Source organism: Pseudomonas sp. NCIMB 10586 (assembly GCF_023127895.1).
Classification (GTDB): domain Bacteria; phylum Pseudomonadota; class Gammaproteobacteria; order Pseudomonadales; family Pseudomonadaceae; genus Aquipseudomonas; species Aquipseudomonas synxantha_A.
Genome location: NZ_SPKQ01000050.1, coordinates 447,476 through 503,281, shown reverse-complemented (window position 1 = coordinate 503,281; position 55,806 = coordinate 447,476). Strand labels below are relative to the sequence as shown.

The following is a 55,806-nucleotide window of genomic DNA, read 5'->3' as shown; positions in this document are numbered from 1 at the left end:
GGGCCGAACAGGTGCTGGAGGCCAGCAGTCGCCTGGAGTTGGCCGCCAGTCAGTTATCCCAGGGGTTGGAGCCGAAGTTGAGTATCGCCATGTCCGATACTTACCAATCGGATCGATTCGAAATCGCCCTCACAGCCTTCGAGCAACGCTATCCGGACCTTGAGCTGGAATGCCTGATCGCCGAATGCGAAGACCTGATCGCGCTGGTACAAAGCGGCCGGGCACAGATTGCGTTTATCGAGAAAAAAGAGATTTACCCGCCGGATCTAACCTTCTCCTGCGTGGAAGAACGCACGGAAATCGCGCTGTTCGTTTCGCCTGAACACCCATTGGCTGGCCTGGACAGGGTGCTTGCGCACGTCTTGCAGCAACACCGGGAACTGCGCTTGGCGAGCATCATCAACCCCAATGAAAACCGCAGCACTCAGCGTGTGTGGTCGGCACCGAGTTACCTGATGTTGATGGAGATGGCGCAACTGGGTTTTGGCTGGGCACCGATTCCACGCTGGCTGGTGGAACGTTTTGGCGGCAATCAGTTGGTCGAACTCAAGGTTCGCAGTTGGCCGCGCTCGGTGGCGGTGGATGCGTTGTGGTCACGCCAACACCCACCGGGGCCTGCTGGGAGTTGGTTGCTGGGCAAGATGCTCGACTGAGCCCTCCCACATTTGGATAGTCATTGTCTGGGGGGATTGAGTTCGGCGAGGCGGCGCATGATGAAGCGCTTTTCCGGGACTTGTTGGGTCAGCGACAGAGCTTTTTCGTACGCTGCACGGGCCTCTTCAAGCCGTCCCAACTGCCGGCAAAACTCCCCGCGGGCCGAATGCGCCAAGTGGTAATCGTGCAAGTCACCGCGTTGCAAAATGCCCTCCACCAGCGCCAACCCCACCAATGGCCCCTGCTCCATCGCCACCGCAACTGCCCGGTTCAATTCGATCACCGGCGAGGGTACCGCTCTGAGCAGTACATCGTAGAGCCCGATAATCTGTCGCCAATCGGTTTCCCCGGCGCAGGCAGCCTCGGCGTGCACCGCCGCAATCGCCGCCTGCAAGCAATAGGGCCCGAAGCGCCGGGTGCTCAGCGCCTGCTCCACCAGGTTGCAGCCTTCAGCTATCAGAGATCTATCCCACAGCCCACGGTCCTGAGCATCCAGCAGCACCAGTTCGCCGTTGGCCGAGATGCGTGCGGGCCTTCGCGACTCATGCAACAGCATCAACGCCAACAAGCCCATCACCTCCGGCTCCGGCAGCAATTGCATCAGCAAACGGCACAGGCGAATGGCCTCCAGGGTCAAGTCTTCGCACGTCAGGTCCGCCCCAGTGGAGGCCGTGTAGCCCTCGTTGAACACCAGGTAAATCACGCGCAACACGCTGTCCAATCGCTCGGGCAATTCGGCTCGGGACGGCACTTGGTAAGGAATTTTCGCATCGCGGATCTTGCCCTTGGCGCGCACGATGCGCTGGGCGATGGTGGCAGGTGTGGCCAGGAACGCGTGGGCGATTTGCTCGGTGCTGAGGTCGCAGATCTCACGCAGGGTCAGCGCGGCCTGGGCATCAGGGGCCAGCGCCGGATGGCAGCAGGTGAAGATCAGGCGCAGGCGGTCATCTTCCACGTCGTCATCGCTCCAGTCAGCTGCCTGCAGCGTGTCGGCCTGCTCTTGCAGCAACGGGGTAAACCGCGCCTGGCGGCGCAGGCGGTCGATGGCTTTGAAGCGGCCGGTCGATACCAGCCAGGCCCGTGGGTTATCCGGTATGCCGTCCTCGGGCCAGCGCTGCACGGCGACAAAAAACGCCTCGTGCAACGCCTCCTCGGCCAGGTCGAAATCACCCAGCACGCGAATCAGCGTGGCAAGCACACGCCGTGACTCGCTGCGGTAGATGGCTTCGACCTGACCACTGAGCGTCATTGCGGCACGTTCAGTTCGCGCACCGGGCGTACTTCCACACTGCCGACTCGGGCCGCCGGAATGTCACCCGCCACCTGGATCGCTTCGTTAAGGTCCCTGGCGTCGATCAGGTAGAACCCGGCGAGCTGCTCTTTGGTTTCGGCAAACGGCCCGTCGGTGATCGACAACTTGCCATTGCGCATACGCACGGTGGTGGCGGTGGCCACCGGCTCCAGCGGCTCGGCGGCCAGCATCCGCCCGCTGGCCTGGATGGCCTGCGCATAGGCGAGACACTCCGAGTCGTGGGGGCTGTCGGCCGAGGTGTGCAACACCTGTTCGTCGCTGTAGATCAGGCACAGATATTTCATGGCGTTCTCCGTGTTCGGATGACTGACTATAGTTCGCGGCGCTCAGGGTTCCAGATCGAACAGTGCCGTGCCGCTTTGCATATCAAAGGGCGCCGACCAGTGTTCATGCACCACCTTCCATTGGCCATTGATGCGCTGGTACCCAGCGGTCACGCGCATCCAGCAGGCTTTCACCTCACCATCGGGCCCGGCACCGCCGCAGTGGGCCAGCCAGTGAGCGAACGCGCTGTCTGGCGCTTCGACGATATGCAGCTCATGAAACTCGAAGATACCGGGGCCGGGGCAATGCTTCATACATTCTTCCCAGTGCGCGTGGTAGGCCGCCCTGCCTTTGAATTGCAAAGCGGTTACGGCATCGAACGAGACGATATCGTCGGCGTAAAAGCTGACAATCTTGTCGATATCGCGACTGACGACGGCTTGTTTCCATTGCTCGATCAGGTGGTTGATGGCAGTGCTCATGGCGATGACTCCTTGGGGTGGAAAATCACGTAGGACACTCTTAGTCGAATGGCCTTCGTGCCAATCGACACACCACGGAAAAATAATTTCCCATAGGTCAAACCCGATAAACTGAGCCCTTCTTTGCAGCCGTTCGGATAGCCCGATGCAAACCCGCCTTGTTGCCTACGAGGCGCTCAATGCTGTGCAACAACAGCAAGTGGGCGCCATCGAAGTTCATCCTGAACAATTGCCGTTTTGCGGGGATATGTACTGCGCCCTTAATACCTTGCTGGCCAACCCTAACCCTGGGGTCAAAGGCTTTGCGTTTTTGGCCGACGACATTCCCGTCGCCTTCCTCTTGCTCAAGCGCCCACCGTGCCTGCCCCATTGGGCCGATGAACACAGCGCCACACTGCACGCGTTGCAGGTGGATCGACATCAGCAAGGGCTCGGGTTCGGCAAGGCGTGTTTGCAGGCGCTACCAGCCATGGCGCTTGAGGCGTGGCCGCAGATCAAAGGGTTGGAGTTGTCTGTGGACACGCACAACCTGGCGGCGATGGGGCTGTATCTCGGGGCGGGATGGGTGGACAGCGGCGAGGCCTACAAGGGGCGGGTCGGGTATGAGCGCCGGTTGCGCTGGATATTCAGTTCATAACGGTAATGTCACGTAAACAGGACTTTCACGCGCGCCTGTCGTGTTTACGTGACATCGAATGCGGAGTCAGCCCCGCTCTCCAACCGGTAGCCAGATTTCCACCGTCCCCGTGCCCTTCCTCCCATCGAAATCTGCGCTATAGCGCTCGAAATCCGCCCCCATCACCTTGTAGCCCGAATGCGGCAGCCATTCGAACATGATGCGTTCGTAGGTTTGCTCAAGTGCCTGCACCGGCCCGTAATGGGGGAACACGGCATAGTTGAGCGGGGGGATTTCGATGAACTCGAAGTTGCTGGGCACGTTGCCCTTGGTCGGGACTTCAACCCCCGCCATGTAATCGAATTCGCCGTGGTGGGGGTTGTAGCAAACCCCGTACGTCACGCCGCCGACGCGCGTTTTGATGTCTTTAATGCACGTGTCAAACAGCTCCCATAACTTGGGGATATCGCCTACGGTGGCCTTCGAATAACGCCCTTGCACACCGGCGATCACCAGCGCTTTGCCGGCTTCCATGCGTGGCTCCAACGGTTGTTTTGTCTGCTGATCCATACGAACAGTCTCCTTCTTATGAGGGAACAAACCCGCATCGAGTATAGGGGCATATCCGCGCCACACTCCATGTAGAAATTTTTCCTACGCATCTGGACAACTTGCCATCATCGCCCGTATTGTCTGCCTCGCAGGCCACCGCAGTGGCCGACGTCGCTCGGACGGTTCCGGGCGCTTACGTACTCTCGAGGCAACAATGGCCGACCAAGGTTCGCCGCGCCGCTTTGCGCGCATAGATCGACTCCCCCCTTACGTTTTCAATATCACTGCCGAGCTGAAGATGGCTGCGCGTCGGCGCGGCGAAGACATCATCGACTTGAGCATGGGTAACCCCGACGGCGCCACGCCACCGCACATTGTGGAAAAAATGGTCACCGTCGCCCAGCGTGAAGACACCCACGGCTACTCCACCTCCAAAGGCATTCCGCGCCTGCGCCGGGCGATTTCGCGCTGGTACAAGGACCGTTATGAAGTGGATATCGACCCCGAGTCGGAAGCCATCGTCACCATCGGTTCCAAAGAGGGTCTGGCGCACCTGATGCTGGCCACCCTGGACCAGGGCGACACCGTGCTGGTGCCCAACCCCAGCTACCCGATTCACATCTACGGTGCGGTGATTGCCGGTGCCCAGGTACGTTCGGTGCCGCTGGTGCCGGGCGTGGACTTTTTCGCCGAGCTGGAACGGGCGATTCGTGGCTCGATCCCCAAGCCGAAGATGATGATCCTCGGTTTCCCGTCCAACCCCACCGCGCAGTGCGTGGAGCTGGATTTCTTCGAGCGAGTGATCGCCCTGGCCAAGCAATACGACGTGCTGGTGGTGCACGACCTGGCCTACGCCGATATCGTCTACGACGGCTGGAAAGCCCCCTCGATCATGCAGGTACCCGGCGCCAAGGACATCGCGGTGGAGTTTTTTACCCTGTCCAAGAGCTACAACATGGCCGGCTGGCGCATCGGGTTCATGGTGGGCAACCCCGAACTGGTCAACGCCCTGGCGCGGATCAAGAGCTACCACGACTACGGCACGTTCACACCGCTGCAAGTCGCAGCGATTGCTGCGCTGGAAGGCGATCAGCAGTGCGTCAAAGACATCGCCGAGCAGTACCGCCAGCGCCGCAACGTGCTGGTCAAGGGCTTGCATGAGCTGGGCTGGATGGTGGAGAACCCCAAGGCGTCGATGTACGTCTGGGCAAAAATCCCCGAACAGTATGCCGCCATGGGCTCGCTGGAATTTGCCAAGAAGTTGCTGCTGGAGGCGAAGGTGTGTGTGTCGCCGGGGATTGGTTTTGGCGAGTATGGCGATGATCACGTACGCTTTGCGCTGATCGAAAACCAGGACCGGATCCGCCAGGCGGTGCGCGGGATTCGTGGCATGTTCAGGGCGGATGGGCTAGTACCCAAAGCCAGCGTCTAACTCGGTCAAAATGTGGGAGGGGGCTTGCTCCCGATGGCGGTGGTTCAGTCGATACATCTGGTGACTGATCCACCGCCATCGGGAGCAAGCCCCCTCCCACATTTGATTGGGTTTTCACCCCAGACTGTGCGGTGTGGCTTACACCACCAACGACAGCAACATGATGAAGATCAGCGCCACGATCGACAGGATGGTCTCCATCGCCGTCCAGGTCTTGAACGTCTCGGCCACGGTCATGTTGAAGTACTGCTTGACCAGCCAGAACCCCGCATCGTTGACGTGCGACAAGATCAACGAACCCGCGCCCGTCGCCAGCACCAGCAACTCGCGGTTGACGCCCGGAATCATGCCGACCACCGGCACCACAATGCCTGCACCGGTAATGGTCGCGACCGTCGCTGAACCGGTGGCGATACGAATCACCGCCGCCACCAACCACGCCAGCAGGATCGGGTTGATCTGTGCGTTCACTGCCATATGACCGATCACATCACCCACGCCGCTGGTCACCAGCATCTGCTTGAAGCCACCACCGGCACCGATGATCAGGATGATCGCGGCGGTCGGCGCCAGGCTGGCGTCGAGCAGCTTGAGGATCTGCTTGGAATGGATGCCCTGGCGATGGCCAAAGGTGTAGAGCGACAGCAGCAACGCCAGCAGCAAGGCGGTGATCGGGTGACCGATCATGTCCATCCAGTTGCGCACCACGTTGCCTTCGGCAAAGGCGATGTCGGCAAAGGTTTTGAGCAGCATCAGGAACACCGGCAAGAGCACGGTGACCAGGGTGATGCCAAAGCTTGGCAGCGACTTGTTATCCGTCTCGCGGGCCAGTTGATCGACCAGTTCCTGGGACGGGTTGCCCGGAATGTACTTGGCGATAAACGTACCGAAGATCGGGCCGGCGATGATGGCGGTCGGCAGTGCGACGATCAGGCCATACAGGATGGTCTTGCCGATGTCTGCGCCAAATACGCCGATCGCCAGCAGCGGGCCCGGGTGCGGTGGCACCAGGCCGTGTACCGCCGACAGGCCGGCGAGCAGCGGGATGCCGATCTTGATCAGCGACACGCCGGTACGCCGTGCCACGATAAACACCAGCGGGATCAGCAGCACAAAGCCGATTTCAAAGAACAGCGGGATGCCCACCAGGAACGCGGCAAACATCATGGCCCACTGGACCTTCTCTTTGCCGAAGGCGCGGATCAGGGTCTGGGCGATCTGATCGGCACCGCCGGATTCGGCCATCATCTTGCCGAGCATCGTGCCCAGCGCGAGGATAATGCCGACAAAGCCGAGCACGCCGCCGAAACCGTCCTGGAACGCCTTGATGATCTTGTCCACGGGCATGCCCGAGGTCAGGCCGAGGAAACCGGCCGCGATGATCAGTGCAATGAACGGGTGCACCTTGAACTTGGTGATCAGAACGATCAACCCGATGATAGTGACCACTGCATCTAGCAGCAGGTAAGACTCGTGGGACATGCCAAACATGGGGGGTCTCTCCTGTTTGTTGTTGTTATTAAAGCGGGTGTTGAATTTCCTGCCGGGGATAGCGCTATCTTTTCCGGCAAAAAATTAATGAGTTGGTTCAAAGCCGTGCTTGAGCCACCAGGCGTTGGTCTGCTCGGCCAGCTCCTCGACGCTGTCTTCACTGGCATTGAGGGCCAGGGTCAGCGGTTCGCCCTTGGGCGATTCGAGGGTGGCGAACTGGCTGTCGATCAGGCTTGCCGGCATGAAATGGCCGGGGCGGTGGGACACGCGGTCGGCGGCCACTTCGCGGGTCAGCTCCAGGAAGACAAAGCCCAGGCCCGGCGCGGCTTCGCGCAGGTGGTCGCGGTATTTCTTTTTCAGGGCTGAACAGGTGAGCACAGGATGCTCGCCCGCTGTGAGCGACCGGCGCAGTTCATCGCACAGGATGTCGAGCCAGCCGGCGCGATCGTCGTCGTTAAGGGGGTGGCCGGCGCTCATCTTTTCGATGTTGGCGGCGGGGTGAAAGCTGTCGCCTTCAATGGCAGTGGCGCCGTTCAGGCGGCACAGGGCTTCGCTGACGCTGGACTTGCCACAGCCGGAAACACCCATGATGACCAGGGCGGTAACAGGTTGACTCATGAAACACCTCAGGACGCAGATAGCGCTACCTTTGCACAGCATAAGGCTAGTGCAAAAACAGGCTTTTCCCGCGCCGACTTGTCATTTTTATGGAGTGACGCGTGCATCTGCTCCAATCATTCGAACCGGATCAGGCAACCCTAGGTTCAATAATTTGCAGCCCTTTGGAGACAGCGCTACCTTAGTGCCTCGATTTTTGTTTGGCAAGCCGCCTGATGACCTCCAAGAACGATAAAAATACCCGCACGACGGGCCGCCCTACCCTCAATGAAGTTGCACGCCTGGCTGGGGTCAGCCCAATCACCGCCTCCCGCGCCCTGCGTGGCATCAGCACGGTCGCCCCAGAACTGGTGGAAAAAGTCCAGCAGGCCGCCGCCGAACTCAGCTACGTGGTCACCCCCGCCGCTCGCGCCCTGGCGTCGGCCCAGAGCCAATCGGTGGTGGTGCTGGTGCCGTCGCTGTCCAACCTGTTGTTTATCGAAACACTGGAAGCCATCCATCAGGTACTGCGGCCCAAGGGCTTTGAAGTGCTGATCGGCAACTCCCATTATTCGCGCGATGAAGAAGAAAACCTGTTGCGCAACTACATGGCCTACCAGCCACGGGGTTTGCTGCTGACCGGGTTCGACCGCACCGAAAGCGCGCGACGAATGGTCGAGACCAGCAATGTGCCGTGCGTGTACATGATGGATCTGGACCCCAATGCCGGGGTGAACTGCGTGGGCTTCTCACAGCTGGCTGCCGGGGAAACAGCAGCGGCACATTTACTGTCCCGGGGGCGCAAGCGCCTGGCCTACATCGGCGCGCAGTTGGATCAGCGCACGTTGTTGCGCGGTGAAGGTTTCCGCCGCGCCTTGCAGCAGGCGGGCATGTACGACCCAGCGCTGGAACTATTGACGCCACGGCCCTCTTCCGTGGGCCTGGGCGGCGAACTGTTCCTGCAATTGCTGGCAGCGCATCCGGATGTGGATGCGATCTTCTTCGGCAACGATGACCTGGCCCAGGGCGCACTGCTTGAAGCCATGCGTCACGGCATCAAGGTGCCGGAGCGTGTCGCGGTGCTGGGCTTCAACGACTTGCCCGCGTCGGCATTCATGGTGCCGCGCCTGAGCAGCATCAGCACGCCACGAGAAGCCATTGGCCGCAGGGCGGCGGAGCATTTGTTGACCATCATGGCGGGCAACAAGATCGCCAAGCCGGTGGTGGATATGGGGTTTGAGTTGCAGGTGCGGGAGAGCACCTGACCCGCTCGTTCCCACGCTCTGCGTGGGAACGATCAGAAGTCTGCCTGTGTTAATGGCGGCTGTGCGTAGGGCACTTTCGGGTGCGCCGGCTTTGAGTGTCCACCGGTCTACTAACCTGCGTACAGCTGCCACCCTCATTTAACTCGCTGCTCGGCAAGGCCATGGACCAGCACACACCACGCTGCTGAGACCTTACTCGGTCCAAATGTGGGAGGGGGCTTGCTCCCGATTGCAGTGGGTCAGCTATCTGTAAGTTGACTGACCCACCGCTATCGGGAGCAAGCCCCCTCCCACATTTTTTAACCGTGCCCACTTTACCCCTGCTAGATTGACCACTTTCCATCGCCAGGGAAGCACCATGGGACATTCACTGAAAATCTTGGGCCGCACGTCCTCCATCAACGTGCGCAAAGTGTTGTGGACCTGCCAGGAACTGGGCATCGACTACGTGCGTGAAGACTGGGGCATCGGCTTCAAGCCCACCCAGTCCACCGAGTTCCTCGCTCTGAACCCCAACGCGCAGATACCTGTGCTGATCGACGACCACGGCGTGCTGTGGGAGTCCAACACCATCTGCCGCTACCTCGTCGGCCTGTACCAACGCCACGACCTGCTGCCTGTCGAACCGGCGCCACGGGCCCGCGTCGAGCAATGGATCGACTGGCAAGCGGTCGAACTCAACCGCGCCTGGGGCGACGCCTTCACCGCGCTGGTACGCAACAACCCCGATGGCCTCGACGCGGCGCAAATCGCCGCCGCGGTACAGCTATGGAACGACAAGATGGGCATTCTCGAACAGCAACTGGCCAAGACCGGTGCCTATGTGGCCGGCGAGGAATTCACCCTCGCCGATATCTTGATCGGCCTCTCGGTACACCGCTGGCAGGCAACGCCCATGCAGCGTCCGCCCTACCCAGCCATTGCCGCCTACTATCAGCGGCTTAGCCAGCACGCCGGTTTCAAGACCTTCGCCCTCGACGGCCACAACTAAGCACAGGGACCCCACGTGAACGGACTCAACGTACTACTCACCGGCGCCTGCGGCAGAATCGGCAAGACATTTTTCCAGGCCTCGCAAGACCGCTACCGCTTCACGCTCACTGACCGCATCGCGCCGGATTTCGACCTGGGTGGACACCGTTTCGTACACGCCGACCTCAGCGATAAATCCAGCCTGGCGACCCTGCTCGAAGGCATCGACGTAATCGTGCACCTGTCGGGTATCCCCCACGCCAGTGCCTCATTCAACGAATTGCTGCCCAACAACATACTCGCTACCACCTACCTGTTCGAAGCTGCCGTGGCCGCCGGCGTGCAGCGCCTGGTATTTGCCAGCAGCGCGCAAACCATCGAAGGCTACCCGGTGGATCGCCAGATCACCCCCGGTATGCCGGTGATGCCCGCCAATATGTATGGCGTGAGCAAATGCTATGGCGAGGCGTTGTGTGGCTACTACGCAGCCAAGACGCCGCTGTCGACCATCGCCCTGCGCATCGGCGCTTTTGAATTCCCCGAAACCCACGACCTGAACAACGCCCGCGACCTCAGCGCGTGGCTCAGCCCGCGGGATGCCGTGCAACTGCTGCAACGCTCAGTGGAAACCGTCGGCGTGAAGCACCTGATCGCCCACGGCATCTCCAACAACCGCTTCAAGCGTCTGGATTTGAGCGAAACCACACGTGTGCTGGGCTACCAACCGCTGGATGATGCATTCCAGGTATTTGAAATCCCCATCACTTACTGAGTTTTCACCATGCCCGCCCAATCCACCACCGACGGTATCGACCCGCTCCGCGCCGCCCATATCAGCGCGCGCATCGATCGCCTGCCCGCCGTGGCCACCATCTGGCGCCTGGTGGCGCTGCTGTCCATCGGTGGTTTTTTCGAGCTGTATGACCTGTTCCAGACCGCCTATATCAGCCCCGGCCTGATCAGCGACGGCATTTTTAATACCGGCAGCCAGGGCGTGTTTGGCTTCTCGGACCAGGCTGCGTTCGCCTCGGCAACCTTCCTCGGCCTGTTCCTCGGCGCCAGCCTGCTCAGCCCCATCGCCGACCGCTACGGGCGCCGGGCGATCTTCACCTTTGCATTGATCTGGTACACCGTCGCCACAGTGCTGATGGGTATTCAAACCTCCGCCCTGGGCATCATCTGCATGCGCTTTGTGGTGGGCATCGGCCTGGGCATCGAACTGGTGACTATCGATGCCTACCTCTCGGAACTGGTGCCCAAGCACATGCGCAGTTCGGCGTTTGCCTTTGCGTTTTTCATTCAGTTTCTGTCGGTGCCCGCCGTGGCCTTGATGTCGTGGTGGCTGGTGCCCCAGGCGCCGTTCGGCATCTCCGGCTGGCGCTGGGTGGTGTTGAGCAGCGCGGTGTTTGCGCTGTTTATCTGGCAATTGCGCAAGCGCCTGCCTGAATCGCCGCGTTGGCTGGCACAGAAGGGCCGTTTCGAAGAAGCCGGTGCGATCATGGACAACCTGGAAACACGCTGCCTGAAAGATCACGGCAAGCCCTTGGATGAGCCGCAACCCGAAGCCGTCAGCGTTCAAGGCAGCGGCCGTTTTGCCGATATCTGGCAACCGCCCTACCGTCGCCGCGCCTTGATGCTGATTGTGTTCCATGTGTTCCAGGCCATCGGTTTTTTCGGCTTCGGCAATTGGTTGCCGGCGCTGCTGTCGGGCCAGGGTGTCAGCGTGACCCACAGCTTGATGTACGCCTTTATCATCACCCTCGCCTACCCGCTGGGGCCGTTGCTGTTTGTGAAGGTGGCCAACCGCTTTGAAAACAAATGGCAGATTGTCGGTTCCGCCATGGGCGCGGTGATTTTCGGTAGCCTGTTCGCCCTGCAAACCAGCGCACTGGGGCTGATTTTCTGCGGGGTGATGATCACCTTCTGCAATGCCTGGCTGAGTTTCAGTTATCACTCGTACCAGAGCGAATTGTTCCCCACCAATATCCGCGCACGGGCCGTGGGGTTCTGCTATTCGTTCAGCCGCCTATCTACGGTGTTCAGCAGCCTGTTGATCGGCTTTATCCTCGAACACCTGGGCACGCCAGGGGTGTTGGCGTTTATCGCCAGCAGCATGCTGATCGTGATGATTACCATCAGCTGGTTCGGGCCGCGTACGCGTAACCTCGCGCTGGAAAATATCGCCCACTGACGGCAATGCTTGGCCGCCTGCGGCAGAGTGCTTGCCGCAACGGCCACACGACCCCCAGTAAATAGAGGGTATCGCAACCGGCACACTATTTGCTCCAGCTGTGGAACCGAACATTTACACAGGTGACCGATCATGCTGGTTAACAACAACACCCAAGCCATGTCGACCGTCCAACAGATCAAGCGACCCGATATGGACCCCGCCAACGCCGCCGCCAGCGCGTTGTACAGCGGCGCCCTGCAGGCTGCGCAGCAGAGCATCACGGTGCCATCTGCGCAGAAGGAACTGGACAAGGCTAGTGATCGCATTGACGAAGCGTTCGCCAAGACCCGTGTGCAACTGCAAGCCACGGCGTCCAGCGACGTGCCGGCATCCAGCGCTGCCGGCTCAGCCCGCAGTGAGTTCACCGATTACATGACCAAGACCCCGGCCGAGCGCATTCGCGATCAATTGCTCAAAGAACGGGGCCTGACCCTGGAGCAACTGAACGCCCTGCCGGTGGAAGAGCAAAACGCCTTTGCCAAGCAAGTGTCCGAGCGGCTTCAGCAGCAGCAACAGCAGCAGGTAGCAGCAAAGACGGTTGACCCACAGGCGCAGACGGTGAAAGAGACCCTGGCTGCTATCTAAGCTGCACAGTAGACCAATGTGGGAAGGGGCTTGCCCCTGATGGCATTGGGTCAGCCACCCAATGCAGTGACTGACACTCCGTCATCGGGGGCAAGCCCCCTCCCACATTTGGATCTCCTTTGGCATGGGATCAGCAGAGTTTTCGACTATTGCAGTTGCAGCGTCGAATTGAACTGACTGATTGCATCCACCACATGCCGCGAGCCTTCCTGAATTTCAAGAATCACCTGCCCCGCTTCGTTGGCCAGTTCTACCCCAAGCCCCGTGCGGCTCAAGCTCGACTGCATGCTCGTCACCGCACTCAATGACAGGTCGTGGTTCTTGCGCACCACATCCACTATCTCCACCGTCGCCTGGCTGGTGCGGGCCGCGAGGCTGCGCACTTCATCGGCCACCACTGCGAACCCACGTCCATGCTCACCGGCTCGCGCCGCTTCAATCGCGGCGTTGAGCGCCAGCATATTGGTTTGTTCGGCAATGCTGCGGATGGTCTGCACGATGGCGCCGATGATGTCGGACTGTTTGTTGACCGCATCGATGCTGTGGGCAGCCTGGTTCAAGTCGCTGGAGATGGCCTCGATGATCTGTACCGTTTGCTGCACCACCTGCGAGCCCTTGCGGGCGCAGGCGTCGTTTTGTACGGAGGTGGCGTGGGCCGAATCAGCGGCGGTGCGCAGGGTGGTGACCTGGTCGGTGATGTCGCTGGCAAATTTCACCACTTTGTACAGGCGCCCATTGGTATCGAAGATCGGGTTGTAGGACGCCTCCAGAAACAAGGTCTTGCCGTATTTGTTTTTACGCTCGAAGCGATGGGAGTGGTATTCGCCGCGATTGAGGGAGGCCCAGAATGCCTTGTAGGCCGGCGACTCCACTTCACTGCGATGACAGAACATGCTGTGGTGCTGGCCGATGATTTCCTCCCGTGAGTACTGCACGGTACGCAGGAAATTGTCGTTGGCATTCAGGATCTGGCCCTGGGGCGTGAACTCGATTACCGCCATGGAACGGCCAATGGCGTCGATCAGGCTCTGGTTTTCGTGTTCATGGTGCACCCGTGCAGAAATATCCGACGCCACTTTGATCACACTGCGTACCTGGTTGTCGCTGTCCAGCACCGGCATGTAGCTGGCTTCAAGCCATACCTCTTCACCGCGCTTGTTCAAACGCATGAAGGTGCCACTGAGCGCCTCGCCCCGCGCCAGGTCACGCCACAACTTGCTGTATTCGTCGGTGTGGGTGTAGGCCTCATCGCAGAAAATGCGGTGATGTTTACCGCGGATCTCATCGACGCTGTAGCCCATGCTCTTGCAGAAATTTTCGTTGGCTTCGAGGATCACGCCTGTGCGATCAAACTCGATCATCGCCATGGAACGGCTGATGGCTGCGAGCTTGGCATTGGCTTCGGTGAGGGCACAGGAAAAACGCTGGATTTCTTGCAGGTCGGATTTGTGATGGCGGTTGAACATGGTCAGATCACCCTTGAGTCCCGGCGCCTGAACGGCGCATTCCATTCTTGTGTTGGTAAACCTTCACGGGGAAATAACCATTCAAAACGCTTTATAGGCCAAGCATCATTAACGGTCCTGGGTGAGCATAGACAGGGGTTGGCGCTATGCAAGGCCACTAATCAGCCAGCATTGCCAACCGGGCGCTGGCGGCGCGCACCCCATGTTCTGAAATGCGCTCAATCGATGAGAGGGGCTTATTCGGGCTTGAAGACAATCTGCTGCACGTCGACCTTTCTAGGGATCAGGCCGTTGGCAAAAAACAGGTCCGCCGTGCGCTGCTGATTGGCGACGTCGATCGCCTGCAACGGACGGATCGGCGCGGGCGAGCGGTGCTCGAAGTAGCTTTTGACCACCGCCGGTGGCAGGCCAAGGGTGCCGGCCATCAATGCGATGCTTTCATCGGGTTGGTCGAGTGATAGTCGCTGCGCCTTGCCGAGGGTCTGGATAATGGTGGCGATGGCCTGGGGATGTTGCTGGGCGAACGGGCCGTTGACCACAAAAAAACTGCCGGCAGGGTTAAGGCCCTGGCCATCACCCAGCACGCGAGCAGAGCCGTCGACTACGGCGGCCGAGTAGTACGGGTCCCAGACCACCCAGGCATCGACCTTGCCTTGTTCGAAGGCCGCACGGCCGTCAGAAGGCGACAGGTACACCACGTTCACGTCCTTCCATTGCAAACCGGCGCGCAGCAGGCTCTTGAGGAACAGGTTGTGTGCACTGGAGCCCTTGAGCAACGCCACGCGCTTGCCCTTGAGCTCCGCGACGTTCTGCACGGTGCTGGCCTTGGGCACCAGCACCGCTTCGGTCTTGCCGTCGTTGGGCTCGACGGCGAAGTACTGCAAGTCGATGCCTGCCGCCTGGGCAAAGATCGGCGGGATGTCGCCGATATTGCCGATGTCCAGGCTGCCGGCGTTGAGTGCCTCGATCAGCGGCGGGCCGCCGAGGAATTCGGTCCATTGCACCTGGGTGCCGGGCAGCGCAGCTTCGAAGAGCTTGTGCTCACGGGCGAGCACCATACTCACCGAGCTTTTCTGGTAGCCGATGCGCAGGGTGGGAGGTTCGGCGGCGAGCGCAGGCTGGGCCAGGACGGTGAGCGCCAGCAGCGAACCCCCTAGTAGTTTTTTCAGTTTTTTCATGGGTTGCCTCATGGTCGTGATCGTGAGCGGATTGGCCGTGTGCAGTGAGTCAGGCGTGGCGTTCATTCCAGGCACAACCGCAGGCGGCCGTTAAGGGCGCGGGCCATGTAATCACTGACCGAGCGCTGGGAAATGCCCAGCTCGGCGGCGATCGCGGGGTACGTCAGGCCATTGAGTCGGGACAACAGGAACGTCGCCCTGACCTTGGCCGGCAGGCCGTCGAGCCACTGGTCGACGGCCTGCAGCGCCTCGCACGTCTGGGCCAGGTTTTCGGGGGACGGCACGCTAAAGGCTTCATCGTTATCCAGGGCGTCGAGATAGGCGCGCTCCAGGTCACGTCGCCGCCACAGCTGATACATCAGGCGCTGGGCAATGGTGGTGAGCAAGGCGCGAGGCTGACGGATCGGGGCGACGTCGAGTGCGCTCAGGAGCTGGACAAAGGTGTCGGCGGCGATGTCTTCGGCATGTGCACGGGAATCGAGTTGACGATACAAGCGGCTGCACAACCAGGCGTAATGGCTGCGGAACAGTGCGCCCACGTAGGCGGGGTGAGAGGTGTCGGCGCCGGACATAGTGGCTCCTGTCGGGTAGGGTGCGCGTTATGTCCGGTGTTCCGGTAGAGCGATCCTAGCAAGGCCTCTTATTCTTTAATAATATTTAAAATGCATTTTTATATAGCTTTATTGAATATCCGTATAGCCAAGGCTGGCGGCTTGCCGTTGGTAATCCAACAGCACCTGATAGTCGTCTTCGCTAGCGGGGAGCACGGCTTGCACACCAAGGGTTTGCACCACCTGCGGCAGGTCTTGCAACGCCAGGTTCATCGCTTCGCGGACCTGCTTCAGCTGCACATCGCTCAAGCCCGGCGGGCCGATATAGGGCAAGGTCGGGCTCGGCGCGCTGCGGGTAACCATGCGCAAACCCGCGACCTCTTCGGGCACGAAACGCGCCAGGTAGTCGTAGGTCACGCTGTCGATGGCAGCAAGGTCCGCGCGATCTTCACGCAGCCAGCGCAGGCTCTCACGGTGGGCACCGCTGACGGCGACGCTGGCGAAGAAACGCCCGTCGCGCTGCAACGGTGCCAGGCAGTGGCGCAGTAGGTTCATGCCACTGTTGGAGTCGTGGCCGTTGATCACCCCGCGGCTGTTGTAGAACTGCGCCAGGATAGTACGTGGGTTGTCAGCGCGGCTCAGCAACAGGCTGCAGTGTTCGCCATTGCTGCTATGGGGCAGCTCGTAGCGGGGGCGACCGACGACGCGAACCTGGCCACGCAGTTGGGTCATCAGCGGGTAGCCGCAGGTTTGGGTGACGAGCAATTCTGGCGCCAGCCACAGGCCGGGCAAGTCGAGGTGGTCGGCGTTACGCCGATGCAGGCCCAAGCGTTCAAGGATGCGCGCAAGCCACTGTTGATTGGCTTGCTCGATGGGCTCCGGGGCGACATACATGCGCAACTCGGCATAGCGCTCACTCATGGGCATCTCTCAGGCAAAAGGGTGCCGGGGGCTGTCGATGGCCTTGAGGCCGTGGCGGCTGATCAACTGGCCGTAGCCCTTCACCAGGAACCCACCGCTGCGCGCGAGCCACTGTTCGCGACGGGCGCGATATACCGTAGGTAGCAGGTACCAGGGTAGTTTCGGCAGGTCGTGGTGCACCAGGTGCAGGTTGTTGTTGAGGAACAGCCAGCGCCAGGGCCAGGACGCTTCGTTGAGCACCGTGCGCTGTTCCGGCCGCGGATGCGGGCGATGTTCATAGTAGGAACGGATCGACGCCAAGGACAAGGCCGGCACGCTCACCAGCAGCAGGTAATGCCACACCGGCAAGGCACTGTAATGGGCGATAAAACCCAGCATCAACAGGGTCACGGCGCCGTGGGCCAGCCACATCGGCCAAACCTCTGGCAGGCGTTGCCATTGATCGCGCAGTAAGCGGCTGATGGCCAGGGGTGCCGCCAGCAGCAAGCGACCGAATACGGTCTTGGTCAGCCAATGCACGCTGCGTTGCAAGCGCGAGCTGGCGTCCCACTGCTGTTGGTTAAGGTAGCGGCTTTCCGGGTCGATGCCGGGCAGGGTCAGGTCTTCGTCGTGATGATGCAACAGGTGGCTGTCGCGATACAGGGTATAGGGGTACCAAACGGCAAACGGCGCGTAACCGAGCAGTTTGTTCACCAACGGCAAACGGGTGGGATGGCCGTGTAGCAATTCGTGTTGCAGCGACAGCCAGAGTGTCACCAGCGGGATCAGCAACAGGGTGCTGCACCACAGACCCAGCCAATGGCTGGCGAGCAACACACCGAACCAACCGGCGTACACGCCGAGCAACAGCAGCCAGGTCGGCCATTCGGTCTTCGCAGTAAAACTTGCAGCCAGGGCTTGAATTTCCCGGCGGTGGCTCAGGTCAAGGTAGTTGGCCATCGGCAGCTCAGAGCAGGTGTTTCCTACTCTGTGCCGCGAGACGCGCCAATCTTGCAGATCCTTTGGTTCTAAGCTTGTAACTCAGTGACCGAACAGGCCGGTCTCGGTTTTCTTGGCTTTCTTGTCCGCACGCTTTTCATCCGCGGTCTTTGCCGGCTTTTTCTTCGCGGCTTTCTTTGAATCCATACCTTTGGCCATGATGCATGCTCAACTTAAGGGGATGTAGCACTGGGTATACCACCTATTGCCCGGCAGAAGGCGCTTATAATCCCCAGCCCTGACCCCGCTGGCCCAAAGACTATGCCCGAACTGCACATCGAACCGCTGGCAGAGCCTCTGTGGCCACTGTTGAACAAGTTTTACCGCAGCCACAACTCTTCGATGAAGGCCCTCAAGGGCGGCCGTTTGTGGGTAGCTCGCGACGGCGAGATCGTGGCTGGGTTGTGCTTGAGCCCGGTGGTGGGTGGGCAGTGGCTGACGGGGGTGTTTGTCGATCCGGCCTATCGCGGCCAGGGGTTGGCGGCACGCTTGATTGAGCAGGCGGTAGCCGGAGTGGAGGGTACGGTGTGGCTGCTGTGCCATCCGGATCTGGAGGGGTTGTATCAGCGTATGGGGTTCAGTCAGGACACGCTGCTGCCGCAGTCCCTCAGCGAGCGGTTGGTGCGCTACAAACGGAACAAGCCGATGATTGCGATGGGGTTCTCAATCACCTGAATGATGCCGGATAAAAATGTGGGAGGGGGCTTGCTCCCGATGGCGGAGTGTCCGTCGCTGAAATGTCGACCGGTCCACCGCTATCGGGAGCAAGCCCCCTCCCACATTGGGACCTCAGGTAGCCTGGTGTTTATTCGTCAGCTGTCGGATCCAATTCCGGAAACATCACTTCGATAAACCCGAACTTGCTGAAATCAGTGATCCGCGACGGGTACAGCCGACCGATCAAGTGGTCGCACTCATGCTGCACCACCCGTGCATGAAAGCCATCGGCAAAACGCACAATCGGCTCGCCCTTGGGATCGAAACCTTCGTAGCGGATCTGCTGGTAACGGTTCACGGCGCCGCGCAAACCGGGCACCGACAGGCAGCCTTCGAAGCCCTCTTCCAGCACCGGGCTCAGGGGCGTGATAAGCGGGTTGATCAGGATGGTCTGCGGTACAGGCGGCGCCTCCGGGTAGCGCTCGCTGGCCTCGAAACCAAAGATCACCAGTTGCAGGTCGACACCAATCTGCGGTGCAGCCAGGCCAACACCGCCCACGTGTTCCATGGTCTGGAACATGTCGTCGATCAGTTGCCACAACTCGGGGCTGTCGAACATTTCCGGTGGCACCGGCGGGGCGATACGCAGCAGGCGTTCGTCGCCCATTTTCAGGATTTCACGGATCATCGCGGCACTTCTTCAGGAGTGGGCTTGGAGTGGTCCCGGCCTAGGCCCGAGACGTGCTGTTTTTCATCGGTGTGACCGGGTTCGTCAAACTCCTTTTCACCTGGGTCCTTGCCTTCGGCCGACATGTGTTCGATCACGGCATTCATCTCCGCACCCAGCAGTAACACGGCGGCGGAAATATAGAAGTACAGGAGCAGGACAATGATCGCGCCGATGCTGCCATACATGGCGTTGTAGTCGGCGAAGGTCTTGACGTAATAACCAAAGCCCAGGGAAGCCACGATCCACACCACCACGGCCAACACCGAGCCTGGGGTAATGAAGCGGAATTTCTGCTCGACGTCCGGCATCACGTAATACATGAGTGCCACGGCGAACATCAGCAGGATCACGATCAATGGCCAGCGCAGGATGGTCCACAGGGTGACGACGAACTCCTGCATGCCGATCTGCCCGGCCAGCCACTCCATGACCTGCGGGCCAAGCACCATCAGCGCAGCGGCGGCCAGCAACATGCCGGCAATGCCGACGGTGTAGAAAATCGACAGGGGGAAGCGCTTCCAGATCGGCCGGCCTTCGACGACGTCATAGGCCGCGTTCATCGCACTCATCATCAGGCGTACGCCCGCAGAGGCTGTCCACAGCGCGATGACGATACCAACCGAAAGCAAGCCACCCTTGGACTGTTGCAACTGGTCGATGACCGGGTTGACCTGCTCCAGCGCCTGGGGCGGCAACACCAGCTCCGACTGCAGGCGCAGCCAGGTGAAGAAGTCCGGCAGATGCAGGAAACCGATCAGGGCAATCAGGAACAGCAGGAAGGGAAACAAGGAGAACAGCATCTGATAAGCCAGTGCCGAAGCGTAGGTAGGCATCTCGTCATCGACGAATTCCTTGACGGTGCGTATCAGCACCTTGTGCAGCTTGAGACCATCGAGTACCGGAAAAATCATAGCGTCTCCTTTCGCCGCAAAGAGGTTGAGTTCGTGGGCGACTCAGGGGCCGTTTTCTACATCAAAGTAGCCCATTTGGCGACTTTGAAACAATTTCCAAAATTTAGTTGCAACAGTTCACACAAAAACGGCCATCCGTGGATGGCCGCCATACTGCTGGGCAAACCCAGGAGAACGCCTTATTCGGTGGCTTTTTTCACCGCGTCCTTGGTTTTCCCGACTGCTTGCTGCGCTTCACCTTTTTTCTCTTGGATCACGCCTTCAGCACGCAGCTTGTCGTTGTCTGTGACTTTGCCGACACCCTGCTTGATGTTGCCGACCGCTTCGTTCGCCAAACCTTTTGCCTTATCCGATGTGCTGCTCATGGTATTTCTCCTGGAACAATCGAGGGTTTTGGTCATTACGTAGAGGTTGACCCAGGGCGCTTCGGCAGAGTTTCAATTATTTTCGCGAGGCATTTTATCGCCTGCCGCAGGTTTGGCTTTATGTTTTGCGGCCAACCCACGAGAATGCCCGGCACATTCAGGCTGCAACGCTGAATAACAGATCCCGTAGGAAGGTTATGAAACTCAATAAAGCACAGGCTATCGCCCGCAGAAACCAGGAACTGGGCGGTGCCGTACTCGGCGTCAACAACTGCCATTTCACCGACCTGGACCACAAGCGCAACATCTGGTGGTTCGACCTGCCCGTTGCGCGGATTGCCGTGGGCCAGTACGAGTGGATCCATCTGCTGATGCATAACGCCGAGACGGACCAGTTGTTGCACCTGAAGGTGCCGACTGTGTTTCTGCGCGAAAAGCTGGAAGGGTTGGTGGTACGCAATGCGGGCAAGCGCAAGCCGGAGATAACCCTGGAACTTAGCGCCGAGAAGGACTCGTTCCTCAAGGATGTACGCCCGGCGGGTGCCGGCGTGAGCTTTGCCCAGTTCACTCTGTAACCATCGCCCCTAACCGGCGAGAGCGTGACTGCTGTGCCAGCAGTCACGCTCTCGCGCACTTTCAGGCGGTTGCCACTGACCGGCCGGCAATACGCTGAGCCAGGGCGATGGCGAACAGGCAAAACAGCGACATGACCAGTATCCCCATCATCAGCCCCATGGCGGTGCTGGTGTGCCCCTCAGAGAAAAAGAACAGCGCCAGTGCCGCGCCCGCCATCTTGATCGCGCCTTGCAGCGCACTCCCGGTACCGGCATGTTTTGCCTGGCCATGCAGACTGATCCCCAACAACAAGGGTGAGGACAGGCCACAGCCGAGAGCGACCAAAAAGCCATACACCACCAACGCCGGGGCCGTGACCAGCTTGAATGCCTGGAGAACCAGCGGAGCGAGCGCCGCCAACACCGTCAACGCCACCAGGGACGTCATCAGGATGCGCTCAGGCGAGTAACGATTCAAAAACCGCTTGGTCAGGTAAGAACCCAAGACGATACCCGCAGAGTAGCCAACGAACAGCAGGCCGTTTTCCTGGCTCTGCAGATGGAACTGCAATTGATAGATGAATGGGCTCGCGGTGAAGTAGCCGATGGTGATCGCAAACAGTACCGCAGAGACCAGGCTGTAAACCATGAAGTTGAAGTCGCGCAGCAGTACTTTGAAACCCTCAAGCCGTTTGGAAGGCACGCCCTGCAGCGGAGCTGTTTCAACCAGTGTGGCCTTGATAAATACGGCGCCGAGCAGCGTGATCAGGGTCAGTGCGTAGAAATTATATTGCCAAGGAAGTGCAGCAGTAATAAAACCACCCAGCACCGGCGCAAGCGCAGGCGAGACCTGGGACGCCATGGAGAACACCGTCAGCGATTTGGACAACTCGGTTTTATCTTTGAACGTATCGCTCAATATTGCCCGGCTTATCACGGGGCAACCGCCAGCACCGATGCCTGTTAACAAACGAAACAGATAGAGCGCCTGAATACTGTCCGCCGTCGACGTCAGGTAATTGCCCAAGGCGCCGAGGGCAAGGGAGACCATAATCACCGGTACCCGCCCTTTTCTATCGGAGATCGGCCCATACACCAACTGGGACAGTGCAAAGCCTGCCAGATAGAAGACCACCAGGTTTTGGGACTGCGCGTCAGTTACCGAAAATACCCGTGCAATCTCCGGCAAGGCGGGGTTGTACAAGTCAATGGAAAACAACCCCAATACCAGGATCAGGCAGGAGTTGGTGATCACCATTCTAGAATTCACGACAGGCTCCTTACAGTAATGGATGGTCTTTCAAGCGTGTGCCGTATTCGCTATTGGGCGTGGTATGTCGCCCGTCGCATTTGACTTCAATCAGATGAGGTGCGGCGGTGCTCATGATGCTTTCAATACAATCTTGCAAGGCCTGTGGGGAGTCCACGCACGTCGCGCTCACGCCCAGGCTCTGGGCAAACAGGCACCAGTTGTAATCGGGAATTTGCGTCAGCGCGGCTAAGTTGTCTTTGTTATTGAAGTAACTTGCCGAATAGGACCGGTTATTGAAAACGACGAAGACGATATTCAACCCATGTTTCGCGGCGGTCGATAGCTCAAGGCCCTGCATCAGCATGCAGCCATCACCGGTAATCACCATGGTTTTGCCATCGGGGCGGGCGAAACTTGCACCGATGCCTGCCGGGATACTCCAGCCCATCGGGCCTAATGTGGTTGCCGATAAATAGGCCGCCGCTCCCCGCGCGGTCCAGTAGTGGCCGAAGAAGGATCGATGGGAGCCCGAATCGACACACACCACGCCATCACTGGGGAAAAACGCTTGCAGCACCGGGATATAGGCGGCGGGATGGTCGGCAAGATTGCCCGTAGCTTTGGCATCGACCGGGTAATGCAGCGGCACCCGTTGAAGATCATTCGACCATCTGGAGCGACTCTCCTGGCTGGCCTCCAGCTCTTGTGCGTGAACCTCGCTGACCAGCCTCAGGAAACCCTCCCCCGTCGCCACCACACCGTGATCAATATCAAGATACCGTCCCAGATAATCTGGGTTCTCATCCACCTGGATCGCGCCAAATTGAGGCCTTAGCTCATGGGACCAGAGCATGGTGCTCCATTGAGTGGTATCGAGCCCAAGGAGAATCACACCGTCCACACCGCCCTTGAACGCCTCGATAGCGCGCTTGTTTCCCGAATAACCGTAAACGCCCAAAGCGTTGGGATGGTCCTCCGGGAACAGCCCTTTGGCGCTCAAGGTGGTCGCGACCGGAATCGAAAAGCGCTCGGAAAATGCCAGGAGCGCAGCGCCAACCTTGGAGTTTTTGCAACGTAGCCCCGCGAGAATGACGAGATTGGTCGAGCGCTTGAACACGGCCTTGATCGCCGCGCTTTTGATCTTTTCAACGGCAAGCGCTTGGTTGCTCCACGACTCCAGTACGTTGGCGGCGATATCGGCGCGGCTCGTGGATTTCTCGTACAGTGCTTCCTTGCTGACGGCCAAGTAGGTCGGGCCTTTTTCCAGGCCTTTCAACAACCGCACCGATTCGCGCAAAAACGCCGACAAGGGTTGCCCTGCCTTGACCTCGAGGGCACTGCGGGTGATGGGTTTGAATACATCACACAGATTCACGCCGGTTTGGCTCCCGTCCTGCAGCACGTTTTGCATTTCCAGCGATGACGCAATCTGGCCCGACAAGAGCAAGACCGACTGGTGGTCCGTGTAAGCGGAAGCGATCCCGGTCAGCGCGTTGGTAACACCCGGCCCGCCTATCACCAGGCACACCCCGAATGTTTCACTGGCACGCGCATAGCCTTCGGCCATATAGGACGCGCCTGTTTCACACGCTGTAACCACCGGTTCAATGTCAAGCGTTGTAGAGCCATCACTGGGATAACAACGCATAAACGCATTGATCAACTTGCCAGGCACCATGAAGAAGTGCGTAACCCCCAAAGACTGAAGTTGGCGAAGAATGTAATGTGCACCGGTTTCGCCAGTACTTTGCAATTCCATTGCAAATCCCCTGTTCAGATCTCGATAAATGTGATGTTCTCGCCCTTCATCTTCAACACGGCATCTTGTGAAAAAGAAGAGGGGTAGCGCACATTGGGCATATCGGCAAAATATGGCTTGGGGCTGTTGGGCAAATAGTCCGAAACATGCAGGCTGCGCTCAGCCCGGGCACGCAGGTAGGTAATGTAGGATGCGTTATGTTTGGTCGAAGCAGAAACAGTCCATTGAATGGCCAGCTTTGTTTCCACAGGCGTCTGATCCGGCGCACTGCTGCGATGAGTTACTCGATTATCCCAAATAACCAGATCGCCGGCCTTACTCATGATCGTGCGCTCGAATTTTACCGGTTCGGCGAGCCTGATCTTGACTTCATCTTTACTGAGCTTGTGCGATCCCGGCAGTAAGGTGATGCCGCCGCCCGACACAGGATCATTATCTTGAAGATAATAAGCACACTGTAAGAATTCGGGAAATGCGCTAGGCGAAATCACTTCGTCGGGAAGAAAGTACGCATCATTGTGCCATGGTATATAAACGCTCTCGCGCACCGTAAAATTCGGTAACAGCGAAAAATCCGACTGAAAAATATCCTTTATCGCCTGAATAGCACTAGGATGGAGCAGTGCATTGACCATATCACTAAATTGCAGAAACGCCGTTGGCAACAGCGTGCTCTGCTCGGTCTCTGCCAAACTATGGACATACGTTTTACGCAACTTTTCCACCTGCTCGCTGTAGAGTACTCCTGGAATAACGACGTACCCATCCCGCTCAAGCTTTTCTCGAAAATTCATGATCTATAATCCGTTATATAGAGGGTGACCCAGGCCACCCTCCCTTTAATTCAAAGATAAAAAGTCAGACTTCAACATGCTTGGCGGCTGTCGAGCTTTCTTCAAACGACACGCCCAGACGTTCAAACTCCTGGAAGAAATCCGGAAAGGAACAATGAACGTCCTGATAACCATCCAACTCATTCAGCTGTTGGCACCGCAAGGAAGCCACAAACAATGACATGAAAATTCGATGGTCACCCCAGGCTGACAACACTGCATCACCGGCGTAACTCGGTTCACCACGAATAACGAAGCCATCGTAGACGCCGTTTTTAAACAACGGCTGTATGTCCACACCCATTTTCACCAGCTCGGTCACCATCGCCTCAATGCGTGGCGACTTGTGCAAGCGCGTAATGGAGCCGCCGGTCACTTTGAACTCACCCTGCACATAAGCACCGATCGCCGCCAGTGTCGGCACAATATTGGGGTAATCACTCGCATCGAAATGATACTTGCCTTTTAACTCAGCCAACTTATTAACAATGCGTACTTCATTGGCAGCGTCATTGAACTCAACATTGACGCCCAGCGCCTCGGCCACTTTGAGAATCGCACGCTCGCCCTGCAAACTCTTGCTGTTCATGTTCTTGAGCGTCAACTCGCCCGGAAAGATGATGCCGGCCGCGATCAAATAGGACGATGAGGTGTAGTCACCGACGATCGTATAGTTCGCGCTGCGATAGTGGCCGGGATACACCGTAATTTGTGAATAGTCAGCGTTCACCTCATAGCTGATCCCCGCGGTGCTGAGGGTTTCCAAAGTCTGCTTGATATACGAAAGCGACAGAATTTCACCGCGGATATTCACCACCGTAGGTTGTTTGGCGAGGGGGGCGCAGAACAGAATCGCAGTGATGAATTGCGAGCTGATATTGCCCTCAATCGTACACTCTCCCCCTTTATAACCCCCCCAGTTCACAATCGGGGCCTTGCCACTGTGGTTGATGCATGAAATATGGGCCCCCAGCCCTTCCAGGGCGACAAACAAAGGCTCCATGACACGCCCCCGCAGAACTTCATCACCGGTAATAACCGCCGGCGTCGTTGTAAAGCACGTCAACGCAGCAAACACTCGAAATACCAACCCGGAGCCTAGAGCGTCGATCACCTTCTTTTCGGGCTTGATCAAGCCGCCTGTGCCAGTTACCACTAATCTGCCTGGTTGCTCCTCAATAATTGCACCAATACTACGACATGCCTTTTTCATTGTTTCGGTTTCAAGGCAACGAAGGTCGTTGTAAATATAAGAAGTTCCCGAGGCGAGGCTGGCGGCAATAATTGCCCGTTGTGTTTCAGGTTTTGAGGACGGGATGGTGGCGATAGTGCCGATCGATGAGGTAGGAAAGACTTTCAAGCGTTTTTGGGTCGACATGCATTGCTCCCTAAGACAGTAGATCCAATGTGATCGGCGAGCGGGCATTACGCTCACCGACGCGACAGAAATATCTTGTTACAACCACTAAAAACCTATCCTAGGGTTTAACGCGTTTCAAATAACAAAATGGAATAAGATTGGATCCAATCTATGACTCATTGAATTTTTTCGTTTTACTTCAGTCCGTTACGGCACACAAGAAAAAGCAAAACCCATAAAAAAACCGCCATCGCTGGCGGTTTAAATTTTAAAAACTCTACTATTTCATATGGCACAACGACATCTTTGGCTATCCATTAGAAGATACCCGGGTAGGCGCCGCCATCGATAAGGATGTTCTGACCGGTCACATAGGCAGCCTGATGACTGCATAAAAAAGCACACAATGCAGCGAACTCAGCCGGGTCACCAAAGCGCCCCGCCGGAATGGTTGCCAGTCGACTTTCAGCCATAGCGTTCACTGTTTTTCCTGAACGCTCTGCCGCCACTTGAAAGGTATTTTCCAATCGCTCGGTTTTGAACGCACCGGGGAGAATATTATTGATCGTGGTGTTTCTCGACGCGAAGTCTTTCTGACGCGCCAAGCCCGCCACAAAACCGGTAAGCCCACATCGGACTGAGGTTGAAAGCCCCAATGCATCCAGGGGCGCTTTAACCGCGCCGGAAGTTATATTGATTATCCGGCCGAAGCCTCGACCTGCCATGGAATCGATCACTGACTTGATGAGTTCGATAGGTGCCAACATATTGGTATCAATTGCTGCACGCCACTCTTGATCGGTCCATTCACGAAAGTTCCCAGGCTTGGGCCCCCCGGCATTATTGATCAATATATCAACTTGCGGGGCAGCATCGACCAATGCCTGGCGAATCGAAGGGTCAGTAATATCACCTACCACCGTGATGACTTCTCCCTCAGGGTTTCTGAGTTTCAAACGCTGTGCGGCAGCCTCTAAGTCAGGCGCCCCCCGTGCGTTAATCACGATGTTTACCCCCTCGTCCGCAAGCGCCTGGGCACAGCTATAACCCAACCCTTTACTGGCAGCGCAGACGACAGCCCATTTACCTCTAATCCCTAAGTCCATCATCACTCCTCGATCAGCCGTCAACTTGCAAGCGTCGCGTATTTAGCGAGCGTGCGTCGTTATTAGTCGATATCACACAAGCCCGTGGAGTGACAAGCCGGGCATTACGCCGCGCCAGAGGCAAAAAAATACCCCTCAGCGAGGGGTACTTTTCAATTCACGCTTTACCGGGCTATTTCTTCACACCCAGCTTTTTCAGTTCTTCATCACGCAATTCACGCCGCAGAATCTTGCCGACGTTAGTTGTAGGCAACGCATCACGGAACTCAACAGCCTTGGGCACCTTGTAGCCGGTGACGTTGGCGCGCATGTGCTCCATCACCTGGTCCTTGGTGAGGGTGGCGCCTGGCTTGACCACGATGAAGATCTTGATGTGCTCTCCGGACTTCTCGTCCGGCACACCGATGGCTGCGCACTGCAACACGCCCGGCAAGCCTGCCAGTACGTCTTCCAGTTCGTTGGGGTAGACGTTGAAGCCGGAGACCAGAATCATGTCTTTCTTGCGGTCGACAATGCGCATATAGCCGTCTGGCTGGATGATCGCGATGTCACCGGTTTTCAGCCAACCTTCGCTGTCGAGCATCTCGGCGGTGGCGTCTTCGCGCTGCCAGTAGCCCTTCATGACTTGCGGGCCCTTGACGCACAGCTCGCCGGTTTCACCCAGCGCCAACTCGGTACCGTCGTCGGCGATGACTTTACACACTGTGGACGGTACCGGAATGCCAATGGTGCCGATCTGGATATGCTGGATCGGGTTCACCGTGGCCACCGGGCTGGTTTCGGTCATGCCGTAGCCTTCGCAGATACCACAGCCGGTCACGGCCTTCCAACGCTCGGCGGCCGCCAATTGCAGGGCCATGCCGCCCGACAGGGTGACTTTGAGCGCGGAGAAATCGAGTTTGCGGAAGGCTTCGTTGTTGCACAGCGCCACGAACAGGGTATTCAAGCCGACGAACCCGCTGAACTTCCACTTCGACAGTTCCTTGACCATCGCCGGCAGGTCACGCGGGTTGCTGATCAGGATGTTGTGGTTGCCGATCAGCATCATCGCCATGCAGTGAAAGGTGAAGGCATAGATGTGGTACAGCGGCAGCGGTGTGATCAGGATCTCGCAGCCTTCGTTGAGGTTGGACCCCATCAGCGCCTTGCATTGCAGCATGTTGGCGACGAGGTTGCGGTGGGTCAGCATCGCGCCCTTGGCCACACCGGTGGTACCGCCGGTATATTGCAACACCGCCACATCGCTGCTGGCCGGGCTGACATCATTCACCGGCTGGCCATGGCCCTTGGCAAGCACGTCATTGAACGTGATGGCCTGGGGCAAGTGATAGGCCGGGACCATCTTCTTCACGTACTTGATCACGCTGTTGATCAGCAGGCGCTTGAACGGCGACAGCAGGTCGGCGACTTCAGTGACGATCACATGCTTGACGGCGGTCTTGGGCACGACTTTTTCAGCCAGGTGCGCCATGTTGGCCAGGCAAACCAGGGCCTTGGCCCCGGAATCATTGAATTGATGTTCCATTTCCCGCGCGGTGTACAGCGGGTTGGTGTTGACCACGATCAGGCCGGCACGAATGGCGCCGAACACGGCGACCGGGTATTGCAGGACGTTGGGCAGTTGCACGGCGATTCGATCGCCAGGCTTCAAGTCGGTATGCTGTTGCAGATACGCGGCAAATGCCCCGGACAATTCGTAGAGTTCACCGTAGGTGATGGTCTTGCCCAGGTTGCTGAAAGCCGGTTTGTTGGCGAAGCGCTGGCAGGACTGCTTCAGTACCGCCTGAATATTCGGATACTCGTCTGGATTGATCTGTGCAGCAATCCCGGCGGGGTACTTATCCTTCCAAAAGTCTTCATTCATGGAAGCCCACTCCTCAGCGACGCGAATTCATCATCGCATTTGATGCGATTATTATTGGTGTATGTTTTTAGGTGAATCTGGCGCTTTCAAGCAGGCCGAGACGTCACAAAGCGCGCCGAGAGTAGCAGCTTTGCCGAGGGCCGCCTAGAGCCAAAAGAGGGCCCTACAGTCATAAACATGACTCAAGAATATCCAATGGTCACTTTTAGAGCAAAAATTCTATATCAATGAAATACGCTCTGGAATGGGCTTTCCTGGGCGACGGATAACAAATGTGGGAGGGGGCTTGCTCCCGATAGCGGTGGATCAGCCAAAGACTCTGTTGACTGACACACTGCTATCGGGAGCAAGCCCCCTCCCACATTTTGACCCTATTTCAATTCAGGCGATGTCGCGAAGCTCGCGCCGCAGAATTTTCCCCACCGGCGTCATCGGCAAAGACTCCCTCAGCACAATGTGCTTGGGCACCTTGTACCCCGTGAAATTGGCCTTGCAGTACGCCTTCAGCTCCTCAATGCTCACCCCTTGGGCCCGCGCTACCACGAACAGCTTCACCGCCTCCCCCGTGCGCTCGTCCGGCACGCCGATCACCGCGCAGCTGGCTACGGCCGGGTGGGCCATCACCACATCTTCGATTTCGTTGGGATAGACATTGAAGCCGGAGACGATAATCAGGTCTTTCTTGCGATCAACAATGCTGACATAGCCGTCGGTGTCGATCACGGCAATGTCACCGGTCTTGAGCCAGCCTTCAGCGTCCAGGGTTTCGGCGGTGGCCTGGGGTTGCTGCCAGTACCCCTTCATCACCTGCGGGCCCTGGATGCATAACTCGCCGCGCTCACCCAACGGCAGTTCGTGCCCTTGATCATCAACCACTTTCATGGCGGTGCCCGGCACCGGAATGCCCACGGTCCCCAGGCGCGACAGGCCGCCGTATGGGTTGGTGCTGGCCACCGGTGAGGTTTCGGTGAGGCCGTAGCCTTCGCCGATGGAGCAACCGGTCAGCGCCTTCCACCGTTCCGCCGTGGCCTTGACCAGAGCGGTGCCGCCGGAGTTGGTGATCTTGAGATGGGAGAAATCCAGGCTCTTGAAATCCGGGTGATCCATCAACGCCACAAACAGGGTGTTGAGCCCCAGCAGCCCGGTGAAGCGCCACTGCTTGAGCTCCTTGATAAAGCCGCCAATGTCCCGTGGGTTGGTGATCAGCACGTTGTGGTTGCCGGACACCATCATGCACATGCAATTCGCCGTGAATGCATAGATATGGTACAGCGGCAGCGGTGCGATCATGACCTCCTGCCCTTCCTTGATCAGCGGGTGGCCGTCTTCACCCAGTTGCGACATGCACGCCCGCACCTGCTGCATGTTCGCCACCAGGTTGCCATGGGTGAGCATCGCGCCCTTGGCCAGGCCGGTGGTGCCGCCGGTGTATTGCAGTACGGCAATATCGTCCAGGGTTACCGGATGGCGCGTCACCCCAAGGCCCGCGCCCATGCGCAACGCACGCTTGAACGACACAGCCCGTGGCAGGTGGTAGGCCGGGACCATCTTCTTCACCTTGTCGACCACGGTGTTGACCAGCCAGCCTTTGGCGGCGGGCATGAAGTCGCCCATCCTGGCTTCGATCAAGTAGTCGATCTCGGTGTCGGTGCAGACCTCCTGCACCCGCGAACCGAACAGGTTGAGGTACACCAGCGCCCGCACACCTGCGTCCTTGAACTGGTGGCGCATCTCGCGGGGGGTGTACAGCGGGTTGGTATTGACCACGATCAGCCCGGCGCGCAATGCGCCGAATACCGCAACCGGATAATGCAGCACATTAGGCATTTGCACCGCGATGCGCTCGCCAGGCTTGAGGTCGGTGTGCTGTTGAAGGTAACCGGCGAACGCCGCACTCTGGCGTTCAAGCTCGGCGTAGGTCAGGGTAATGCCCATGTTGCTGAACGCCGGACGGTCGGCAAAGGTCTTGCAGGAACGCTCGAAAACTTCGATCACCGACTTGTAGGTGGTGAGGTCGATGTCATTGGGAACGCCCGCTGCGCGTTTGTCATTCCAGAAATCAGGTTGCATTATTCTTGTCCTCTTACCTGAGTATGTCCGGCCGCTTTAAGCGTTTATAAAAAGCGGAGCTTTGGGGACGTTAGCAGCTATGAGCAAACAGGCAAATACGCTAAATCGTGTCATTGATTGTATGAATCTTGCGTCTAACGTGTAGGCAGATACCCCGCAACTCTGCGAATGAGCTATACACTGCAACGACCCTGAGCAAAGGAAGCCGCCATGACCCACAGCACCTTCTGGCTGACCGCGAATGACCACAGCCGCCTGTACGTCAATCAATGGCTGCCAGACACCCCGCCCAAGGCGGTGGTGATGCTCTCCCACGGCATGGCCGAACACAGTGGTCGTTATGCTCGCCTGGCCGACGCCTTGTGCAGCGCCGGCTACGGGGTGTATGCGCTGGACCAGCGCGGTCATGGGCGTACTGCCGATGAGGGCACCCTGGGGCTGTACGCTGAAAAGGATGGCTGGAACAAAGTGGTCGGCGACCTGGCCAGCCTCAACCAGCATATCGGCCAGCAAAAACCGGACCTGCCGATTATTTTGCTCGGCCACAGCATGGGCAGCTACATCGCCCAGGGCTATTTGCTGCACCACAGCGCCAGCCTGCATGGCGCGATTCTCAGCGGTTCGAATTTCCAGCCGGTGGCGTTGTATAGCGCGGCACGGCTGATCGCACGCATCGAACGCATGCGCCAGGGGTTGCGCGGCCGCAGTGCGTTGATCGAGTTCCTGTCATTCGGCTCGTTCAACAAAGCGTTCAAACCCAATCGCACCGCCTGCGACTGGCTGAGCCGCGACCCGGACGAAGTCGACAAGTACATCAACGACCCGCTCTGCGGTTTTCGCTGCACCAACCAGTTATGGATCGACCTGCTGGGCGGCTTGCAGCAAATCAGCAAAGCGTCCAATCTCGCGCAGATCGACCCGGGCTTGCCGATCCTGGTGATGGGCGGCGAATGTGATCCGGTAAGTGAAGGCAAGCGTCTCAAGGACCTGGCCCATGCCCTGCGTGAGGCCGGCTGCCAGAACATACAATTGAACCTCTACCCGCAGGCGCGGCATGAAGTATTCAACGAAACCAACCGTGATGAAGTCACCGCCGACCTTCTGAGCTGGCTGGAACAGGCGCTGACGTTGCGCAGGCCAGCCCGCTGCGAATAGTTTTTGCTTTAAAATCAGCCGATTAATTACCGATAAGCCACAGGATGCACCTTTAGATGACCCAGGTAACCAACACCCCGTACGAGGCGCTCGAAGTGGGCCAGACCGCCAGCTTCAGCAAGACCGTCGAAGAGCGTGATATCCAGTTGTTTGCCGCCATGTCCGGCGACCACAACCCGGTGCACCTGGATGCCGAATACGCCAAGGCAACCATGTTCAAGGAGCGCATTGCCCACGGCATGTTCAGCGGTGCGCTGATCAGTGCGGCCGTAGCCTGCGAGCTGCCTGGGCCGGGTACGATTTATATCGGCCAGCAAATGACCTTCCAGAAGCCGGTCAAGATTGGCGATACCCTCACCGTGCGTTTGGAAATCCTTGAAAAACTGCCGAAGTTTCGCGTACGCATCGCTACACGCGTATTCAACCAGCGTGATGAGTTGGTGGTAGATGGCGAGGCAGAGATTCTGGCGCCGCGCAAGCAGCAGGTGGTGACGTTGACCGAGTTGCCGCCGATCAGTATTGGCTGAGGCTGACTGCAATCTCAGCATTTACACAATACAAATGTGGGAGGGGGCTTGCCCCCTCCCACAGTTGCTACAGTGCAGGTCTTACGACTGAGCACGAGCCTGGTTACGCAGGGCTTTTACCTGGTCGTGGTTGCGCTGTACGCCGTGGTACTGACGCTCCACCAGGTCACGAATGCCCAGCAGGTTGTGCTTGTTGATCTTCTCGATCGCTTCACGGTAAGCCTTCAGTGCGTGGTCTTCACCGCGCTCGGCTTCGTTCAATACCGCTTCTTCATCCTTGCCAGTGACCATCGACTTCACGTCGACCCAGCCACGGTGCAGAGCACCCGCTACGCTGCCGGAATCTTCCGGATCGCCACCCAGGGCACGCACGGCGGTTTTCAATTCAGCGGCGGCAGTGGCGCAATCAGCAGAGCGCTTGGCAAACAGAGCCTTGAGTTCCGGATGCTTGATATCTTCAGCGCATTCCTTGAAACCCTTTTGGCCGTCGATGCTGGTTTCGATCAGGTCGTTCAGTACGGAGATCGATTCTTTATTGATGTCAGTCATTTTTCAATTCCTTGTACGGGTTAGAAGGGTGTCTTGGTTATTGCAGCGCCCGTGCCAGGTTTTTAAGAATTAACTTATCCTTTAATTTCAATAACTTATGAAATATTGAACCATCTGTATGTGCGTTATTTGCATGATCTGTCATTTGGCCTTCATGCAGAATGCCTGTATTTTCGAAGACCTCGCCTCAATCCCGCGAAGCTCATGAATCCTGAAAAACTCGAACTGCTGATCACCCGCGAAATGCCCTTCGGCAAATACAAGGGCCGGATCATCGCCGACCTGCCTGGCCCCTACCTGAACTGGTTTGCCCGTGAAGGTTTCCCCCACGGCGAATTGGGCGGTCTGCTGGCCTTGATGCAGGAAATCGACCACAACGGCCTGGCCGAACTGCTCGAACCACTGCGGGCCAAACACGGCAAACCCGCCCCCCGCCATTAAGAGACTCGCCATGCCAAGGAATGCCGACAACGAACGCCACTGGCACACCATCGCCCAGTGCTATGACCTGCAACCCGGGCCGATCAACCTGGAAAACGGCTACTTCGGGCGTATGAGCCGTGCAGTGCAGGCGCAATACCTTGAGCACATCAGCTTTATCAACCGCAGCAACTCGGTGCATGTGCGCCAACGTTTCGAGCAAGGTGAAAACGTCGAGATTCGCCGCACGCTGGCGGCATTGATTGACGTCGACCCCGAGTCGATCGCCTTCACGCGCAACGCTACCGAAGCCTTACAGTCGCTGATCCGCAACTACAACCGCCTGCAACCCGGCGACCAGGTGCTGATCAGCGATTTGGAGTACGACACGGTCAAGGGCGCCATGCGCTGGCTTGCCGATGTTCGCGGCGTGGAGGTGATCGAGGTGTCACACACCCACCCGGCCAGTTTCGACAGCCTGGTGCAGACGTATAACAAGGCGTTCGCGCAGTATCCGCGTCTTAAACTGATGGCCCTGACTCATGTCACTCATCGCACCGGCCTGGTGATGCCCGTTGCGGCTATTGCCAAGGCCGCACGCGAACAGCATATCGACGTGATCCTCGACGGCGCCCACGCCCTGGGCCAGTTCGAGTTCAACCTGGCTGAACTGGGCATCCAATTCGCGGGGTTCAACCTGCACAAATGGATGGGTGCACCGCTGACCCTGGGCTTTTTATATATCGCCCCCGAGCGCCTGGCCGATATCGACCCGGACATGGGCGAGTTTCACTACCCGGCCACGGATGTGCGCGCTCGTACGTCCTACAGTACACCGAACTTTCCCGCGCTGATGACCTTGCCGTTGGTGTTTGAAGAACATCGGCAATTGGGTGGCGCCGCGGCCAAGGGTGCGCGGGTCAATTACCTGCGGGATCTGTGGGTAAACCAGATGCGCCCCTTGCCGGGTATTGAAGTGCTGACCTCGGATGATCCGCGGCTGTATTGCGGGATCACCGCGTTCAAGTTCCTCGGGCGGGATCAGCAGGTGATGGTGGATCGTATGCTCAGGGACTACGACTTGTTTACCACCACGCGTGTGGGTGCGTCGTTTGGCACCTGTATTCGGGTGACACCAGGGTTGGTGACATCGGCAGCGGACATCGACGTGCTAGTCAACGCCATTAACCAGTTGAGCACAGATTAAACATGTGGGAGCTGGCTTGCCTGCGATGGCGGTGTATCAGCGCAAGAGATGTCAGCTGACCCACCGCTATCGCAGGCAAGCCAGCTCCCACAGTTGAACATCGGTGTTCTTGAGGTTTCTGCAGGCAAAAAAAAGCGGCACACCGACCAAGCGCACCGCAAAAATGCCGTTAAGCACAGCAACAACGATTCTGTAAATCCGCTCAGTCCAGCAGCGCCAGCGCCTGTGCGGTAACTTCCTGGATGCGTGCCCAGTCGCCGTTCCTGACCCACTCAGGATCAAGCATCCAGCTACCGCCCACGCACATCACGTTTTTCAACGCCATGTAGCTTTTGATATTGGCCGGACCGACGCCGCCGGTCGGGCAGAATTTCACTTCGCCAAACGGGCCGCCCAGCGCCTTGATGGCCGCGACGCCGCCGCTGACTTCGGCCGGGAACAACTTGAAGCGGCGGTAACCCAGGCCGTAGCCTTCCATAATACCGGAGGCATTGCTGATGCCCGGCAGCAGCGGGATCGGGCTGTGTACCGAGGCTTCCAGCAGGTCGCGGGTAATGCCAGGGGTAACGATAAATTGCGAGCCCGCCACTTCGGCCGCTTCGAGCATGTGACGATCAAGCACGGTACCGGCACCGGTGCACAGCTCAGGACGTTGCTCACGCAAGACCTGAATGGCCTTGAGGCCGAACTCGGAACGCAGGGTCACTTCCAACGCGGTCAAACCGCCAGCTGCCAGGGCATCGGCCAGCGGCAGGATGTCCTGCTCGCGGGCGATGGTAATCACCGGCAGGATCCGCGCCTTGGCGCAGAGACTGTCGATCAAGGCAACTTTATCCGCCATGGACACGGTCGGTTGAGGGCTTTTCATAGCGGCTGATCCTTGGCTCATGGGCACCAGTAAATCTCGAGAGTAGGTTGCAAAAACGCGCGAATCGGCATGGCAGCAACATCGTCGCTGGCCAGCGCGGCGCTCAAGGTGGTCAATTTCGAACTGCCGGAAATCGACAGCACGGTGTAGTTGGCCGTCGCCAGCAGCGCACGACTCATGGTCAGGCGCTGGTGCGGCACGGTTGGCGCCAGCATCGGCCAGCAACGGCGAGTACCGTCGGCCTTCAGTGCGTCAGACAGGTTGGGGCTGTTGGGGAACAGCGAGGCGGTGTGGCCGTCATCGCCCATGCCCAGCACCAGCACATCAATGCCGGGCAGTTCGGCCAGCAGGCGATCGGCCTGCTCGGCAGCGTCTTCAAGGTTGGCGGCGGCACTGTACAGGCTGAGGAACCTGGCCGCGGCTGCCGGGCCTTGCAGCAAGTGCTGCTTCAACAAGCCGGCATTGCTGTCGGCGTGTTCGACCGGTACCCAGCGTTCATCGGCCAGGGTGACAGTGACCCTGGACCAGTCCAGCCCCTGCTTGGCCAGGTTCTGGAAAAACGCCACAGGGCTGCGTCCACCGGACACCACCAGCGTCGCCTCGCCACGGGCGCTGATGGCAGCGCGCAGTTGTTCGGCCACGTCATGGGCCAGGCCATCGGCCAGCAGCGTGGGCGTACGGTACTCATGGGCAGTAACGCCCTGAGGCAGTTTCAATTCAGATATCGCCATACCACGACCTCCCATCCCGCGTAATCAGTGCAATCGAGCTCATCGGCCCCCAGGACCCCGCCGCATACGGCTTGGGTGCATCACCGGACTTTTTCCAGCCGGCGATCAACTGGTCACACCACTTCCACGCAGCTTCGATTTCATCTTTGCGAACAAACAGGTTCTGATTGCCGCGCATCACTTCCAGCAACAACCGCTCGTAGGCATCCGGGATGCGTGCGCTGCGATAGGTGTCGGAAAAATTCAGTTGCAGTGGCCCGCTGCGCAGTTGCATGCCCTTGTCCAGGCCCTGCTCTTTGGTCATCACGCGCAAGGAAATACCTTCGTCCGGTTGCAGGCGAATGATCAGCTTGTTGCTGATCTGCAGGCGCTGCTCGGGGGCGAAGATGTAGTGGGACGGTTCCTTGAAATGGATGACAATCTGCGACAGCTTTTGCGGCATACGTTTGCCAGTACGCAGGTAGAACGGCACCCCGGCCCAACGCCAGTTGCGAATATCGGCACGCAGGGCGACGAAGGTTTCGGTGTCGCTCTGGGTGTTGGAATTGTCTTCTTCCAGATAACCCGGCACGGCTTTGCCCGCACTGTAGCCGGCAATGTATTGGCCGCGTACCACCTGGGTGGTCAGGCCCTCGGGGCTGATCGGCGCCAGGGCCTTGAGCACCTTGACCTTCTCGTCGCGGATGCTGTCGGCGGACAGGTCGGCCGGCGGGTCCATGGCAATCAGGCAAAGCAACTGCAGCAGGTGGTTCTGGATCATGTCGCGCAGCTGGCCGGCCTTGTCGAAGTAACCCCAACGGCCTTCGATGCCGACCTGCTCGGCCACGGTGATTTCCACGTGGGAAATGTAGTTCTGGTTCCACTGGGTTTCGAACAAACTGTTGGCGAAACGCAGGGCGATCAGGTTCTGGACGGTTTCTTTGCCCAGATAGTGGTCGATACGGTAGGTGCGGTTTTCCGGGAAAAACTGCGCCACCGCATCGTTGACCTTGCGCGAGGATTCCAGGTCAGAACCGATGGGCTTTTCCAGGACCACGCGGGTGTTTTCCGCCAGGCCCACCTTGGACAGGTTCTCGCAGATAGCCCCGTACACCGCCGCGGGGGTAGCGAAGTAGGCGATCAGGCGTTGCTCGCCGCCGACCTTCTCGGCAAGGGCGACGTAGTCGTCAGCCTTCATGAAGTCGACATGCACGTAGGCCAGGCGCGCAAGGAAGCGCGCGGCCACGGCCTCGTCGAGTTCCTTGCCGACGTATTTACGCAATTCTTTTTCGATATGGGCCAGGTGTTGCTGCTCGCTGCCGGCTTCACGGGCCAGGGCCAGGATGCGTGTATCGTCGTGCAGCAGCCCGGCGCCATCGAGTTGATAGAGGGCAGGAAATAACTTGCGCAGCGCCAGATCACCCAAGGCGCCAAACAGGGCAAAGGTGCAGGGTTCTACGGTTATCGAAGGCATGATGTTTGTTCTTTTATCAAGTTAAGCTACAAATACCTTTTTTCAAGGCATCACTCAAGGAAAAATGTAGTAATAACCACAACATTTTCCGGAAATACGCATTGCGAGTGGTGGTGTTCAGCTACCCTCAGTAGGATAGGCCACCGCGAAAAGCCAGTCGTCGATTGGTTGCCGCCCTTTATTTGCATCGTCGCCCGAAGGAAAGACTGAATGGACCGCGTGCGAAATCTTCTGGAACAGATCCGGAACCGCCTCGAAGAATTAAACAAGGCCGAGCGCAAAGTCGCTGAAGTCATCCTGCTCAACCCGCAGCAGGCTACACGCTTCTCGATCGCCGCCCTCGCCCAGGCCGCCTCGGTCAGCGAACCGACGGTCAACCGCTTCTGCCGTTCGTTCGGCGTCAGCGGTTACCCTGAACTTAAATTGCAGTTGGCGCAAAGCCTGGCCAGCGGCGCCGCGTATGTCAGCCGTGCCGTGGAGGCCGATGATAACCCCGAGGCCTACACCCAGAAGATCTTTGGCAGCGCCATTGCGTCCCTGGACAGCGCTTGCCAGGCCCTGGACCCGGCGCTGATCAGCAAGGCGGTGGACTTGTTGATCCAGGCGCGCCAGATCCACTTCTTCGGCCTGGGCGCCTCAGCGCCGGTGGCCATGGATGCGCTGCACAAGTTTTTCCGCTTCAACCTGGCGGTGACCGCTCATGCGGACGTGCTGATGCAGCGCATGATCGCTTCGGTAGCGCATACCGGCGAGCTGTTCGTGATCATTTCCTACACCGGACGCACACGCGAACTGGTGGAAGTGGCGCGTATCGCCAGGGAAAACGGTGCGTCAGTGTTGGGCGTGACCGCCGAAAACTCGCCGCTTGCCAAGGCCAGTACAGTAAGCCTGAACATCCCGTTGCCGGAAGACACCGATATCTACATGCCGATGACTTCTCGGATCATCCAATTGACCGTGCTGGATGTGCTGGCGACCGGCATGACCCTGCGTCGCGGGGTGGATTTCCAGCCGCATTTGCGCAAGATCAAAGAGAGTTTGAATGACAGCCGGTATCCGGTGGGGGATGAGTTCAACTAAGCCTGGACCTGTGTTGGCTGCACTGGCCTCATCGGGAGCAAGCCCCCTCCCACAGTTTGATGTGTGAATACCTTCAAATGTGGGAGCTGGCTTGCCTGCGATAGCGCCATCAGCCACACCGCTAAGCTCCAGCCCGAGCCTGCAGACTCAAATGCGCCCTCTCCCCCGGCGCCAGGCTCGCACCGGCCATCGCCGACTCCACGCACACAAACCCCGACGCCTCGTTAAAGCTCACGCCCAACAGCGGTCGGCTACCTGGATGCCACACCACCGTGTCGGCGCTGTCGCCGGTGTCGATGCACAGTTCACGCTGCCAGGCGTGGTCCTTGAGCTGTAGTTCGCCCTCATGCTGGAACACCCGCTGGCAACCGCCATCGACCCGCAGTTCACCTTCCTGCTGGCAGACCTGACGGTTGAGCTGATCATAACCTTGCGCGCCGTCGAGCCCAGACAGCGCTACCTCGTCAACGTGACCAATACGCCAGTAAGCGTGCAAAGCATGGCTCAACTGGCACGGCAACTCGTCCTGGTGCTCGGTGCTCAGGCGCAGTTCCAGGGTTTCGCCCAAGTGCGCGTGCAAGTCCACCTGCCAGTCGCACAATTGCAATTGCCAGTGCAGGCGCACGCCATCGTCATCGGTGCTGCTGTCGAGCAGCTTCCAGTCAATCAGGCGCGCCCAGCCATGGGACGGCCACGCGTTTTCGCTGGGGTGACGGCCATACCACGGCCAGCACACCGGTACGCCACCACGGATAGCCCCGACTTGCGGCCATTTGGCGGCACACCACAGCCACGGCTTCTGGCCCGTCGGTTGAAAGTGCAGCAATTGCGCACCCTGGCGACTGAACACCGCCTGGCACAGGGGGTGGTCGATCACCAACACATCGCGCATCTGAAAGCGCTCCCAGGCGAACACCGGTCGCTCGCGCAGGGATTTGAAAAAGCGTTGCAGCGGTTGCTCATGCATGTGCACAGGTTCCGAATATCACAGTGCAAGCCAAAAAAAAGCGGATAGCCATGGCTACCCGCAAATGCGCACAGAGAGAGGAGCTTATCGCAACAGCGTTAGAAGGTAGACTGAATTTTCAGGCCGGCGACCAAGGCGTTGTCGACTTGATCCACACCACCTGGGTGGGTGATGTATTGCAGGTTAGGGCGTACGGTCAGCCAATTGGTGACATGGAAGCCGTAGTTGATTTCGTAGTTGTATTCGGTACCTTGCAGCGGCATGTAACCGGCCTGGCTGTAGTCAGTAAAACCACCTGCCGCGTTACGCAGCTCTGCGGTTTTCTTCACGTCATCGTTGACATGGATACGGGCAAAACCGATGCCGATGTCATCCTTTGGACGCGCATCGAACGGGCCCTTGTACACAAACATCAGCGACTGATAGTTGTCGATGAAGTTGGTGTCCTTGTCGTGGAAGGTGACGTTAGCCGCAACGTTCAGACCACGGGAGGCATCACCATTGTGAGTGGTGAGTTGCTGTTGCACCACGCCCCAGTAGCCGCTTTTGCTGTTGCGAACGCGCAGGGCATCGCCAGTGGCGCCAGCGTCGCCGCCATTGACGTCTTCGCGCACATCATCAGCGTCAGCCGTGCTCTTGTAGTAACCCACGCGGTACTCGCCCGGCAGGCCATTGACCTTCGGCGACCACACCAATTCAACTGGCAACACGGTGCCCTTGGTACCGCTGCCGCTGAGCTTGAAGCCGTTGCCCATTTCGGTTTGCGATGGGTTCTGGTTGTACGCGCCAATTTGCGCATACAGTTCAGGCGTGATGTGGTATTTCACACGCAGAGCGGCCTGGCTGACGGGCCAGTTGTACCAGATGTTGGTGGCCCAGTTACCCACTTGGGAACCGCAGAACGCCAGGTTCTGGAACTCGCAGGGGAAGGTGTTGAAGTCTTCGCCTTCACCGAAGTAACCGGCTTTGACGTCCAGCTTGCCGTCGAGGAACTGATGCTGGATCCACAGTTGGGTCAGACGCACCATGTGGCCACGGCCATACACTTCCTGCGATGAACTCAAGGTGCCAGCACGCGGGTCACCAACACGGTCGTTGGAGATGTTCTCGCCATTACGATTGGTCAACTGGATCTTGGCCTGGGTGTTATCCCAGCCCCACAGTTTTTGCAGGTCCAGTGCCACGCCAAGACCAAACTGGTCAGAGTAGCGACCGGTCTTGTCGTCGTTATAACCGCCGTGGGCGTTGTAGCCCATCTCCCCAACGTAGTCGGCCTTGATGTCGATACCTTGCTCGATCAGCTTGGTACGCTCGCCGCCCCAATCGCCGGTCATCCACTTGGAATCGGCACTGAAGGCTTCATCCGCCATCGCATTGGCGGACAAAACCAGGGCTGCTACCGCTGACAGCTGGCAGATCAGCCGGGTGTTGTTGTGTTGCTTTTTCATCCCTACATCCTCGTCTTTATTGTTATTAAACTGTTTTTATCTAACGCGGGTTACATTTTTTAACTAAAACAACTGGTTATCTTCTTTTTCCTGTGGGAGCCGGGCTTGCCCGCGATGCAGGCGCTTCGGTCCTGCAGTTACAACGCGGTGACGCCATCGCGGGCAAGCCCGGCTCCCACAGATGCCCCCCGTGAGCCAGCAGTCCCCAATCGCTCACCGGTCTTGGCGTCAAACAGCAACACCTTGGCCGGGTCGAATTGCAGCGTCAGCGTCTCACCCACCTGCGGCGCGACGTCCGGCGCCAAACGGCAGCAGACCTTGGTGTCGTTGAGCTGCACGAACACCAGCGTGTCCGGGCCGGTCGGCTCGGTCACCTGCACTTCGGCACGAATACTCGACGAGCCATTGCCCTCGCCCGCCGCCAGCACGATCTGCTCCGGGCGCAGGCCAAGGATCACATCGCGGTCTTCAAGCCCGGCGTCATTCATGCTCAGCGGCAACTCGCAACGGGCCTGGCCGCTGTCCAGCAGCGCGACCAGGCGACCGTCCTTGCGTTGCAGGCGCAAAGGCACGAAGTTCATCGGTGGTGAACCGATAAAGCTTGCCACAAACAGGTTGGCCGGGTCGTTATAGATTTCTTTCGGCGTGCCGAATTGTTGGATGATGCCGTCCTTCATCACCGCCACTTTGTCGCCCAGGGTCATTGCTTCGATCTGGTCGTGGGTGACGTAGACGGTGGTGGTTTTCAGACGCTGGTGCATCAGCTTCATTTCGGTGCGCATCTCGACGCGCAATTTTGCGTCGAGGTTGGACAGCGGTTCGTCGAACAGGTAGATCTTCGGCCGGCGCGCCAGCGCTCGGCCCATGGCCACACGCTGCTGCTGGCCACCGGACAGTTGGCCCGGCTTGCGGTTGAGCAGGTGTTCGATCTGCAGCAGCTTGGCCACGCGTGCGACTTCGGCGTCGATGTCGGCTTGCGGCATCTTGCGAATCTTCAGGCCGAATTCGATGTTCTCGCGCACGCTCATGGTCGGGTACAGCGCATAGGACTGGAACACCATGGCGATGTCGCGGTCCTTGGGGCTCATGCCGCTGACATCCTGGTCGCCGATCATGATCGCGCCGCCGGTGATGGTCTCAAGGCCGGCGATGCAGTTCATCAGCGTGGACTTGCCGCACCCCGAAGGGCCGACCAGGATCAGGAATTCGCCTTCCTTGATCGACAGTTCGATGTTCTTCAAGGTGTCGGGCAGGCCGGCGCCGTAGGTTTTGTTTACATTGCGAAGTTCAAGCGTAGCCATGATTACCCCTTGACCGCGCCGGCCGTGAGGCCGCGCACGAAATACTTGCCTGCGATCACATAGACCAGCAGGGTCGGCAGCCCGGCGATCATCGCCGCCGCCATATCCACGTTATATTCCTTGGCCCCGGTGCTGGTGTTGACCAGGTTGTTCAGCGCCACCGTGATGGGCTGCGAGTCGCCACTGGAGAACACCACGCCGAACAGGAAGTCGTTCCAGATCTGCGTGAACTGCCAGATCAGGCAGACCATGATGATCGGCGTCGACATCGGCAGAATGATCTGCCGGAAGATGGTGAAGAAACCCGCACCGTCCAGGCGTGCCGCCTTGATCAGCGCATCCGGGATGCTTACGTAGTAGTTACGGAAGAACAGTGTGGTGAACGCCAGGCCGTAGACCACGTGGATAAACACCAGGCCGGTGGTGGTGCTCGCCAGGCCCATCTTGCCGAGGGTGAACGACGCGGGCAGCAGCACGGTCTGGAACGGCAGGAAGCAGCCGAACAGCAACAATCCAAAGAACAGTTGCGAACCTCGGAAGCGCCAGAACGACAACACATAGCCATTCAAGGCCCCGATGGCGGTGGAAATCAGCACGGCTGGAACGGTGATCTTGATCGAGTTCCAGAAGTAGCCATCCACAGTGGCCCAGGCCTTGACCCAGCCGATGCCACTGACCACGGTCGGCCAGCTCAGCAGGTTGCCGCTGCTGATGTCTTCGGGAGTCTTGAAGCTGGTGAGCAGCATCACCACCAGCGGCACCAGGTACAGCAGCACGGCGAGGATCAGCACCGCATAGATCGCGATACGACTCAGGCTGATGGCAGGTTTGGAGGCGAGACTAGTCATTACGTTTGGTCCTCAGCTCGGAGTAGAGGTACGGCACGATGATCGCGAGGATCGCACCGAGCATCAGGATTGCACTGGCCGAGCCCATGCCCATCTGGCCACGGCTGAAGGTGAACGAGTACATGAACATCGCCGGCAGATCGGACGAATAGCCCGGGCCACCCGCGGTCATCGCCGCCACCAGGTCGAAGCTCTTGATCGCAATGTGCGCCAGGATCATCACTGCACTGAAGAACACCGGACGCAGGCTTGGCAGCACCACGCTCCAATAGATGCGCGGCAGGCTGGCACCGTCGATCTGGGCGGCGCGGATGATCGATTGATCAACCCCACGCAGGCCAGCCAGGAACATCGCCATGATAAAGCCCGAGGCTTGCCACACAGCGGCGATCACCAGGCAGTAGACCACGCGGTCGGGGTCGATCAGCCAGTCGAGACGGAAGCCTTCCCAGCCCCAATCCCGCAGAAGTTTGTCCAGGCCCATGCCCGGGTTGAGCAGCCATTTCCAGGCGGTACCGGTGACGATCATCGAGAGCGCCATCGGGTACAGGTAAATGGTGCGGATAAAGCCTTCGCGGCGGATTTTCTGGTCGAGGAAAATCGCCAGCGTCACGCCGATCACCAGGGTGATGCCGATGAACATGCCGCCGAACAGCGCCAGGTTTTTGCTCGCCACCCACCAACGGTCGTTGTCGAACAAACGCTCATACTGAGCCAGGCCCGCCCACTTGTAGCTGGGCAGGAACGTGGAAGTGGTGAACGACAGCACGAACGTCCACAGGATGTAGCCGTAAAAGCCTACCAGCACGATGAACATGCTCGGCGCCAGCACCAGTTTGGGTAGCCAGCGTTGCAGCACATCGAACGGCGAGGCCTTGCTGAACACAGCAACAGAACTCATGGGAAAATCCACTACAGGGAAAAAGGACTACAAGGTGAGTCTCTTGTCGAACGCGGTTTGTGTGGGAGCTGGCTTGTCGAATCGTCGCACCGCTGCGACGGCATCAGCTCGGTGTAACCGGTACACCGAGTTGCCTGCATCGCGGGCAAGCCCGGCTCCCACAAAAATCCGCTACCAAGTATTACTTGGCCGACTTGATCGCAGCACCCAGCTTCTTGGCGGTGTCGGCCGGGTCGGCTTTCGGGTCGTTGATGTAGTTGGTCACTACGTCAAAGAACGCACCTTGCACCGCCAGGGTAGTGGCCATGTTGTGCGCCATGCTTGGCTGCAAGCCGCCGGTCTTGGCATCGGTCAGGAAGTCCTTGGCGGCGGTCTGGGCGCAGGAGTCGAAGCCGTAGGAATCCATCTTGGTCAGCATGTCGTTACGCACAGGGATCGAGCCCTTGTTGATGCTGAACACTTTCTGGAAGTTTTCACCCAGCACGACTTTGGCGATGTCCTGCTGACCTGCGGCAGTGCCTTTGTCTTTCTGCTTGAACACCGCCAGGGAGTCGATGTTGTAGGTGAAGGCTTTGTCGGTGCCAGGGAACGCTACGCACTCGTAGTCCTTGCCAGCGACTTTCTTGGCGGCAGTCCACTCGGACTTGGCCCAGTCACCCATGATCTGCATACCGGCCTTGCCGTTGATGACCTTGCCGGCTTCGAGGTTCCAGTCCTGGCCTTTGCCGTCCACGTCCATGTAGGTCGCGACTTTCTTCAGCTCAGTGAGGGACTTGACCATTTGCGGACCGGTCAGGGCGTCGTTATCCAGGTCGACCAGGGCTTTCTTGTAGCCATCAGCCCCCATGACCGAGAGCACTACCGCTTCGAAAACGGTGCTGTCCTGCCAAGGCTGGCCGCCGTGGGCAAGCGCAATGAAGCCTGCAGCTTTGAGCTTGTCGCCGGCTGCGTAGAATTCTTCGAGGGTGGTTGGGTTCTTGGTGATACCGGCTTTCTTGAAGACTTCCGGGTTGATCCACAGCCAGTTCACACGGTGGATATTCACCGGTACGGCCACGTAGTCACCGTCGTACTTCACGGTGTCGGAGACTTTCTTGTCGAGCAGGGAATCCCACTTTTCTTCTTTGGCGACGTCTTTGAGCACGTCGGTGTCGAGCAGGCCAGTGGACGCCCATTCCTGGATGTCGGGGCCTTTGATCTGGGCTACACCCGGTGGGTTGCCGGCAACCGCACGGCTTTTCAGCACGGTCATGGCCGTGGCGCCACCGCCACCTGCAACGGCACCGTCTTTCCAGGTGAAGCCGTCTTTCTCAACTTGGGCCTTCAGGACATCCACAGCCGCTTTTTCACCACCGGAAGTCCACCAATGCACCACTTCCACCGTACCTTTGGAGTCGGCGGCAAATGCACTGAGGGGAAACAACGAGGCAATGGAAATAGCAACGGCGAGGCGATTAATCGCGTTCATCTGAGTACCTTTTCTTGTTGTTATGCATGCAAGTCTAGAGCTTGCGCTGCACGGAGTTTAAACAGGGATTTTCCAGGCGCAGGTAACAAAGGGACGCACAAATGTCACCACTTGGTGACATAACGCCCGTTGCCCAATGCACTGGCCAGGCTGGGTGCCAAGGGTAACGCCGGCAGCACGACCGCTTGCCAGGCATGGTACAGATCAGGTTTGCCGCCCCAGATGTTGCTGCTGGGTTGGTTGTGCGGGCTGAGTTCGTGGTGCCAACTGCCATGGAGCCGATCGATGAAGTGGGTTTCACAAAACTCCCAGATGCGTCGATACCAGATCTCGTAATGCAGTTCACCCGTACGTTTGAGCAGTGCCTGAGCAGCGGCGCTGGCTTCTGCGTGGGTCCAGTGCAAGCGCTCGCGTACAACCGGGCGCCGACTCCAATCCAAAGTGTAGACAATGCCCGGTGCACCATCCACGGCCCAGGCATATTCACAGGCGCTGGCAAACAGCCCTTTGGCGTCGTCAACCAACCAAGCCGGCGTATCCAGCCCGGCCTGCAGGCGCGCAGCTTCCAGGTGCAGTAGCAGCCGCGCCCATTCGAAACCGTGGCCGGGGGTTATGCCGTAGGGGCGAAACCCATCAGCGGGGTTATCTTCGTTGTAGCCCAGTAGAGGTTTCCACTGCGCGTCAAAGTGCTCGATCACCATGAACTGGTTGCTGGCGGCGTGGGTGTGGATCACCCGCTCGACGATGCGCAGCGCACGGTCCAGCCAACGGCTGTCAGCAGTGACATCGGCCAGGGCCAGGAAGGCTTCGGTGGCGTGCATGTTGCTGTTGGCGCCGCGATAGCCTTCGACACCACTCCAGTCCCGGGCGAAAGATTCAAGCATGACGCCCTCCTCCTCGCTCCAGAAGAACTGGTCGATGATATGGATGGCGTCGTTCAACAAGGTTTGCGCACCCGGCGCGCCAGCCACCACCGCAGAGCTGGCGGCCAGGGCCACGAATGCATGCAGGTACGCTGCTTTGCCGGTGTTGCCATCCATGGCTTGGGGCGCGGCGAACCAGCCACCGTGCTCACTGTCGCGCAGCGGGCCGCTGAGAGCCGTCACGCCATGCGCCACCAGCTCGGCATAACCGGGCAGCCCCATCGCATGGGCCATGGCGAAGCTGTGGGTCATACGGGCGGTGTTCATGGTTTCGGCGCGGGCATCGGCGGGCAACTGGCCTTTATCGTCGAGGTTGCCGAACCCGTCCGGCAGGCGCGATGCCTTGGCGAACGCCAACAGGCGCTGGCCTTCAGCGGCGAGCCAGGCGTGGTGGGCAGGTGCGTTCAGCCAACTGCTGGCAGGCAGTGGATGGGTGGTCATGGGTGGCCCTTATTGTTTTTTGTGGGATGACCGGAGTCTAAACAAGGGCGCGGTAGGGGCAAGTAACGAAGGGGAGAAGAAATGTCACTATCTGGTGACAATCAATCTCCAAGTGAAAATCCAAAATGTGGGAGGGGGCTTGCTCCCTCCTACATTTATATCTCATTCAAAGGCCATAACTTCGTTCATTGACCCAGCGGTGTGGCCGCAGCAGGCGCATTGAGGCGCTGGTTCAGATTCTGCACCTGGCTCTGCAAGGTGGTGATATTGCGCGTGGTCTGGATGCGGAACACATCAAACTCCTTGTTGGTCGGCGCATCGACGTTGGCAGGCTGGTTTTCCTGGGCACTCTTGAGTACCAGCAAATCCTGCTCAAGACGGGCGATGGCGGCGCCTGGATTGCCCTGCTTCTTCAAGGCTGCCACATCAGTGGACAAGTCCTTGATCTCACCTTGGGCCGCCTTGAGGCTGGCGACAGCGTCGGTCAGGGCCTGCACCTGGCCTTGCAGCTTGGCATTGGCAGCCGTCAGTTCGGTGGTACTGGCGCTCATCTGGGCCAGGCGACTATCCAGCTCGGTGGCTTGGCCGGCGACGCCCAACTGTTGCTTGCCCTGCTCCTGCAACTGGGCTTGCAACTGCTTGATCTGCAATTTCAGCGCCTCGCTGCCGTTGTTCACGCTGGCTTCGCTGGCCACGACCTTGCCGGAAATATCCTGCAGGCGCCCCGCCGCTTCCTCGCTGATGCGGGCGAAGCTTTCCTGGGTGGCGACCAGTTGCTGGCCCATCAGGGAAATCTGCTGGAAGCTCCACCAGGCCAGGCCGGCGAAAGCAATCAGCAATGCGCCTACCAACGCCCACAACGGGCCGGTGCTGGCACTTTTAACTTTGACCACTGGTGTGGTTCGCGAGCGCACCGAAGTGGCGGCAGTCGGCACGAAATCATCGTCGTCCCCGAGGTCTGCCCGCAGGCTGGGCACGTTGTCGAAGTCGTCTTTTGCATCGTTACGCATGAATCTACCTTGAATCAATGAGGTGGCTGCTCAGAGGCCGAGCGGCGCAAGTATAAACCGTGCCCCAGACGCATAGGTCGACACGGTCCGGCGAATTCGGTTCCCGATGTGTTGCTGGTTATGAACTTACTTGAGGCCCGGATCCTGGGCTTTCCACCAACTGCAGAACTCATCGAGCGCGGCCCACAGGGTGACCTTGGGGTCGTAGTCCAGATAATGCCTGGCACGGCTGATGTCGAGGGTGAAATCTTTGTTCATCACCTGCATGCCCAAACGCGATAACGAAGGCTCCGGCCGCCCCGGCCACATCGCACAGAACGCCTCATTCAAGGCCGCCACGCTGTAGGACAAACCGTAAGACCGATAACGGGTCACTTGGGGCAGCTCCATTTGCCGCATCACATAATTGACCACATCCCATATAGGCACCGGTGCGCCGTTGCTGATGTTGTACGCCTTGCCCAGCGCCGAGCCGGGTGCGAGCAGGCTGCTGAGCAGCGCTTCATTGAGGTTGTGCACGCTGGTGAAGTCGACCTTGTTCAGGCCGTCGCCGACAATGGCCAGGCGGTTCTTGCGCTGCATCTTCAACAGCCGCGGGAAGATGCTCATGTCGCCGGCACCGGTGACAAAACGCGGGCGCAACGCCAACACCTCAAGACCGAACTCCTGGGCACCGAAGACCTTCTGCTCGGCCAGGTATTTGGTGGCGGCATAAGGATGCTTGAAACGTTTGGGCACCTGCTCTTCGGTGATGCCTGAATGGTCGCGGCCGTCGAAGTAGATCGACGGCGACGACAGGTGCACCAGGCGCCCCACGCGCTGCTTGAGGCAGGCTTCAACCACATTTTCAGTCACCAGCACATTGCCTTGGTGAAAGTCCTGATACTTGCCCCACAACCCAACGGCGCCGGCGCAATGCACCACGGCTTCAACGTCGCGGCACAGGTCACGCACCAGGTCGGCATCATTCAAGTCACCCTGGATAAACTCGGCACCGCGCCGAACCAGGTGTTCGACACCCTCGGCGCGTCGCCCGTTGACCCGCACATCCAGGCCCTGTTCAAGGGCAAAACGCGCAAAGCGCCCGCCGATGAAGCCGCTTGCGCCGGTGACCAGAATTTTCATGTAGTACTCCGTGTTCTTTCGTTTTTCATCGCTGTGGCCTTGACGCCCACCATCACTTCAACGGCACCAACCAGTGGCCACAAACCTGGGCCAGATGGTCGGTCAACAAGCCCAACAGTTGCCCGCCACTGCGCCAATGATGCCAGTACAGCGGCACATCGATGGGCTTATCTGGCAATAACTCCACCAATACGCCGGTTTCAATCTGGTCGCGCACCTGTAACTCGGGCACCAGGCCCCACCCAAGACCGGCTTCCGTCAGGCGAATAAAACCTTCGGACGACGGGCATAGATGGTGCTCAAAACCTCCGTCCACCCCGAGGGAAGCCAGGTAACGGTGTTGCAGGAAATCATCCGGGCCGAACACCAGCGCCGGCGTGCGCGCCAATTGATCGGCGCGCACGCCCGCCGGAAAATGCCGGGCAATAAACGCCGGGCTGGCCAGCGCCCGATAACGCATGGCGCCCAGTAACAGGCTGCGAGCGCCAGCCACCGGGCGCTCGCTGGCACAGATACAGGCCGCAACCTCACCGGCACGCATACGCTTGAGGCCCACGGTCTGGTCTTCGACCACCAGGTCCAGCAGCAAGTGCTGTTCGGCGCAGAAGTCGCTGATGGCCTCGGCCCACCATGTGGCCAGGCTGTCGGCATTCAGGGCGATGCGCAAGCGCTCGGGCATACCCTCCTCGTCCAGCGCCGGCACCTGGCTTTGCAGGTCACGCTCCAGCAAACGCACCTGTTGCACATGGTTGAGCAGGCGTCGGCCGATGTCGGTCGGGGTTGGGGGCGAGGCCCGTACCAGCACCGGCTGCCCGATACGCGCCTCCAGCAACTTGATGCGCTGGGAGATCGCCGACTGCGACAGCCCCAGCACCTGGGCACCGCGCTCGAAGCCGGCTTGTTCCACCACCGCCGCCAGGGCGGAAAGCAATTTATAGTCGAACATCAGTTTTCCTAATGAGCGATCAGCAATATTGGTTTTTCTTATACAGGCCCGACCCGCACCATAGCCAGCATCGTTTAAGCATCAACAAGGATTCCTCAGTATGTGGCAGAGCTATATGAACGGCTTGCTGGTGGCCCTCGGGCTGATCATGGCAATCGGCACCCAGAACGCGTTCGTCCTCGCGCAAAGCCTGCGCCGCGAGCATCACTTGCCCGTCGCGGCCTTGTGCGTGATCTGCGATGCGCTGCTGGTGGCCGCCGGGGTGTTCGGCCTGGCCACCGTGCTGGCCCAGAGCCCGATACTGCTTGCGGTGGCACGCTGGGGCGGCGCAGCGTTCCTGCTGTGGTATGGCGCATGTGCGCTACGCCGGGCCTGTTCGAAACAAAGCCTGGATCAGGATGCCACTCTCAAGACCCGCTCATTGCGCGCGGTCCTGTTGAGCGCGCTGGCGGTGACCCTGCTAAATCCCCATGTGTACCTGGACACCGTGCTGCTGATCGGTTCCCTGGGCGCGCAACAAACGCAGCCGGGGGCTTACGTGGCCGGTGCCGCCAGCGCTTCGCTCCTGTGGTTCACCACCCTGGCACTCGGCGCGGCGTGGCTGGCACCCTGGCTGGCACGCCCCGCCACCTGGCGCCTGCTGGACTTGCTGGTGGCGGTGATGATGTTCTCGGTGGCCTACCAATTGATCAGCGCCTGACCAATAGTTGAAAACGCGCTGGAACCTCTATCCCACACAGTTGTTGCGTGGTTATGCCGCACCCCCGGTGCTATGATCGGCCCCCTGCGCCGCAAAGAGTACAAACTCCCCGGCGCATGTTTGGCCGCCCGTGATCGGCCTTGCGCTCACCGCAACTGACCTGATTAGGAGAATCATCATGGCTTTCGAATTGCCGCCGCTGCCCTACGCACACGATGCCCTGCAGCCGCACATCTCCAAGGAAACCTTGGAATACCACCACGACAAGCACCACAACACCTATGTCGTGAACCTGAACAACCTGGTGCCTGGCACCGAGTTCGAAGGCAAGACCCTGGAAGAAATCGTCAAGTCTTCCTCGGGCGGCATCTTCAACAACGCCGCTCAGGTCTGGAACCACACCTTCTACTGGAACTGCCTGGCGCCAAACGCCGGCGGCCAACCAACCGGCGCACTGGCTGAGGCCATCAATGCGGCGTTCGGTTCGTTCGACAAGTTCAAGGAAGAGTTCACCAAGACGTCCGTCGGCACCTTCGGTTCCGGTTGGGGCTGGCTGGTGAAAAAGGCTGACGGTTCCCTGGCCCTGGCCAGCACCATCGGCGCCGGCAACCCGCTGACCAGCGGCGACACCCCGCTGCTGACCTGCGACGTATGGGAACACGCCTACTACATCGACTACCGCAACGTGCGTCCAAAGTATGTGGAAGCGTTCTGGAACCTGGTCAACTGGAAGTTCGTGGCTGAGCAGTTCGAAGGCAAGACCTTCACTGCCTAAGCAGCGCGTTCAGTAAAAAGAGCCCGGCGATTGCCGGGCTTTTTTGTGCTCGCCAGGCAGACCGCCCAGAAATAGCGGAACTCAACAGTAACAATTCACCACACAAACGCCAGGAGGAATAAACCTCCTGGTTCTAATTAAATGTGGAGAATAACGATGGATCCTATTTCGATGGCAGCAGGGGTTGCAGGTGCGATCCCAATGGTCGCGGGTGTTGTTGATAAAGGGCTGGATCTGGCAAACGGTGCAATGAATGCCGGAAACAAAGTCCTGGACATGGCAAGCAAAGTCCTGGACATGGCCGGTGAAAGCTCCAAGATCGGTGGGGAAGCGCCAAAGCCCCAGGGTAAAATCGATTTTTCTTAAATCGTCACCCACTCGAAGGCGGACCTCCTCCGCCTTCTCCGCTGCAGGGCTTTGAGCCCCCTGATCTTTCCTGCGTTTATCCGGCCAAAACCTCAATTAAGCTGCGGCCCCAATGTCCCTTTGACTGCCATCCTCAGATTGCCAATACTCATGGCATATTGACGGCCACCCGCATGAGACAAGGAATGCCCCTTTGAAGCTGGAACTCAAAAACAGCTTGTCGGTGAAGTTGCTACGGGTTGTGCTGCTGTCGGCCTTGATCGTCGGCGTGGCGTTGAGCGTGGCGCAGATTGTTTTTGATGCCTACAAGACGCGCCAGGCTGTGGCTGGCGATGCGCAACGTATCCTCGACATGTTTCGCGACCCCTCGACCCAGGCCGTCTACAGCCTGGACCGCGAGATGGGTATGCAAGTGATCGAAGGGTTGTTCCAGGACGACGCCGTGCGCATGGCCTCCATCGGTCATCCCAACGAGACCATGCTGGCGGAAAAAAGCCGTGCGTTGCAGCAATCCCCCAGCCGCTGGCTGACCGACCTGATTCTCGGCCAGGAACGCTCCTTTACCACCGCATTGGTCGGCAAAGGCCCCTACAGCGAATATTACGGCGACCTCAGTATCACCCTGGATACCGCCACCTATGGCAGAGGTTTTCTGGTCAGCTCGGTCATCATCTTTATCTCGGGCGTATTGCGCGCCCTGGCCATGGGGCTGGTGCTGTACCTGGTGTATCACTGGATGCTGACCAAACCGCTGTCACGGATTATCCAGCACCTGACCTCGATCAACCCGGACCGCCCCAGCGCACACAAGATCCCTCAGCTCAAGGGCCACGAACGCAACGAACTGGGGCAGTGGATAAACACCGCCAACCAGTTGCTCGAGTCCATCGAGCGCAATACCCACCTGCGCCACGAGGCCGAATCCAGCCTGTTGCGCATGGCCCAATATGACTTCCTGACCGGCCTGCCCAACCGCCAGAAGCTGCAGGAACAGCTGGACAAGATCCTCACTGACGCCGGCCGCAGGCAGCGCCGGGTGGCGGTGTTGTGCGTTGGGCTGGATGATTTCAAGAGCGTCAACGAACAATTCACCTACCAGGCCGGCGACAAACTGCTACTGGCCCTGGCCGATCGCCTGCGCGCCCACAGCGGACGCCTCGGCACGCTTGCCCGCTTGGGAGGCGACCAGTTCGCCCTGGTGCAGGCCGATATCGACCAGCCTTACGAAGCCGCCGAACTGGCGCAAAGCATTTTGGATGACCTGGAGGCGGAGTTCGCACTTGAGCATGACCTGATCAGGCTGCGTGCCACCATCGGCATCACGCTGTTCCCTGAAGATGGCGACAGCACCGAGAAGTTGCTGCAAAAAGCCGAGCAGACCATGACCCTGGCCAAGAGCCGCTCGCGCAACCGCTATCAGTTCTACATCGCCAGCGTCGACAGCGAAATGCGCCGGCGCCGCGAATTGGAAAAGGACCTGCGCGATGCGCTGAGCCGCGACCAGTTCCACCTGGTGTACCAGCCGCAAATCAGCTACCGCGACCATCGCGTAGTCGGCGTAGAGGCCCTGTTGCGCTGGCAACACCCGGAACACGGCCTGGTACCGCCGGATCTGTTTATTCCGCTGGCGGAACAGAACGGCACCATCATCCCGATCGGCGAATGGGTGCTGGACCAGGCGTGCCGGCAACTGCGCGAATGGCATGATCAGGGCTTCACCACGCTGCGCATCGCCGTCAACCTGTCCACCGTGCAACTGCACCACACCGAGTTGCCGAGGGTGGTCAACAACCTGATGCAGATCTATCGCTTGCCGCCCCGCAGCCTGGAACTGGAAGTGACCGAGACCGGCCTGATGGAAGACATCAGCACCGCCGCCCAGCACCTGCTGAGCCTGCGTCGCTCCGGGGCGCTGATCGCCATTGATGACTTCGGCACCGGTTATTCATCCCTGAGCTACCTGAAAAGCTTGCCGCTGGACAAGATCAAGATCGACAAAAGCTTCGTCCAGGACCTGCAGGATGATGACGATGACGCAACGATCGTGCGCGCCATTATCCAACTGGGCAAAAGCCTGGGTATGCAGGTGATTGCCGAAGGCGTGGAGACCGCCGAACAAGAGGCGTACATCATCTCCGAAGGCTGCCATGAGGGTCAGGGTTATCACTACAGCAAACCGCTGCAGGCGCGGGAGCTGGCGGCTTATTTGAAGCAGTCCGAGCGTAATAACGCGGTGAGTCTGTGAATTAACCAACCAATACCAAATATTTCCCGCGTATAAGCCTTTACACAAAATGCAAATATTTCGCATTATGTCGCAGCTTTTGCGCTCCCCGCGCGCCCTATTCACACTCGAAGCAGGATGTTCGCCATGATTCGTATGCCCCTGGCCACCGCCAGTCTGCTGGCCATTGCCATTTCTCTCGCCGGTTGTGGCGAAGGTAAAGACAAGGCCGCCGCGCCTCAAGCACCCGCCGCCGCCAGCACAACCGCACCGGCTGCCGGCCAGGTCGACGAAGCAGCCGCCAAGGCGGTTGTCGCGCACTACGCAGACATGGTGTTTGCGGTATACAGCGATGCCGAATCCACCGCAAAAACCCTGCAGACAGCGGTCGACACCTTCCTCGCCAACCCGAACGACGAAACCCTGAAAGCGGCCCGTACCGCCTGGATCGCCGCGCGCGTCCCGTACCTGCAAAGTGAAGTGTTCCGCTTCGGCAACACCATCATCGACGACTGGGAAGGCCAAGTGAACGCCTGGCCCCTGGACGAAGGCTTGATCGACTACGTCGACAAGTCCTACGAGCACGCCCTGGGTAACCCGGGCGCCAACGCCAACATCATTGCCAACAGCGAGATCCAGGTCGGCGAAGACAAGATCGACGTCAAGGAAATCACCCCGGAAAAACTCGCCAGCCTCAATGAGCTGGGCGGTTCCGAGGCGAACGTTGCCACCGGCTACCACGCCATCGAATTCCTGCTCTGGGGCCAGGACCTCAACGGCACCGGCCCAGGCGCGGGCAACCGTCCGGCCTCGGACTACCTGACGGGTGACGGTGCCACCGGCGGTCACAATGAGCGCCGCCGCACTTACCTGCGCGCAGTGACTCAACTGCTGGTCAGCGACCTGGAAGAAATGGTCGGCAACTGGAAACCCAACGTCGAAGACAACTACCGCGCCACCCTGGAGTCGGATCCGGCTACCGACGGCCTGCGTAAAATGCTGTTCGGCATGGGCAGCCTGTCTTTGGGCGAGCTGGCCGGCGAGCGCATGAAGGTGTCCCTGGAAGCCAATTCGCCGGAAGACGAACATGATTGCTTCAGCGATAACACCCACAACTCGCAGTTCTACGACGCCAAGGGCATCCGCAACGTTTATCTGGGTGAATACACCCGCGTTGACGGCACCAAGCTGACCGGCGCCAGCCTGTCGTCCCTGGTAGCCAAGGCCGATCCGGCTGCCGATGCCGCCCTCAAGGCGGACCTGGCAGCAACCGAAGCGAAGATCCAGGTCATGGTCGACCGCGCCAACGCCGGCGAGCACTACGACCAGTTGATCGCCGCAGGCAACGACAAGGGCAACCAGA

The 55,806-nt window shown here is 58.9% G+C and carries 55 protein-coding genes (2 of these 55 only partly in view); 20 read left to right on the top strand and 35 right to left on the bottom strand.

The window, feature by feature from the left end:
* On the top strand, positions 1-653 hold the 3' portion of the coding sequence (locus E4P01_RS25855; protein ID WP_248130161.1) for a LysR family transcriptional regulator. It extends 202 nt beyond the left edge of the window; 653 of the gene's 855 nt are visible here — the last part of the coding sequence; its start codon lies beyond the left edge, outside the window; its stop codon occupies positions 651-653.
* A 20-nt stretch (positions 654-673) separates the two neighbouring features.
* On the opposite strand, the gene E4P01_RS25850 is transcribed toward E4P01_RS25855, so the two are convergent.
* Genes E4P01_RS25850 through E4P01_RS25840 form a run of 3 tightly spaced genes read right to left on the bottom strand, consistent with a single transcriptional unit; the run spans position 674 to position 2,712 of the window.
* A complete protein-coding gene (locus E4P01_RS25850) occupies positions 674-1,903 on the bottom strand; it encodes an RNA polymerase sigma factor (RefSeq protein ID WP_078822137.1) in 1,230 nt (409 codons plus the stop codon).
* Positions 1,900-2,250: a YciI family protein gene (locus E4P01_RS25845; RefSeq protein WP_216092001.1), complete on the bottom strand. Its 351-nt coding sequence runs from the start codon at positions 2,248-2,250 to the stop codon at positions 1,900-1,902. Before E4P01_RS25845 ends, E4P01_RS25850 begins: the two co-directional genes overlap by 4 nt.
* A gap of 42 nt (positions 2,251-2,292) precedes the next feature.
* Positions 2,293-2,712, bottom strand: a complete 420-nt coding sequence (locus tag E4P01_RS25840) for a nuclear transport factor 2 family protein (RefSeq protein WP_216092002.1) — start codon at positions 2,710-2,712, stop codon at positions 2,293-2,295.
* 145 nt (positions 2,713-2,857) lie between these two features.
* Here E4P01_RS25840 and E4P01_RS25835 point away from each other — a divergent pair, with 145 nt between their 5' ends.
* A complete protein-coding gene (locus E4P01_RS25835; protein WP_216092003.1) occupies positions 2,858-3,349 on the top strand; it encodes a GNAT family N-acetyltransferase in 492 nt (163 codons plus the stop codon).
* Between the two features lie 66 nt (positions 3,350-3,415).
* Here the strand turns inward: E4P01_RS25835 and E4P01_RS25830 are convergent, their stop codons facing one another.
* Positions 3,416-3,898 (bottom strand): GyrI-like domain-containing protein, encoded by a 483-nt coding sequence (locus E4P01_RS25830; RefSeq protein WP_216092004.1) that lies wholly within the window; start codon positions 3,896-3,898, stop codon positions 3,416-3,418.
* Positions 3,899-4,094: 196 nt separating this feature from the next.
* Here E4P01_RS25830 and alaC point away from each other — a divergent pair, with 196 nt between their 5' ends.
* The gene (gene alaC, locus E4P01_RS25825) at positions 4,095-5,312 is read left to right on the top strand and encodes an alanine transaminase (RefSeq protein ID WP_032879786.1); all 1,218 of its coding nucleotides are present in this window, start codon (positions 4,095-4,097) and stop codon (positions 5,310-5,312) included.
* Between the two features lie 138 nt (positions 5,313-5,450).
* On the opposite strand, the gene E4P01_RS25820 is transcribed toward alaC, so the two are convergent.
* Together E4P01_RS25820 and E4P01_RS25815 are read right to left on the bottom strand one after the other, a co-directional pair.
* Positions 5,451-6,803: a GntP family permease gene (locus E4P01_RS25820; RefSeq protein WP_005790708.1), complete on the bottom strand. Its 1,353-nt coding sequence runs from the start codon at positions 6,801-6,803 to the stop codon at positions 5,451-5,453.
* A gap of 84 nt (positions 6,804-6,887) precedes the next feature.
* Complete coding sequence (locus tag E4P01_RS25815) at positions 6,888-7,421, bottom strand: gluconokinase (RefSeq protein ID WP_032879784.1); 534 nt, start codon at positions 7,419-7,421, stop codon at positions 6,888-6,890.
* A gap of 212 nt (positions 7,422-7,633) precedes the next feature.
* Here E4P01_RS25815 and E4P01_RS25810 point away from each other — a divergent pair, with 212 nt between their 5' ends.
* The 5 genes from E4P01_RS25810 to E4P01_RS25790 all read left to right on the top strand — a co-directional run bounded on the left by E4P01_RS25810 (position 7,634) and on the right by E4P01_RS25790 (position 12,455).
* On the top strand, positions 7,634-8,665 hold the full coding sequence (locus E4P01_RS25810; protein WP_248130169.1) for a LacI family DNA-binding transcriptional regulator: 1,032 nt from the start codon (positions 7,634-7,636) through the stop codon (positions 8,663-8,665).
* Between the two features lie 358 nt (positions 8,666-9,023).
* Positions 9,024-9,656, top strand: coding sequence for a glutathione S-transferase (locus tag E4P01_RS25805; protein WP_216092005.1), 633 nt, complete (start codon positions 9,024-9,026; stop codon positions 9,654-9,656).
* Positions 9,657-9,671: 15 nt separating this feature from the next.
* Positions 9,672-10,409, top strand: coding sequence for an NAD(P)-dependent oxidoreductase (locus E4P01_RS25800; RefSeq protein WP_032879781.1), 738 nt, complete (start codon positions 9,672-9,674; stop codon positions 10,407-10,409).
* A 9-nt stretch (positions 10,410-10,418) separates the two neighbouring features.
* On the top strand, positions 10,419-11,828 hold the full coding sequence (locus tag E4P01_RS25795) for an MFS transporter (protein ID WP_078822143.1): 1,410 nt from the start codon (positions 10,419-10,421) through the stop codon (positions 11,826-11,828).
* Positions 11,829-11,960: 132 nt separating this feature from the next.
* The gene (locus tag E4P01_RS25790; protein WP_078822144.1) at positions 11,961-12,455 is read left to right on the top strand and encodes a hypothetical protein; all 495 of its coding nucleotides are present in this window, start codon (positions 11,961-11,963) and stop codon (positions 12,453-12,455) included.
* A 146-nt stretch (positions 12,456-12,601) separates the two neighbouring features.
* Here the strand turns inward: E4P01_RS25790 and E4P01_RS25785 are convergent, their stop codons facing one another.
* The 5 genes from E4P01_RS25785 to E4P01_RS25765 all read right to left on the bottom strand — a co-directional run bounded on the left by E4P01_RS25785 (position 12,602) and on the right by E4P01_RS25765 (position 17,510).
* Positions 12,602-13,921 carry a PAS domain-containing methyl-accepting chemotaxis protein gene (locus tag E4P01_RS25785; RefSeq protein WP_032881248.1) on the bottom strand — a complete coding sequence of 440 codons (1,320 nt, stop codon included), beginning with the start codon at positions 13,919-13,921 and terminating at the stop codon, positions 12,602-12,604.
* A gap of 236 nt (positions 13,922-14,157) precedes the next feature.
* The gene (locus E4P01_RS25780; protein WP_216092006.1) at positions 14,158-15,099 is read right to left on the bottom strand and encodes an aliphatic sulfonate ABC transporter substrate-binding protein; all 942 of its coding nucleotides are present in this window, start codon (positions 15,097-15,099) and stop codon (positions 14,158-14,160) included.
* Between the two features lie 62 nt (positions 15,100-15,161).
* Positions 15,162-15,671, bottom strand: a complete 510-nt coding sequence (locus E4P01_RS25775) for a sigma-70 family RNA polymerase sigma factor (RefSeq protein ID WP_078822146.1) — start codon at positions 15,669-15,671, stop codon at positions 15,162-15,164.
* Positions 15,672-15,779: 108 nt separating this feature from the next.
* Positions 15,780-16,571 (bottom strand): PhnD/SsuA/transferrin family substrate-binding protein, encoded by a 792-nt coding sequence (locus tag E4P01_RS25770; protein WP_216092007.1) that lies wholly within the window; start codon positions 16,569-16,571, stop codon positions 15,780-15,782.
* A gap of 9 nt (positions 16,572-16,580) precedes the next feature.
* The gene (locus E4P01_RS25765) at positions 16,581-17,510 is read right to left on the bottom strand and encodes a fatty acid desaturase (protein ID WP_216092008.1); all 930 of its coding nucleotides are present in this window, start codon (positions 17,508-17,510) and stop codon (positions 16,581-16,583) included.
* 300 nt (positions 17,511-17,810) lie between these two features.
* Here E4P01_RS25765 and E4P01_RS25760 point away from each other — a divergent pair, with 300 nt between their 5' ends.
* Positions 17,811-18,224 carry a GNAT family N-acetyltransferase gene (locus tag E4P01_RS25760; protein WP_032879773.1) on the top strand — a complete coding sequence of 138 codons (414 nt, stop codon included), beginning with the start codon at positions 17,811-17,813 and terminating at the stop codon, positions 18,222-18,224.
* Positions 18,225-18,354: 130 nt separating this feature from the next.
* On the opposite strand, the gene def is transcribed toward E4P01_RS25760, so the two are convergent.
* From def to E4P01_RS25745, 3 genes are all read right to left on the bottom strand, one after another.
* Positions 18,355-18,894, bottom strand: coding sequence for a peptide deformylase (gene def / locus E4P01_RS25755; protein ID WP_005790734.1), 540 nt, complete (start codon positions 18,892-18,894; stop codon positions 18,355-18,357).
* Entirely contained in the window at positions 18,891-19,847 is a 957-nt protein-coding gene (locus tag E4P01_RS25750) for a YihY/virulence factor BrkB family protein (protein ID WP_078822151.1), read from the bottom strand. The genes def and E4P01_RS25750 overlap by 4 nt, the downstream gene beginning before the upstream one ends.
* A gap of 179 nt (positions 19,848-20,026) precedes the next feature.
* Entirely contained in the window at positions 20,027-20,212 is a 186-nt protein-coding gene (locus tag E4P01_RS25745; protein WP_032879770.1) for a CsbD family protein, read from the bottom strand.
* A gap of 197 nt (positions 20,213-20,409) precedes the next feature.
* Here E4P01_RS25745 and E4P01_RS25740 point away from each other — a divergent pair, with 197 nt between their 5' ends.
* On the top strand, positions 20,410-20,787 hold the full coding sequence (locus E4P01_RS25740; RefSeq protein ID WP_216092009.1) for a hypothetical protein: 378 nt from the start codon (positions 20,410-20,412) through the stop codon (positions 20,785-20,787).
* 61 nt (positions 20,788-20,848) lie between these two features.
* On the opposite strand, the gene E4P01_RS25735 is transcribed toward E4P01_RS25740, so the two are convergent.
* The 7 genes from E4P01_RS25735 to fadD2 all read right to left on the bottom strand — a co-directional run bounded on the left by E4P01_RS25735 (position 20,849) and on the right by fadD2 (position 31,010).
* The gene (locus tag E4P01_RS25735) at positions 20,849-22,036 is read right to left on the bottom strand and encodes a multidrug effflux MFS transporter (protein ID WP_216092010.1); all 1,188 of its coding nucleotides are present in this window, start codon (positions 22,034-22,036) and stop codon (positions 20,849-20,851) included.
* A gap of 10 nt (positions 22,037-22,046) precedes the next feature.
* Positions 22,047-23,777, bottom strand: a complete 1,731-nt coding sequence (locus E4P01_RS25730) for a thiamine pyrophosphate-binding protein (protein ID WP_032879769.1) — start codon at positions 23,775-23,777, stop codon at positions 22,047-22,049.
* A gap of 14 nt (positions 23,778-23,791) precedes the next feature.
* On the bottom strand, positions 23,792-24,571 hold the full coding sequence (locus E4P01_RS25725; protein ID WP_078822153.1) for a phytanoyl-CoA dioxygenase family protein: 780 nt from the start codon (positions 24,569-24,571) through the stop codon (positions 23,792-23,794).
* Positions 24,572-24,635: 64 nt separating this feature from the next.
* Positions 24,636-25,988 carry a 3-phosphoshikimate 1-carboxyvinyltransferase gene (gene aroA / locus E4P01_RS25720; protein ID WP_032879766.1) on the bottom strand — a complete coding sequence of 451 codons (1,353 nt, stop codon included), beginning with the start codon at positions 25,986-25,988 and terminating at the stop codon, positions 24,636-24,638.
* A 299-nt stretch (positions 25,989-26,287) separates the two neighbouring features.
* Entirely contained in the window at positions 26,288-27,076 is a 789-nt protein-coding gene (locus E4P01_RS25715) for an SDR family oxidoreductase (protein WP_103734752.1), read from the bottom strand.
* A gap of 172 nt (positions 27,077-27,248) precedes the next feature.
* Positions 27,249-28,940: a long-chain-fatty-acid--CoA ligase FadD1 gene (gene fadD1, locus E4P01_RS25710; protein WP_005790755.1), complete on the bottom strand. Its 1,692-nt coding sequence runs from the start codon at positions 28,938-28,940 to the stop codon at positions 27,249-27,251.
* Between the two features lie 381 nt (positions 28,941-29,321).
* Positions 29,322-31,010: a long-chain-fatty-acid--CoA ligase FadD2 gene (fadD2, locus tag E4P01_RS25705; RefSeq protein ID WP_078822156.1), complete on the bottom strand. Its 1,689-nt coding sequence runs from the start codon at positions 31,008-31,010 to the stop codon at positions 29,322-29,324.
* A 210-nt stretch (positions 31,011-31,220) separates the two neighbouring features.
* Here fadD2 and E4P01_RS25700 point away from each other — a divergent pair, with 210 nt between their 5' ends.
* Positions 31,221-32,165 (top strand): alpha/beta hydrolase, encoded by a 945-nt coding sequence (locus E4P01_RS25700; protein WP_216092011.1) that lies wholly within the window; start codon positions 31,221-31,223, stop codon positions 32,163-32,165.
* Between the two features lie 56 nt (positions 32,166-32,221).
* Positions 32,222-32,692, top strand: a complete 471-nt coding sequence (locus tag E4P01_RS25695; RefSeq protein WP_003193747.1) for a MaoC family dehydratase — start codon at positions 32,222-32,224, stop codon at positions 32,690-32,692.
* 81 nt (positions 32,693-32,773) lie between these two features.
* Here the strand turns inward: E4P01_RS25695 and E4P01_RS25690 are convergent, their stop codons facing one another.
* The gene (locus E4P01_RS25690; protein WP_003175720.1) at positions 32,774-33,241 is read right to left on the bottom strand and encodes a PA2169 family four-helix-bundle protein; all 468 of its coding nucleotides are present in this window, start codon (positions 33,239-33,241) and stop codon (positions 32,774-32,776) included.
* A 204-nt stretch (positions 33,242-33,445) separates the two neighbouring features.
* On the opposite strand from E4P01_RS25690, the gene E4P01_RS25685 reads away from it, so the two are divergent.
* Together E4P01_RS25685 and E4P01_RS25680 are read left to right on the top strand one after the other, a co-directional pair.
* A complete protein-coding gene (locus E4P01_RS25685; RefSeq protein WP_005790761.1) occupies positions 33,446-33,682 on the top strand; it encodes a DUF3820 family protein in 237 nt (78 codons plus the stop codon).
* A 10-nt stretch (positions 33,683-33,692) separates the two neighbouring features.
* Positions 33,693-34,868 (top strand): aminotransferase class V-fold PLP-dependent enzyme, encoded by a 1,176-nt coding sequence (locus E4P01_RS25680; protein WP_216092012.1) that lies wholly within the window; start codon positions 33,693-33,695, stop codon positions 34,866-34,868.
* Positions 34,869-35,070: 202 nt separating this feature from the next.
* Here E4P01_RS25680 and E4P01_RS25675 read toward each other — a convergent pair whose 3' ends face one another.
* From E4P01_RS25675 to zwf, 3 genes are read right to left on the bottom strand one after another with little or no spacing between them, the layout of a single operon-like run.
* On the bottom strand, positions 35,071-35,736 hold the full coding sequence (locus tag E4P01_RS25675) for a bifunctional 4-hydroxy-2-oxoglutarate aldolase/2-dehydro-3-deoxy-phosphogluconate aldolase (protein WP_032803689.1): 666 nt from the start codon (positions 35,734-35,736) through the stop codon (positions 35,071-35,073).
* A 17-nt stretch (positions 35,737-35,753) separates the two neighbouring features.
* Positions 35,754-36,467: a 6-phosphogluconolactonase gene (gene pgl / locus E4P01_RS25670; RefSeq protein ID WP_216092013.1), complete on the bottom strand. Its 714-nt coding sequence runs from the start codon at positions 36,465-36,467 to the stop codon at positions 35,754-35,756.
* Positions 36,454-37,920, bottom strand: coding sequence for a glucose-6-phosphate dehydrogenase (gene zwf, locus E4P01_RS25665; protein WP_032879759.1), 1,467 nt, complete (start codon positions 37,918-37,920; stop codon positions 36,454-36,456). The genes pgl and zwf overlap by 14 nt, the downstream gene beginning before the upstream one ends.
* A gap of 219 nt (positions 37,921-38,139) precedes the next feature.
* Here zwf and E4P01_RS25660 point away from each other — a divergent pair, with 219 nt between their 5' ends.
* Positions 38,140-39,000 (top strand): MurR/RpiR family transcriptional regulator, encoded by an 861-nt coding sequence (locus E4P01_RS25660; RefSeq protein ID WP_169856377.1) that lies wholly within the window; start codon positions 38,140-38,142, stop codon positions 38,998-39,000.
* 121 nt (positions 39,001-39,121) lie between these two features.
* Here the strand turns inward: E4P01_RS25660 and E4P01_RS25655 are convergent, their stop codons facing one another.
* The 10 genes from E4P01_RS25655 to E4P01_RS25610 form a co-directional block, all read right to left on the bottom strand.
* On the bottom strand, positions 39,122-39,967 hold the full coding sequence (locus tag E4P01_RS25655; protein WP_005790774.1) for a D-hexose-6-phosphate mutarotase: 846 nt from the start codon (positions 39,965-39,967) through the stop codon (positions 39,122-39,124).
* Between the two features lie 98 nt (positions 39,968-40,065).
* Positions 40,066-41,415, bottom strand: coding sequence for a carbohydrate porin (locus tag E4P01_RS25650; RefSeq protein WP_078822158.1), 1,350 nt, complete (start codon positions 41,413-41,415; stop codon positions 40,066-40,068).
* A gap of 137 nt (positions 41,416-41,552) precedes the next feature.
* Entirely contained in the window at positions 41,553-42,716 is a 1,164-nt protein-coding gene (gene ugpC / locus E4P01_RS25645) for a sn-glycerol-3-phosphate ABC transporter ATP-binding protein UgpC (RefSeq protein WP_078822159.1), read from the bottom strand.
* A gap of 2 nt (positions 42,717-42,718) precedes the next feature.
* Positions 42,719-43,564 carry a carbohydrate ABC transporter permease gene (locus tag E4P01_RS25640; protein WP_005790778.1) on the bottom strand — a complete coding sequence of 282 codons (846 nt, stop codon included), beginning with the start codon at positions 43,562-43,564 and terminating at the stop codon, positions 42,719-42,721.
* Positions 43,557-44,465 (bottom strand): sugar ABC transporter permease, encoded by a 909-nt coding sequence (locus E4P01_RS25635; protein ID WP_005790780.1) that lies wholly within the window; start codon positions 44,463-44,465, stop codon positions 43,557-43,559. The genes E4P01_RS25640 and E4P01_RS25635 overlap by 8 nt, the downstream gene beginning before the upstream one ends.
* A 181-nt stretch (positions 44,466-44,646) precedes the next feature.
* Positions 44,647-45,933, bottom strand: a complete 1,287-nt coding sequence (locus E4P01_RS25630; protein ID WP_078822160.1) for an ABC transporter substrate-binding protein — start codon at positions 45,931-45,933, stop codon at positions 44,647-44,649.
* Positions 45,934-46,037: 104 nt separating this feature from the next.
* On the bottom strand, positions 46,038-47,297 hold the full coding sequence (locus E4P01_RS25625) for an AGE family epimerase/isomerase (RefSeq protein WP_216092014.1): 1,260 nt from the start codon (positions 47,295-47,297) through the stop codon (positions 46,038-46,040).
* A 185-nt stretch (positions 47,298-47,482) separates the two neighbouring features.
* On the bottom strand, positions 47,483-48,307 hold the full coding sequence (locus E4P01_RS25620; RefSeq protein WP_032879754.1) for an ATPase: 825 nt from the start codon (positions 48,305-48,307) through the stop codon (positions 47,483-47,485).
* A gap of 126 nt (positions 48,308-48,433) precedes the next feature.
* The gene (locus E4P01_RS25615; protein WP_032879753.1) at positions 48,434-49,432 is read right to left on the bottom strand and encodes an NAD-dependent epimerase/dehydratase family protein; all 999 of its coding nucleotides are present in this window, start codon (positions 49,430-49,432) and stop codon (positions 48,434-48,436) included.
* A 52-nt stretch (positions 49,433-49,484) separates the two neighbouring features.
* Positions 49,485-50,378 (bottom strand): LysR family transcriptional regulator ArgP, encoded by an 894-nt coding sequence (locus tag E4P01_RS25610; protein WP_078822162.1) that lies wholly within the window; start codon positions 50,376-50,378, stop codon positions 49,485-49,487.
* Positions 50,379-50,478: 100 nt separating this feature from the next.
* Here E4P01_RS25610 and E4P01_RS25605 point away from each other — a divergent pair, with 100 nt between their 5' ends.
* The 5 genes from E4P01_RS25605 to E4P01_RS25585 all read left to right on the top strand — a co-directional run.
* On the top strand, positions 50,479-51,078 hold the full coding sequence (locus tag E4P01_RS25605; RefSeq protein WP_216092015.1) for a LysE/ArgO family amino acid transporter: 600 nt from the start codon (positions 50,479-50,481) through the stop codon (positions 51,076-51,078).
* A gap of 178 nt (positions 51,079-51,256) precedes the next feature.
* Positions 51,257-51,853: a Fe-Mn family superoxide dismutase gene (locus E4P01_RS25600; RefSeq protein ID WP_003212997.1), complete on the top strand. Its 597-nt coding sequence runs from the start codon at positions 51,257-51,259 to the stop codon at positions 51,851-51,853.
* Between the two features lie 156 nt (positions 51,854-52,009).
* A complete protein-coding gene (locus E4P01_RS25595; RefSeq protein ID WP_143508477.1) occupies positions 52,010-52,219 on the top strand; it encodes a hypothetical protein in 210 nt (69 codons plus the stop codon).
* Positions 52,220-52,412: 193 nt separating this feature from the next.
* A complete protein-coding gene (locus E4P01_RS25590; RefSeq protein WP_078822163.1) occupies positions 52,413-54,464 on the top strand; it encodes a GGDEF domain-containing phosphodiesterase in 2,052 nt (683 codons plus the stop codon).
* A 126-nt stretch (positions 54,465-54,590) separates the two neighbouring features.
* On the top strand, positions 54,591-55,806 hold the 5' portion of the coding sequence (locus E4P01_RS25585; protein ID WP_078822164.1) for an imelysin family protein. The gene runs 113 nt beyond the window's last position; the window shows 1,216 of its 1,329 coding nt (coding positions 1-1,216); its start codon is at positions 54,591-54,593; its stop codon lies off the right edge, out of view.

What these genes read in the sequence shown, in the direction of transcription:
- E4P01_RS25850 (WP_078822137.1), bottom strand. Translation starts at nt 1,903, where the DNA reads ATGACGCTCAGTGGTCAGGTCGAAGCCATCTACCGCAGCGAGTCACGG.
- E4P01_RS25845 (WP_216092001.1), bottom strand. Translation starts at nt 2,250, where the DNA reads ATGAAATATCTGTGCCTGATCTACAGCGACGAACAGGTGTTGCACACC.
- E4P01_RS25840 (WP_216092002.1), bottom strand. Translation starts at nt 2,712, where the DNA reads ATGAGCACTGCCATCAACCACCTGATCGAGCAATGGAAACAAGCCGTC.
- E4P01_RS25835 (WP_216092003.1), top strand. Translation starts at nt 2,858, where the DNA reads ATGCAAACCCGCCTTGTTGCCTACGAGGCGCTCAATGCTGTGCAACAA.
- E4P01_RS25830 (WP_216092004.1), bottom strand. Translation starts at nt 3,898, where the DNA reads ATGGATCAGCAGACAAAACAACCGTTGGAGCCACGCATGGAAGCCGGC.
- alaC (WP_032879786.1), top strand. Translation starts at nt 4,095, where the DNA reads ATGGCCGACCAAGGTTCGCCGCGCCGCTTTGCGCGCATAGATCGACTC.
- E4P01_RS25820 (WP_005790708.1), bottom strand. Translation starts at nt 6,803, where the DNA reads ATGTTTGGCATGTCCCACGAGTCTTACCTGCTGCTAGATGCAGTGGTC.
- E4P01_RS25815 (WP_032879784.1), bottom strand. Translation starts at nt 7,421, where the DNA reads ATGAGTCAACCTGTTACCGCCCTGGTCATCATGGGTGTTTCCGGCTGT.
- E4P01_RS25805 (WP_216092005.1), top strand. Translation starts at nt 9,024, where the DNA reads ATGGGACATTCACTGAAAATCTTGGGCCGCACGTCCTCCATCAACGTG.
- E4P01_RS25795 (WP_078822143.1), top strand. Translation starts at nt 10,419, where the DNA reads ATGCCCGCCCAATCCACCACCGACGGTATCGACCCGCTCCGCGCCGCC.
- E4P01_RS25790 (WP_078822144.1), top strand. Translation starts at nt 11,961, where the DNA reads ATGCTGGTTAACAACAACACCCAAGCCATGTCGACCGTCCAACAGATC.
- E4P01_RS25785 (WP_032881248.1), bottom strand. Translation starts at nt 13,921, where the DNA reads ATGTTCAACCGCCATCACAAATCCGACCTGCAAGAAATCCAGCGTTTT.
- E4P01_RS25780 (WP_216092006.1), bottom strand. Translation starts at nt 15,099, where the DNA reads ATGAAAAAACTGAAAAAACTACTAGGGGGTTCGCTGCTGGCGCTCACC.
- E4P01_RS25775 (WP_078822146.1), bottom strand. Translation starts at nt 15,671, where the DNA reads ATGTCCGGCGCCGACACCTCTCACCCCGCCTACGTGGGCGCACTGTTC.
- E4P01_RS25770 (WP_216092007.1), bottom strand. Translation starts at nt 16,571, where the DNA reads ATGAGTGAGCGCTATGCCGAGTTGCGCATGTATGTCGCCCCGGAGCCC.
- E4P01_RS25765 (WP_216092008.1), bottom strand. Translation starts at nt 17,510, where the DNA reads ATGGCCAACTACCTTGACCTGAGCCACCGCCGGGAAATTCAAGCCCTG.
- E4P01_RS25760 (WP_032879773.1), top strand. Translation starts at nt 17,811, where the DNA reads ATGCCCGAACTGCACATCGAACCGCTGGCAGAGCCTCTGTGGCCACTG.
- def (WP_005790734.1), bottom strand. Translation starts at nt 18,894, where the DNA reads ATGATCCGTGAAATCCTGAAAATGGGCGACGAACGCCTGCTGCGTATC.
- E4P01_RS25750 (WP_078822151.1), bottom strand. Translation starts at nt 19,847, where the DNA reads ATGATTTTTCCGGTACTCGATGGTCTCAAGCTGCACAAGGTGCTGATA.
- E4P01_RS25745 (WP_032879770.1), bottom strand. Translation starts at nt 20,212, where the DNA reads ATGAGCAGCACATCGGATAAGGCAAAAGGTTTGGCGAACGAAGCGGTC.
- E4P01_RS25740 (WP_216092009.1), top strand. Translation starts at nt 20,410, where the DNA reads ATGAAACTCAATAAAGCACAGGCTATCGCCCGCAGAAACCAGGAACTG.
- E4P01_RS25730 (WP_032879769.1), bottom strand. Translation starts at nt 23,777, where the DNA reads ATGGAATTGCAAAGTACTGGCGAAACCGGTGCACATTACATTCTTCGC.
- E4P01_RS25725 (WP_078822153.1), bottom strand. Translation starts at nt 24,571, where the DNA reads ATGAATTTTCGAGAAAAGCTTGAGCGGGATGGGTACGTCGTTATTCCA.
- aroA (WP_032879766.1), bottom strand. Translation starts at nt 25,988, where the DNA reads ATGTCGACCCAAAAACGCTTGAAAGTCTTTCCTACCTCATCGATCGGC.
- E4P01_RS25715 (WP_103734752.1), bottom strand. Translation starts at nt 27,076, where the DNA reads ATGGACTTAGGGATTAGAGGTAAATGGGCTGTCGTCTGCGCTGCCAGT.
- fadD1 (WP_005790755.1), bottom strand. Translation starts at nt 28,940, where the DNA reads ATGAATGAAGACTTTTGGAAGGATAAGTACCCCGCCGGGATTGCTGCA.
- fadD2 (WP_078822156.1), bottom strand. Translation starts at nt 31,010, where the DNA reads ATGCAACCTGATTTCTGGAATGACAAACGCGCAGCGGGCGTTCCCAAT.
- E4P01_RS25700 (WP_216092011.1), top strand. Translation starts at nt 31,221, where the DNA reads ATGACCCACAGCACCTTCTGGCTGACCGCGAATGACCACAGCCGCCTG.
- E4P01_RS25695 (WP_003193747.1), top strand. Translation starts at nt 32,222, where the DNA reads ATGACCCAGGTAACCAACACCCCGTACGAGGCGCTCGAAGTGGGCCAG.
- E4P01_RS25690 (WP_003175720.1), bottom strand. Translation starts at nt 33,241, where the DNA reads ATGACTGACATCAATAAAGAATCGATCTCCGTACTGAACGACCTGATC.
- E4P01_RS25685 (WP_005790761.1), top strand. Translation starts at nt 33,446, where the DNA reads ATGAATCCTGAAAAACTCGAACTGCTGATCACCCGCGAAATGCCCTTC.
- E4P01_RS25680 (WP_216092012.1), top strand. Translation starts at nt 33,693, where the DNA reads ATGCCAAGGAATGCCGACAACGAACGCCACTGGCACACCATCGCCCAG.
- E4P01_RS25675 (WP_032803689.1), bottom strand. Translation starts at nt 35,736, where the DNA reads ATGAAAAGCCCTCAACCGACCGTGTCCATGGCGGATAAAGTTGCCTTG.
- pgl (WP_216092013.1), bottom strand. Translation starts at nt 36,467, where the DNA reads ATGGCGATATCTGAATTGAAACTGCCTCAGGGCGTTACTGCCCATGAG.
- zwf (WP_032879759.1), bottom strand. Translation starts at nt 37,920, where the DNA reads ATGCCTTCGATAACCGTAGAACCCTGCACCTTTGCCCTGTTTGGCGCC.
- E4P01_RS25655 (WP_005790774.1), bottom strand. Translation starts at nt 39,967, where the DNA reads ATGCATGAGCAACCGCTGCAACGCTTTTTCAAATCCCTGCGCGAGCGA.
- E4P01_RS25650 (WP_078822158.1), bottom strand. Translation starts at nt 41,415, where the DNA reads ATGAAAAAGCAACACAACAACACCCGGCTGATCTGCCAGCTGTCAGCG.
- ugpC (WP_078822159.1), bottom strand. Translation starts at nt 42,716, where the DNA reads ATGGCTACGCTTGAACTTCGCAATGTAAACAAAACCTACGGCGCCGGC.
- E4P01_RS25640 (WP_005790778.1), bottom strand. Translation starts at nt 43,564, where the DNA reads ATGACTAGTCTCGCCTCCAAACCTGCCATCAGCCTGAGTCGTATCGCG.
- E4P01_RS25635 (WP_005790780.1), bottom strand. Translation starts at nt 44,465, where the DNA reads ATGAGTTCTGTTGCTGTGTTCAGCAAGGCCTCGCCGTTCGATGTGCTG.
- E4P01_RS25630 (WP_078822160.1), bottom strand. Translation starts at nt 45,933, where the DNA reads ATGAACGCGATTAATCGCCTCGCCGTTGCTATTTCCATTGCCTCGTTG.
- E4P01_RS25625 (WP_216092014.1), bottom strand. Translation starts at nt 47,297, where the DNA reads ATGACCACCCATCCACTGCCTGCCAGCAGTTGGCTGAACGCACCTGCC.
- E4P01_RS25620 (WP_032879754.1), bottom strand. Translation starts at nt 48,307, where the DNA reads ATGCGTAACGATGCAAAAGACGACTTCGACAACGTGCCCAGCCTGCGG.
- E4P01_RS25615 (WP_032879753.1), bottom strand. Translation starts at nt 49,432, where the DNA reads ATGAAAATTCTGGTCACCGGCGCAAGCGGCTTCATCGGCGGGCGCTTT.
- E4P01_RS25610 (WP_078822162.1), bottom strand. Translation starts at nt 50,378, where the DNA reads ATGTTCGACTATAAATTGCTTTCCGCCCTGGCGGCGGTGGTGGAACAA.
- E4P01_RS25605 (WP_216092015.1), top strand. Translation starts at nt 50,479, where the DNA reads ATGTGGCAGAGCTATATGAACGGCTTGCTGGTGGCCCTCGGGCTGATC.
- E4P01_RS25600 (WP_003212997.1), top strand. Translation starts at nt 51,257, where the DNA reads ATGGCTTTCGAATTGCCGCCGCTGCCCTACGCACACGATGCCCTGCAG.
- E4P01_RS25595 (WP_143508477.1), top strand. Translation starts at nt 52,010, where the DNA reads ATGGATCCTATTTCGATGGCAGCAGGGGTTGCAGGTGCGATCCCAATG.